The sequence below is a fragment of the Halomonas sp. KM-1 genome (assembly GCF_000246875.1).
Classification (GTDB): domain Bacteria; phylum Pseudomonadota; class Gammaproteobacteria; order Pseudomonadales; family Halomonadaceae; genus Halomonas; species Halomonas aerodenitrificans.
Map to the genome: position 1 here is coordinate 1 of NZ_BAEU01000019.1, position 40,764 is coordinate 40,764.

Annotated in this window: 39 protein-coding genes and 1 other RNA gene; 27 read left to right on the plus strand and 13 right to left on the minus strand. The window is 67.2% G+C overall.

Going from position 1 to position 40,764, the window contains the following annotated elements; all coding sequences use genetic code 11:
* Both B8115_RS01720 and glyQ read right to left on the minus strand, forming a co-directional pair.
* On the minus strand, positions 1 to 266 hold a 266-nt coding region (locus B8115_RS01720), incomplete at its 3' end, for a glycine--tRNA ligase subunit beta (protein ID WP_010626010.1).
* Positions 266 to 1,273: a glycine--tRNA ligase subunit alpha gene (glyQ, locus tag B8115_RS01725; RefSeq protein ID WP_051004582.1), complete on the minus strand. Its 1,008-nt coding sequence runs from the start codon at positions 1,271 to 1,273 to the stop codon at positions 266 to 268. The genes glyQ and B8115_RS01720, both read right to left, overlap by 1 nt.
* Before the next feature lie 98 nt (positions 1,274 to 1,371).
* On the opposite strand from glyQ, the gene rfaD reads away from it, so the two are divergent.
* A complete protein-coding gene (rfaD, locus tag B8115_RS01730; protein WP_010626012.1) occupies positions 1,372 to 2,337 on the plus strand; it encodes an ADP-glyceromanno-heptose 6-epimerase in 966 nt (321 codons plus the stop codon).
* A complete protein-coding gene (gene waaF, locus B8115_RS01735; protein WP_010626013.1) occupies positions 2,334 to 3,383 on the plus strand; it encodes a lipopolysaccharide heptosyltransferase II in 1,050 nt (349 codons plus the stop codon). The genes rfaD and waaF overlap by 4 nt, the downstream gene beginning before the upstream one ends.
* 17 nt (positions 3,384 to 3,400) lie before the next feature.
* Here the strand turns inward: waaF and B8115_RS01740 are convergent, their stop codons facing one another.
* Positions 3,401 to 5,080: a sulfatase-like hydrolase/transferase gene (locus B8115_RS01740; RefSeq protein WP_010626014.1), complete on the minus strand. Its 1,680-nt coding sequence runs from the start codon at positions 5,078 to 5,080 to the stop codon at positions 3,401 to 3,403.
* A 141-nt stretch (positions 5,081 to 5,221) separates the two neighbouring features.
* Here B8115_RS01740 and B8115_RS01745 point away from each other — a divergent pair, with 141 nt between their 5' ends.
* On the plus strand, positions 5,222 to 6,001 hold the full coding sequence (locus tag B8115_RS01745) for a glycosyltransferase family 2 protein (protein WP_010626015.1): 780 nt from the start codon (positions 5,222 to 5,224) through the stop codon (positions 5,999 to 6,001).
* On the opposite strand, the gene B8115_RS01750 is transcribed toward B8115_RS01745, so the two are convergent.
* Entirely contained in the window at positions 5,955 to 7,064 is a 1,110-nt protein-coding gene (locus tag B8115_RS01750; protein ID WP_010626016.1) for a glycosyltransferase family 9 protein, read from the minus strand. The two genes, B8115_RS01745 and B8115_RS01750, sit on opposite strands and share 47 nt — an antisense overlap.
* A 41-nt stretch (positions 7,065 to 7,105) precedes the next feature.
* On the opposite strand from B8115_RS01750, the gene B8115_RS01755 reads away from it, so the two are divergent.
* Both B8115_RS01755 and B8115_RS01760 read left to right on the plus strand, forming a co-directional pair.
* Entirely contained in the window at positions 7,106 to 8,242 is a 1,137-nt protein-coding gene (locus B8115_RS01755; RefSeq protein ID WP_010626017.1) for a glycosyltransferase family 4 protein, read from the plus strand.
* Positions 8,239 to 9,282 (plus strand): glycosyltransferase family 9 protein, encoded by a 1,044-nt coding sequence (locus B8115_RS01760; RefSeq protein ID WP_010626018.1) that lies wholly within the window; start codon positions 8,239 to 8,241, stop codon positions 9,280 to 9,282. Before B8115_RS01755 ends, B8115_RS01760 begins: the two co-directional genes overlap by 4 nt.
* Here the strand turns inward: B8115_RS01760 and B8115_RS01765 are convergent.
* Positions 9,258 to 9,971: a 3-deoxy-D-manno-octulosonic acid kinase gene (locus B8115_RS01765; protein ID WP_026037814.1), complete on the minus strand. Its 714-nt coding sequence runs from the start codon at positions 9,969 to 9,971 to the stop codon at positions 9,258 to 9,260. The two genes, B8115_RS01760 and B8115_RS01765, sit on opposite strands and share 25 nt — an antisense overlap.
* Between B8115_RS01765 and B8115_RS01770 the strand changes: the two genes are divergently transcribed.
* Genes B8115_RS01770 through waaA form a run of 3 tightly spaced genes read left to right on the plus strand, consistent with a single transcriptional unit; the run spans position 9,970 to position 13,788 of the window.
* The gene (locus B8115_RS01770) at positions 9,970 to 11,067 is read left to right on the plus strand and encodes a glycosyltransferase family 9 protein (protein WP_010626020.1); all 1,098 of its coding nucleotides are present in this window, start codon (positions 9,970 to 9,972) and stop codon (positions 11,065 to 11,067) included. The genes B8115_RS01765 and B8115_RS01770 overlap by 2 nt on opposite strands.
* Complete coding sequence (gene hldE / locus B8115_RS01775; RefSeq protein ID WP_010626021.1) at positions 11,057 to 12,487, plus strand: bifunctional D-glycero-beta-D-manno-heptose-7-phosphate kinase/D-glycero-beta-D-manno-heptose 1-phosphate adenylyltransferase HldE; 1,431 nt, start codon at positions 11,057 to 11,059, stop codon at positions 12,485 to 12,487. Before B8115_RS01770 ends, hldE begins: the two co-directional genes overlap by 11 nt.
* Entirely contained in the window at positions 12,487 to 13,788 is a 1,302-nt protein-coding gene (gene waaA, locus B8115_RS01780; RefSeq protein ID WP_010626022.1) for a lipid IV(A) 3-deoxy-D-manno-octulosonic acid transferase, read from the plus strand. The genes hldE and waaA overlap by 1 nt, the downstream gene beginning before the upstream one ends.
* A 14-nt stretch (positions 13,789 to 13,802) precedes the next feature.
* Here waaA and rpiA read toward each other — a convergent pair whose 3' ends face one another.
* Entirely contained in the window at positions 13,803 to 14,477 is a 675-nt protein-coding gene (gene rpiA, locus B8115_RS01785) for a ribose-5-phosphate isomerase RpiA (RefSeq protein ID WP_010626023.1), read from the minus strand.
* 169 nt (positions 14,478 to 14,646) lie between these two features.
* On the opposite strand from rpiA, the gene ilvA reads away from it, so the two are divergent.
* Complete coding sequence (gene ilvA / locus B8115_RS01790) at positions 14,647 to 16,161, plus strand: threonine ammonia-lyase, biosynthetic (RefSeq protein WP_010626024.1); 1,515 nt, start codon at positions 14,647 to 14,649, stop codon at positions 16,159 to 16,161.
* Between the two features lie 386 nt (positions 16,162 to 16,547).
* Here the strand turns inward: ilvA and B8115_RS01795 are convergent, their stop codons facing one another.
* From B8115_RS01795 to B8115_RS01805, 3 genes are all read right to left on the minus strand, one after another.
* Positions 16,548 to 17,177, minus strand: a complete 630-nt coding sequence (locus B8115_RS01795) for a 5-formyltetrahydrofolate cyclo-ligase (protein WP_010626025.1) — start codon at positions 17,175 to 17,177, stop codon at positions 16,548 to 16,550.
* A 9-nt stretch (positions 17,178 to 17,186) separates the two neighbouring features.
* Positions 17,187 to 17,371: non-coding RNA, 6S RNA (gene ssrS, locus B8115_RS01800), on the minus strand.
* Positions 17,372 to 17,407: 36 nt separating this feature from the next.
* Positions 17,408 to 17,728: a cell division protein ZapA gene (locus B8115_RS01805; protein WP_010626026.1), complete on the minus strand. Its 321-nt coding sequence runs from the start codon at positions 17,726 to 17,728 to the stop codon at positions 17,408 to 17,410.
* A 158-nt stretch (positions 17,729 to 17,886) separates the two neighbouring features.
* On the opposite strand from B8115_RS01805, the gene B8115_RS01810 reads away from it, so the two are divergent.
* From B8115_RS01810 to B8115_RS01825, 4 genes are all read left to right on the plus strand, one after another.
* Positions 17,887 to 18,462: a UPF0149 family protein gene (locus B8115_RS01810; protein WP_010626027.1), complete on the plus strand. Its 576-nt coding sequence runs from the start codon at positions 17,887 to 17,889 to the stop codon at positions 18,460 to 18,462.
* Positions 18,463 to 18,505: 43 nt separating this feature from the next.
* Positions 18,506 to 19,843, plus strand: coding sequence for a Xaa-Pro aminopeptidase (gene pepP / locus B8115_RS01815; protein ID WP_010626028.1), 1,338 nt, complete (start codon positions 18,506 to 18,508; stop codon positions 19,841 to 19,843).
* Positions 19,844 to 19,920: 77 nt separating this feature from the next.
* On the plus strand, positions 19,921 to 21,132 hold the full coding sequence (gene ubiH / locus B8115_RS01820; protein ID WP_010626029.1) for a 2-octaprenyl-6-methoxyphenyl hydroxylase: 1,212 nt from the start codon (positions 19,921 to 19,923) through the stop codon (positions 21,130 to 21,132).
* Between the two features lie 14 nt (positions 21,133 to 21,146).
* A complete protein-coding gene (locus B8115_RS01825; RefSeq protein WP_010626030.1) occupies positions 21,147 to 22,394 on the plus strand; it encodes a UbiH/UbiF/VisC/COQ6 family ubiquinone biosynthesis hydroxylase in 1,248 nt (415 codons plus the stop codon).
* Positions 22,395 to 22,492: 98 nt separating this feature from the next.
* Here the strand turns inward: B8115_RS01825 and B8115_RS01830 are convergent, their stop codons facing one another.
* From B8115_RS01830 to gpmI, 3 genes are all read right to left on the minus strand, one after another.
* Entirely contained in the window at positions 22,493 to 23,746 is a 1,254-nt protein-coding gene (locus B8115_RS01830; protein WP_141638485.1) for a S41 family peptidase, read from the minus strand.
* Positions 23,747 to 23,862: 116 nt separating this feature from the next.
* Positions 23,863 to 25,005, minus strand: coding sequence for a murein hydrolase activator EnvC (locus B8115_RS01835; protein WP_010626032.1), 1,143 nt, complete (start codon positions 25,003 to 25,005; stop codon positions 23,863 to 23,865).
* A 58-nt stretch (positions 25,006 to 25,063) separates the two neighbouring features.
* Entirely contained in the window at positions 25,064 to 26,632 is a 1,569-nt protein-coding gene (gene gpmI, locus B8115_RS01840) for a 2,3-bisphosphoglycerate-independent phosphoglycerate mutase (RefSeq protein ID WP_010626033.1), read from the minus strand.
* A 293-nt stretch (positions 26,633 to 26,925) separates the two neighbouring features.
* Here gpmI and B8115_RS01845 point away from each other — a divergent pair, with 293 nt between their 5' ends.
* From B8115_RS01845 to B8115_RS01905, 13 genes are all read left to right on the plus strand, one after another.
* On the plus strand, positions 26,926 to 27,348 hold the full coding sequence (locus B8115_RS01845; protein WP_010626034.1) for a rhodanese-like domain-containing protein: 423 nt from the start codon (positions 26,926 to 26,928) through the stop codon (positions 27,346 to 27,348).
* 41 nt (positions 27,349 to 27,389) lie between these two features.
* Positions 27,390 to 27,914 carry a protein-export chaperone SecB gene (gene secB, locus B8115_RS01850; RefSeq protein WP_010626035.1) on the plus strand — a complete coding sequence of 175 codons (525 nt, stop codon included), beginning with the start codon at positions 27,390 to 27,392 and terminating at the stop codon, positions 27,912 to 27,914.
* Positions 27,915 to 27,927: 13 nt separating this feature from the next.
* Positions 27,928 to 28,659: a 16S rRNA (uracil(1498)-N(3))-methyltransferase gene (locus tag B8115_RS01855; RefSeq protein WP_010626036.1), complete on the plus strand. Its 732-nt coding sequence runs from the start codon at positions 27,928 to 27,930 to the stop codon at positions 28,657 to 28,659.
* A gap of 175 nt (positions 28,660 to 28,834) precedes the next feature.
* Positions 28,835 to 29,752: a 5-dehydro-4-deoxyglucarate dehydratase gene (kdgD, locus tag B8115_RS01860; protein ID WP_026037818.1), complete on the plus strand. Its 918-nt coding sequence runs from the start codon at positions 28,835 to 28,837 to the stop codon at positions 29,750 to 29,752.
* 65 nt (positions 29,753 to 29,817) lie between these two features.
* A complete protein-coding gene (locus B8115_RS01865) occupies positions 29,818 to 30,810 on the plus strand; it encodes a TRAP transporter substrate-binding protein (RefSeq protein ID WP_010626038.1) in 993 nt (330 codons plus the stop codon).
* Positions 30,811 to 30,866: 56 nt separating this feature from the next.
* Positions 30,867 to 31,406 (plus strand): TRAP transporter small permease, encoded by a 540-nt coding sequence (locus tag B8115_RS01870; RefSeq protein ID WP_010626039.1) that lies wholly within the window; start codon positions 30,867 to 30,869, stop codon positions 31,404 to 31,406.
* A 1-nt stretch (position 31,407) separates the two neighbouring features.
* The gene (locus B8115_RS01875) at positions 31,408 to 32,688 is read left to right on the plus strand and encodes a TRAP transporter large permease (RefSeq protein ID WP_010626040.1); all 1,281 of its coding nucleotides are present in this window, start codon (positions 31,408 to 31,410) and stop codon (positions 32,686 to 32,688) included.
* A gap of 34 nt (positions 32,689 to 32,722) precedes the next feature.
* The gene (locus tag B8115_RS01880; RefSeq protein ID WP_010626041.1) at positions 32,723 to 33,859 is read left to right on the plus strand and encodes a mandelate racemase/muconate lactonizing enzyme family protein; all 1,137 of its coding nucleotides are present in this window, start codon (positions 32,723 to 32,725) and stop codon (positions 33,857 to 33,859) included.
* 4 nt (positions 33,860 to 33,863) lie between these two features.
* Positions 33,864 to 34,757, plus strand: coding sequence for an amidohydrolase family protein (locus B8115_RS01885; RefSeq protein WP_010626042.1), 894 nt, complete (start codon positions 33,864 to 33,866; stop codon positions 34,755 to 34,757).
* A complete protein-coding gene (locus B8115_RS01890) occupies positions 34,754 to 35,551 on the plus strand; it encodes an NAD(P)-dependent oxidoreductase (protein WP_010626043.1) in 798 nt (265 codons plus the stop codon). Before B8115_RS01885 ends, B8115_RS01890 begins: the two co-directional genes overlap by 4 nt.
* 61 nt (positions 35,552 to 35,612) lie before the next feature.
* Positions 35,613 to 36,368 (plus strand): FadR/GntR family transcriptional regulator, encoded by a 756-nt coding sequence (locus B8115_RS01895; RefSeq protein ID WP_035589827.1) that lies wholly within the window; start codon positions 35,613 to 35,615, stop codon positions 36,366 to 36,368.
* Positions 36,369 to 36,413: 45 nt separating this feature from the next.
* A complete protein-coding gene (locus B8115_RS01900; RefSeq protein ID WP_010626045.1) occupies positions 36,414 to 37,991 on the plus strand; it encodes an aldehyde dehydrogenase (NADP(+)) in 1,578 nt (525 codons plus the stop codon).
* A 123-nt stretch (positions 37,992 to 38,114) separates the two neighbouring features.
* Positions 38,115 to 38,861, plus strand: a complete 747-nt coding sequence (locus B8115_RS01905; RefSeq protein WP_010626046.1) for a S1 RNA-binding domain-containing protein — start codon at positions 38,115 to 38,117, stop codon at positions 38,859 to 38,861.
* Positions 38,862 to 38,881: 20 nt separating this feature from the next.
* Here B8115_RS01905 and B8115_RS01910 read toward each other — a convergent pair whose 3' ends face one another.
* Positions 38,882 to 39,427 carry a VOC family protein gene (locus tag B8115_RS01910; protein ID WP_010626047.1) on the minus strand — a complete coding sequence of 182 codons (546 nt, stop codon included), beginning with the start codon at positions 39,425 to 39,427 and terminating at the stop codon, positions 38,882 to 38,884.
* 171 nt (positions 39,428 to 39,598) lie between these two features.
* Here B8115_RS01910 and gshB point away from each other — a divergent pair, with 171 nt between their 5' ends.
* The gene (gene gshB / locus B8115_RS01915) at positions 39,599 to 40,573 is read left to right on the plus strand and encodes a glutathione synthase (RefSeq protein ID WP_010626048.1); all 975 of its coding nucleotides are present in this window, start codon (positions 39,599 to 39,601) and stop codon (positions 40,571 to 40,573) included.
* The last annotated feature ends 191 nt before the right edge of the window (positions 40,574 to 40,764 follow it).

A 40,764-nucleotide genomic window follows, 5' to 3' on the forward strand; every position in this document is an offset into this window, starting at 1 on the left:
ATATCGCGAGGCTGGCCGTCCTTGTAGGCCGCGGCCAAGGCCGGGCCGCGGCGCTCGACTTCGCGGTCGGGCTGCTTGTCGGCCAGCTCCATCACCTGCACCGCCAGGCGGCGCGGCGTGGCATAGGCGCGAATGTCGCCGAAGGCGATCTCGGCCTCGCTCAGGCCGCGGCGAATGCCGTCGGCCAGGGCGTCGGAGAGCGTGTCGATGGCGCTCGGCGGCAATTCCTCGACGCCCAGCTCGATCAGAAAGGTATTGGCAGCCATCACGCGTCTCCCTGTTCGGCGTTCATGTCCTGAGCCAGCAGCTCCTGGCGCAGGGCTTCGGGGGCCAGCGGGAAGCCGGCGGCCTTGCGCGAGGCGTAATAGGCATGGGCCACGTCGCGGGCCATGGTGCGCACACGCAGGATGAAGCGCTGCCGTTCGGTCACCGAGATGGCGTGGCGGGCATCCAGCAGGTTGAAGGTATGAGAGGCCTTGAGCACCTGCTCATAGGCCGGCAGCGGCAATCCTGCCTCGAGCAGCTTGGTGCACTCGCGCTCGTGGTGGTCGAAGGCGTTGAACAGGACCGGCACGTCGGCATGTTCGAAGTTGTAGGCCGACTGCTCGCGCTCGTTCTGCAGATAGACGTCGCCGTAGGTGACCTTGGTGCCGTCCGGGGCGATGGTCCACACCAGGTCGTAGACGCTGTCGACGTTCTGCAGGTACATGGCGATGCGCTCGAGACCGTAGGTGAGCTCACCGGTGACGGGGTAGCACTCGAGTCCGCCGGCCTGCTGGAAGTAGGTGAACTGGGTCACCTCCATGCCGTTGAGCCAGACCTCCCAACCCAGGCCCCAGGCGCCCAGGGTCGGCGACTCCCAGTTGTCCTCGACGAAGCGAATGTCATGCACCAGCGGGTCGATGCCGATACGCTCGAGCGAGCCCAGGAAGCGCTCCTGCAGGTCGGCGGGGGAGGGCTTCATCACCACCTGGAACTGGTAGTAGTGCTGCAGGCGGTTGGGGTTCTCGCCGTAGCGACCGTCGGTGGGGCGACGGGAAGGCTGCACGTAGGCGGCATTCCACGTCTCCGGGCCGATGGAGCGCAGGAAGGTGGCGGGGTGGAAGGTGCCGGCCCCGACCTCCATGTCCAGCGGCTGGAGCACTACGCAGCCGTGTTCGGCCCAGTACTGCTGCAAGGCGAGTATTAGGCCCTGAAAAGTGGTCGCGTCTGGCGTCGACCCTGAGGCCGAGGTCGACGAGAGCGTCTGCGACGGGTTTGACGAGAGTGTCATTGCGGAAGCACCGTTGGCCATGAATTCACAGGGCGTCAAGTATACAATCACAGGCACATGGGTTATAGGCGCAGCGCTTGCGCCCCAGCGAGGTTTACATGATCGTAGTGACAGGTGGCGCCGGCTTCGTCGGCTCGAATCTGGTCAAGGCTCTCAACGAGCGTGGGCGCAACGACGTGCTGGTGGTCGACGATCTCTCCGACGGCACCAAGTTCGTCAACCTGGCGGACTGCACCCTGGGCGACTATCTCGACAAGGACGACTTCCGTGCCCGCGTCGAGGCGGCACTGCGCGGTGAGCCCTCGCGCCTGCCGCCGATCGAGGCGATCTTCCACGAGGGGGCCTGCTCGGACACCACCGAGTGGGACGGCCGCTTCATGCTCGACAACAACTTCGAGTACTCCAAGGTGCTGCTGCACTACTGCCAGCAGCAGGGCATCCCCTTTCTCTATGCCTCGTCGGCGGCCACCTACGGCGGCAGCCAGGTGTTCCGCGAGGAGCCAGAACACGAGAAGCCCCTTAACGTCTACGGTTACTCCAAGCTGCTGTTCGATCAGTACGTGCGCCAGCACTGGGATGAGTTCACCAGTCAGGTGGTGGGCTTCCGCTACTTCAACGTCTACGGCCCGCGTGAGCAGCACAAGGGCAAGATGGCGAGCGTGGCCTACCACAACCACACCCAGATTTCGGCGGGCCAGGGCCTCAGGCTGTTCGGTGGCTGGGACGGCTACGAGGCGGGCATGCAGAGTCGCGACTTCGTGTATGTCGGCGACGTGGTGAACGTCAACCTGTGGTTCCTCGACAACCCCGACAAGTCGGGCATCTTCAACCTCGGGTCCGGCCGGGCCGAGCCGTTCAAGGCCATCGCCGAGGCGGTCATCGACTTCCATGGCCGTGGGCGCATCGAGTACATCGACTTTCCCGACGAACTCAAGGGGCGCTATCAGAGCTATACCCGCGCCGACATCTCGCGCCTGCGTGAGGCCGGCTACGAGAGCGAGTTCCGCACCGTGGCCGAGGGCGTGAAGGCGTATCTCGAGTGGCTGGCCGGGGCCAGGGGATGAGCCAGGCGGCTGCCTCCACAGCCCCGCGTATCCTGGTGGTCGGCCCCTCCTGGGTCGGCGACATGGTCATGGCCCAGAGCCTGTTCATGACCCTCAAGCAAAACCAGCCGGGATGCCGCATCGGTGTGGTGGCGCCGGGCTGGTCGCAGCCGATTCTGGAGCGCATGGCCGAGGTCGATGAAGTGGCGAGCCTGGACGTCGGCCACGGTGAGTTCGGCTGGTCCACCCGGCGCGCCCTGGCCGGGCGGCTGCGCGGGCGTTTCGACCGGGCCATCGTGCTGCCGCGCTCCTGGAAATCGGCGCTGGTGCCGTTTCTGGCCCGGATTCCGCGTCGTATCGGCTTCACCGGTGAGCAGCGTTATGGCCTGCTCAACGAGCGCCGCGAACTCGACAAGACCCTGCTGGACCAGACCGTGAAGCGCTTCGTGGCGCTGGGACTGACAGCCGAGGAAGCCCGGCGCGGCGATTTCGCCATTCCCCGGCCGCGCTTGCGGATCGACACGGACAACCTCGATGAGCTGCGCACGCGCCTGGGCCTGAGCTCACGGCCGGCCGTCGGCATGATGCCCGGGGCCGAGTACGGGCCGGCCAAGCAGTGGCCGCTGGGCCATTTCCGCGAGCTTGCCGAGCGCCTGGTGGACGAGGGCTTCGAGATTCGCGTGATGGGTGGCCCCAAGGACGTCGCCGCCGGGGAGGCAATCGCCGCAGGCCTGCCGTACGTTCACAACCTGTGCGGACAGACCCGGCTGGCCGATGCGGTCGATCTGCTCGCCGACTGCCAGCAGGTCGTGACCAACGACTCAGGGCTGATGCACGTGGCCGCGGCGGTGGGTACCCGCGTGCATGCGCTGTATGGCTCGTCGTCGCCTGCCTATACGCCGCCGCTCACCGACAGGGCCGAGATCCACTATCTGGGGCTGGGTTGTTCGCCCTGCTTCGAGCGCACCTGCCCGCTGGGGCACACCAACTGCCTGGTGCAGCTGTCGCCTCAGCGGGTGCTGGCCGCCGTGCTTACAGAGTCCGCCATCCCGGTGACTCGCGACTGAAAGCCAGAGCGACCGTTTCACTGTACCGCGGCAGGCTCTTCGCCGGTGGAATCCACCGGAGTCTCCACCACCTGCTCCTGTTTCTCCTGCTCGGGAGCAGGCTGCGGCTCGGGGGCCAGGCCATTCCACAGGCGCTCCTGAAGCGCCCGCTCTTCACGCATTCGGGCATTGATCTCGGTCTTGCTGTACTCCTCGAGGAGTGTCGGCTCGTCGGAGAGCAGCGAAACCCCCAGGCCGGCGCGGTGCCAGTCGATGGTGAAACCCATGGCTTCGAGAATGGTGGGAAAGACATCCACCATGGAAGCCTCGCGGCTCTCGCGTCCCACGGGAATCCCCGGCCCCAGCAGCATGAAGGTGTTGTCACGCTCGCCCTGGATCAGCTGCTCCCAGGCCGAGACACGCATGGTCAGGTGATCGCTGGCGATGATCACGACAGTATTGTCGAGCAGTCCCTCGGCATCGGCTCGCTCGAGGAAGTCGCGGGCCAGCCAGGCCGAGCACTCTACCGAGTAGAGGATGTCGACGCCGTCGAACTCACCCTGGCGGTCGATGCAGGCTTGGGCGGGATAGCCACGGGGGGCATGGCCGGCAAGGGTCAGGTTGACCACTCCCCAGGGCCCTGGCTCCTGGTCGAGTCGCCGCATCTCCTCGAGCGTGAAATCATAGAGCGAGTCGTCGTAGAGTCCCCAGTTGTTGACGTAATCGGGATCGTCCAGCAGGGGCTGCAGGTCTTCACGCCCGAGCACGGTTTCGAAACCGTGCCCCTTGTAGAAGATCCCCTTGCCGGCAAAAGCCGTGCTGGCCCCACCCAGGTAGCTGAGCCGATAGCCCTGTTCGGCCAGCAGGTCTCCCAGGCAGTCGACGCCGGGTACCACCTTATCCAGCGGCGTGAACTGGCGGTCGTGCAGCAGTCCGGCCGGCATCAGGGGGCTGCCGCACTGGCTGGCGATCATGCCGGCCATGGTCCAGCCGGTGTTGTCGATCTGATAGACCCCCTCATAGGCCAGGCCATGCTCGCCGATGGCATCCAGGTCGGCATAGGCATCACCGAAACGCTCCCGGTCGGCGTAGGTGCGCTCGATGCTTTCCAGATACATGAGCAGGAGGTTGGGTCGCTCTTCGGGCGCCTCCAGAATGACCGGCTGTACGTATTGGCGGTCGAGCCAGGCGCCGTCGTCGGTGACGATGGCCGCGCCGCGCTGGGTGACGCCATAGAGCAGCGGATTGGTGGCGAGTAACGCCATGGCCAGAAAGGGTTCGGTCAGGCTCCAGCGGCGGTCATGGCGAATCAACCAGGTGATCGCCGCCAGCAGCGCCACCATGGTCAGGGTATAGCCGATGGCCGCGCCGATACGGCTGACGCCGCCGTGGTCGGTCATGCCGGCCTGCAGGTGGAAGAACACTGCGCCGAGATCGACGATGCCGAAGCTCTCGGAGAGGTAGATGTAAAGCCCCCACAGCGCGATCGGCACCAGGCTCCATGGCCAACGCCGCGATGACGAAGCGCTCGGAGCGCTTTGCGGCGCGCCCCAGTTCAGCCATGTGCCCATGGCCATCCACAGCGCGGCCACCAGCGGCAGGCTCCAGTGGGGCAGACGGGTCAACGCGGTCAGTGCGTAACCCAGACAGAGTCCGATCACGAGCAGCGATAGCCAACGTGGGTGGGCCAGCTTGAGAAGTTTGGAAGAAATCGACATGGGGTGAGGGCTTCCATTGAGTTCGTCTGTCAGCTTAACAAGGCTACGCCGCCCTGCACCATGCAAGGTGTTTTCGGATTTGGCGCCATCCGCTCGGCGGCAGTAAACTGGCCAGCCCGCCGGACCGACGAGGAGAGGTCGATGAGCCTGGCTGCGGTACTGATCGTGAAGAACGAGGCCGCCCATCTGCGCGCTTGCCTGGAGACGCTGCGCTGGGTGGATGAGATAGTGGTCCTCGATTCCGGCAGCGACGACGACACTTGCGCCATCGCCCGGGAATTCACCGACAAGGTGGCGGTGAACGCCGACTGGCAGGGCTTCGGCGTTCAGCGTCAGCGTGCCGAAGCCATGGTCGAGAGCGACTGGATCCTGATGGTCGATGCCGACGAGCGGGTGACGCCGGAGCTGCGCCGGAGCATCCAGACCGCCGTCGCCAGCGGCGAGCCGGCGATCCACACCCTGCCGCGCCTATCCTGGTGTTTCGGCGACTTCATTCGCCATTCGGGCTGGTATCCCGACCGGGTGGCACGGCTCTATCCTCGCGGCAAGGCCGGCTACGATGCGGCCCTGGTCCACGAAAAGCTGCACAATACAGGTGGCTTGCCGGTCAAGGCGCTCGAGGGCGACCTGCTGCACTACACCTACCGCGACCTGCGTCACTATCTCGAGAAGTCGGCCCACTACGCCCAGGCCTGGGCCGAGCAGCGTGCCGCCCGTGGCAAACAGGGCAGTCTCTCGGCCGGGCTCGTGCATGGTGTGGGCTGCTTCCTGCGCATGTACCTGCTGCGCGCGGGCTTTCTCGATGGTCGCCAGGGCTTGTTGCTGGCATTGCTGTCGGCACACTCCACCTTCGCCAAGTACGCCGACCTGTGGGTCAGGACGCGGACTTCGCCGCCACCCGACGAGACACCAGAGCGCTGATCTTGGTGGCCGCGACCTCGAGGTCGATGGCCGACATCTCGCTTTCGCCGGCGCCCTCGGGGGGGCTGAAGGCGAGGCGGCGGCTCGCGTCGTTGCAGGTTTGCCAGCGTAGCGCAGTGGCCGAACGGCGCGCGGGGTAGAAGCCGGCCGTGGGCCGGTTCAGGCAAGCGGCGATGTGCAGCGGCCCTGTGGAGCCGGCGACGAACAGGTCGGCGGCGCTCAGCGCCAGGGCAAAGTCGGCGAGACCCGTACGTGGCGGCAGAACCTTGGCCTGCAACCGCCTGTCGTGCAGCATCTCACACAATTCGTGTGCCGCCGGCTCTTCGCCGGGGCCGGCGGTCAGTACCCAATGGGCGTGAATGTCGTCTGCGGCAAGCCTGGAATCGATGGCGGCGGCCAGTTCGGCGTACTGAGACGAAGAGAGATTGACCGCCGAGCCGCCGCTGCCGGCATGCAGGAACAGCCACGGTCGTGACGGCTCCAGCGCCAGGGCCCCGGCTATTGACTCGCGCTGGGCTGCCGCAGTGCCGGGCGACAGCGGCCAGTACGGCGGCGCTGGGCGCGCCTGGGGCTGCCAGCCCTGGGCTGCCAGCAATGCCTCGGCCAGCTCGACGTTGTACAGGTATTCCGGTTTGTCGGAGCGCGACCTGCGCTGAACGACGCGATGATTGTAGAATAGCTGCGCCCACTTGGTGGCCGGTGCCACGCGGCAGGGGATGCCGGCTCGCCAGCCGAGCCAGCCGATGCGCGGCGTGGAGTAGAGCGTGAGCATGGCGCAGAAGCGTTCGCTGCGCAGCTGGGCCAGCAGTTCGCGCTGCGCCTGCTTTCCGGCGGCGTCGCCGGGATCGACGATGACCGCGTCGATCCACGGGCACAGCCGAGCCAGCGGTGCCGTATAGGCCGGCACCAGCACGCTGATCCGCGCTTGCGGAGCGGCGGCCTTGAGACAGGCCAGTGCCGGCCAGGCGAGCATGAAATCGCCGAGCTTGTCGTTGCGCACCACCAGGATGTGCGGCGGCTGATTCGCTGCGTGGCGAGCGGCCACGCGGGAAGAAGACGTCATCTGGGCTCCCGAGCCCCGGTTGACCGACGAAGGAGACAGCCTTGTCGTACAAGGTCATGCATATCTGCCTATCGGATGGCTGGGGCGGACTCGAAATGTATCCTGCGCGGATTATACCCGAGCTGCAACGTCAGGGGTGGCAGGCCCATGGCCTGGCCCTGGCCGGTTCGCGGGTCGCCGAGAGCCTGGCGTCGACCGGTATCGCACCGCTGACGGTGCCCTCGCGCGGCCGGGCGCTGCTGCAGGTGGGGCGCATACTGGGCTACCTGAAGCGCCATGGTATCGAGGTGCTGCACTGTCACAAGTCCAGCGACCTGCGCCTGGGCGCGCTGCTGGCGACCCTGCGACCGACGCTCCAGCTGTTCTTCACCGATCACATGGGCGTGACCCGGCCGAAGAAGGATTTTTACCATCGCTGGGCCTACGGGCGCGTCAGCCGGCTTTTTGCCATCAGCGAGGCCACCCGCCAGCGCAACCTCAAGGCCTTTCCGTTGCCGCCGGAGCGCATTCGCCGGCTCTACCTGGGCATCGACCTGACGCCCTATGCTTCGCAGCTGGGCGAGCCGGCACGTGAGGCGTTGCGACGCGAGCTGGGTGTCATGCCGGGCGAGGTGGCGATCGGCCTGCCTGGGCGTCTGACCGACGGCAAGGGCCATGAAGTGTGGCTGGATGGGCTGGCCCGACTGGCCGAGCGCGCTCCCGAGCTGGCCTGGCACGGTGTGCTGATTGGCGGGCTCAGCGCCCGCGAAGGCAGCGACGAACGTTACGTCTCGCACTTGCGCTCGCGGATCGAGGAGCTGAAGCTGGAGCAGCGCGTGACCTTTGCCGGGTTTCGTCCTGACCTGCCGCGCCTGTTCGAGGCACTGGACATCGTCTGCGTGCCATCGCGTAATGAGGCCTTCGGCCTTACCGTGGTCGAGGCCATGGCCGCCGGCAAGGCCATCGTCGGTGCCGACAGCGGGGCGATTCCCGAGCTGCTCGAGGCCGACTGCGGGCGCCTTGCCGCAGCCGAGGAGCCGCGGGCCTGGGCCGAGGCCATGGCGGAGCTCGGCCAGGACGCGGCCCTGCGCGAGCGCCTCGGCCAGGCGGCAAGGGCAAGAGCCGAGCGCCATTTCGGCGTGACGGCGCATGTCGAAGCCCTGATTCGAGAATACGCCGGGAAGGAGCCAACATCATGAAAGCCTGGATCGAAAAGGGCGGCTATCTCAACAATCGCGGTCGCAAATGGCTGTCGCGGCTGCACGTGGAGCAGGTGCGCCGCATTCTGGTGATCCGCCAGTGCGCCTTCGGCGACATGATGGCGACACGGCCGTTCCTGGTCGAACTCCGGCGCCTGTTTCCCCAGGCGCACATCACCCTGAGTACGGTGAGCAAGTACCAGTATGCGGTGCCCGACGACCTGGTCGACGAGGTGCACGTGCTGGACTCCCGCGGTTCGCTGCGTGAGCAGTTGCACTCCCTGCGCCAGTACCGCGAGGTCGACGTGCTCTTCGATCTGGCCGATACGGCCCGCTCGCGCCTGCAGACCCTGCTGACGTCGGCGCGGGTCAAGCTCGGCTTTCCCTACCGCAGCGGGCTCAACAAGCTGCTGTTCGATGTCGGCATCCTGCGCTCGGACTTTCACTACGAAGCCGAGGTACTGCTCGACTTTCTCAAGATCATGGGGCACAAGCCGCAGTACCCGCTGGAATTCGCCATGCCGCGCCATCAGCGCGCTCTGGCGAAGCCGCGCATCGTCTACTTCCCCTATGCCGCCGTGGCGGAAAAGTCGCTGTCCCAGGAGTCATGGCGCCAACTGATCGAGCAGGCAGCCGTCGAATTTCCCGGCTATCGCCATGTGCTGCTCGAAGGCCACAAATCCGAGGAGTCCGGCGACTTCCTCGCCGAGGTGGCGGCCCGCCACGACAACGTGGAGATCGAGGGACGCATGGACCTGGAGCGGCTGGCGCCGTGGATGGCGGCGTCCAGCGTGCTGGTGTCGGGGGATACCGGCGTGCGCAACCTGGCGCTGGCGACCCATACCCCGACGCTGGGGATCTTCTTCATGACCGTGCCGTTTCGCTACTGGCCGCGCTATGAGGACTGCCACGAGGCGGTGTTCCACCGTGACGGCCAGGTGCCGGGCAGGATGGACATCCTGCAGGGCCTCGAGGAGCTGCTCCAGCGACTCTATCCCGAGCGCGGCAAGGCGCGTCAGCCGGCGTCATCGGAGGCGTAGCCGCGGCGTATCGTCTCCATGGCCGCGGTGGGTGCGCCGAACTTGACCAGCGAGCGGGCGAGTCGCGCCAGGTTCGCCTCTTGCCAGGCGCCGGGGGCGCGCAGCCGGCAGCGGTCGAGGTCGATCAGCCAGACGCAACCGTCGGCATCGATCAGCAGGTTGCGGGCGTTGAGGTCGACATGGTCGAGGCCCGCCTGGTGAAAGCGGCGGATGGTGGCGCCGACCCGTTCGAGCAGCGCCGGCTCGGCCTCGGCAAGGCGTTCGGCCAGGGCCCCGGCTTCGGGGATGCGCACGGTGATCAGGGCGGCCGTGTAGGTCGGCCCGCAGCGGGTAACCGAGGCGGCCACCGGTCGCGGCACCGGCAGCCCCTCGCGGTGCAGGTGGGCGGTGAGGCGCAGCTCGCGAAAGGCGCGGGTGCGTTCGAGCCCCGTCCATAGATAGCGGCTCTCGCTCAACCTGGCGATCAGGCCGCCGCGACGGTAGGGACGCAGCACCCACTGCTCGCGTCCGGCGTCGAGAAACAGGCTGCTGCCGCGCCCGGGGGCTTCGCCGAGCACCTTTCCACAGCGGTGCCAATGCGCGGGGTCGAACAGCGGCGGGCCGATTTGTGGCGCCGGCTCGGCGTCACATACACTGTCCGCATCATATAGAATGAAGGTCTTTCCCGTTCGACACGTTGCCAACTGCATGAAGCATCCTCTGCCCGCCCAACCGCGTCACATCGCCGTGCTGCGACTCTCCGCCCTCGGCGACGTCTGCAACCTGGTGCCCACCATACGCGCCCTGCAGCGCCAGTGGCCCAGCGTGCGCATCACCTGGATCATCGGCAAGGCGGAACACAGTTTACTGGCTGGCCTGTCGGGGGTCGAATTCGTGGTCTACGACAAGGCCTCGGGGTTGGCCGGCATGCGCCGACTGTGGCGTGAGCTGGGCGATACCCGCTTCGACGTGCTGCTGCACATGCAGCAGGCGCTGCGGGCCAGCGTGCTTTCGCTGGGGCTCAAGGCCAAGGTGCGGGTGGGCTACGACAAGGCGCGCGCCAAGGACGCCCAGCACTGGTTCACCCATCGTCAGTTGGCGCCCCATCCCCACGCCCACGTGCTGGAGTCGTTCCTCGACTTCGCCCGCCTGCTGGGGGTGGAGGACACGTCGCTGACGTGGGACATGCCGGTGCCGGAGACGGCCTTCGAAGAGGCCACGGCGCTGACCGACGAAGCCGCCTACCTGCTGATGAGCCCCTGTGCCAACCCGCGGTTGCGCAATTTTCGCAACTGGTCGGCAGAGGGCTATGCCGCCGTCATCGAACACGCCTGGGCCCAGTACGGTCTGAAGACGGTGCTCACTGGCGGCGGCAGCACCCAGGAGCGCGAAATGGGCGAGCGTATCGCCGCCCTCAGCCGGCCGGAAGCGGTGATCGATGCCATCGGCGCTACCTCGCTCAAGGGGCTGTTGGCGCTGATCGCCGGCGCCCGGGCGGTGATCGCTCCCGACTCCGGCCCCGTGCACATGGCCAATGCCATGGGCACGCCGGTAGTGGGGCTGTTCGCTACCACCAATCCGGACCGCGCCGCGCCCTACCTGTGGCGCGACTACGTGGTCAACCGCTACCCGGATGCGGTGCGTGCCTACATGCACCGCGAACCCGACGACATCACCTGGGGCCAGCGTGTACGCCATCCCGATGCCATGACGCTGATTCGCGTCGACGATGTCGTCGAACGGCTCGATGCGCTGCTGGTGCGCCCCAACGACCGCAAGGAAGAGGAACGTCCCGATGAAGCTTGACCTGACCGCGCTGGAACAGGCGCACGTGCTGGTGGTGGGTGACGTGATGCTCGACCGCTACTGGCATGGTGGCACCTCACGCATCTCGCCGGAGGCCCCGGTGCCGGTGGTCCGGGTGGAAGAGTGCGAGGACCGGCCCGGCGGGGCGGCCAACGTGGCGCTCAACATCGCCTCGCTGGGGGCGCATGCCGCCCTCAGCGGCATGGTTGGCGACGACGACAACGCCCGCCGACTGGTCGAGCGGCTGGACGCCGCCGGGGTCGACACCTACTTCCAGAGCAGCCCCGGTATTCCCACCATCACCAAGCTGCGCGTGATGAGCCGCAACCAGCAGCTGATCCGGCTCGACTTCGAGGATGGCCTGGACGAGCTCGACACCCGTGGACTGCTGGCGCGGGTCGAACAGGGGCTTCCCGACTGCGACCTGGTGATCCTCTCCGACTACGGCAAGGGTACGCTCAGCCGGGTCGAGGAGCTGATCGCGCTGGTGCGCAGCGCGGGCAAGCGCGTATTGATCGACCCCAAGGGCAGCGACTTCACCAAATACCGCGGCGCCAGCGTGATCACCCCCAACCTGGCCGAGTTCGAGGCGGTGGTCGGCCACTGCCGCGACGACGAGGAGCTGGCCGCCAAGGGCGCGGCGCTGTGCGCCCGGCTCGAGCTCGAGGCGCTGCTGATCACCCGCAGCGAGAAGGGCATGACCCTGATTCGCGGCGATCACGAACCGCTGCACCTGCCCACCCGAGCGCGGGAAGTGTTCGATGTCACCGGCGCCGGGGACACCGTGATCGGCGTGCTGGGGCTGGCGCTGGCGGCCGGCCACGGCTTCCCCGAGGCGATGACCCTGGCCAACCTGGCCGCCGGCCTGGTGGTGGCCAAACCCGGCACCGCCACGCTCTCCATCGCCGAGCTCTATACCGCCGTGCACGGCGACAAGCTGGCCGAGTTCGGCGTCATCGAGGAGACGGCGCTGGTCGAGGCGGTGCGTGCCGCCCAGATGCGCGGCGAGCGGGTGGTGATGACCAATGGCTGCTTCGACATCCTCCACGCCGGCCACGTGGCCTACCTGGAGCACGCCCGGCAGCTCGGCGACCGGCTGGTGGTGGCGGTCAACGACGACGCCTCCATCGGTCGGCTCAAGGGACCCAAGCGGCCGATCAATCCCCTCGCCCGGCGCATGCAGGTGCTGGCTGGTCTCGGTGCGGTGGACTGGGTGGTGCCGTTCAGCGAGGACACCCCGCAGCGCCTGATCGAGGCGGTGCTGCCCGACGTGCTGGTCAAGGGCGGCGACTATCGCGTCGACGAGATCGCCGGCGGCAATGCCGTACGTGCCGCCGGCGGTGAGGTGAAGGTACTGGGCTTCGAGGACGGGGTTTCCACCACCGCCATGATCGCCACCATTCTCGACCGCGAGAGCTGATGTCGGCGCCGCGCCGCTGGCCGCGCTGGCTCTACTCGGCGGCACTCTATCTGCTCTCGCCTCTCGTCTGGCGCAGGGTATGGCGTGAGCATGCGCTCACTAACTCCCGCTGGGAGCGGCTCGGGCTGCTGTCTCGCTCAGCCGCCGGCGGCCCCTGGCTATGGCTGCACTGCGCCTCGGTGGGCGAGGTGCAGGCGGCCCGCCCGCTGATCGAGGCGCTGCTGGCACACTACCCCCGCCATCGGCTGCTGGTGACCACCATGACCGCCACCGGCGCCGAGCGGGTGCATGCCCTGATCGAGGCGCGACGCCGGACAGGCGAGCCCGAGCGTCTTGCCCATCGCTTCCTGCCGCTGGACTACCCCGGGGCCGCGAAGCGCTTCGTCGCACGCCTGTGCCCGGAGCTCGCCATCTTCTTCGAGACCGAGCTTTGGCCCAACCTGCTGACGGCGTGTCGCCGTCGCGGCGTGCCCACGGCGGTGGTCAACGGACGTCTCTCGCCGCGCGCCTTTCGCGGCTATCGCCGCCTGCGGCCCCTGATGGCCTCGGCGCTGGCCCAGCTCGACTGGCTGGCTGCCAAGTCCCGCGGCGATGCCGAGCGCTTCCGTGCCCTGGGCATGCCGGCCACCCGCACCGACGTGGTGGGCTCGCTCAAGTACGACCTGACCCCGGACGATGCCGCGAGCGAGCAGAGCAAGCGGCTGTGCACGCGGCTGGGCTCGCGTCCCGTGTGGGTGGCCGGCTCCACCCACCCCGGCGAGGACGAGCGGCTGCTCGAGGCGCATGCCCGCCTGCGTCAGTCCTACCCCAACGCGCTGCTGATCCTGGTGCCGCGCCATCCGCAGCGCTTCGAGGCGGTGGCCGAGCTCTGCCGCGAGCGCGGCATGGCGCTGGCGCGGCGCTCCCGCGATGAGTGGCCGGATGGACGAACTGGCGTCTATCTGGGCGACACCATGGGCGAGCTGCTGATGCTCTACGGCGCCGCCGACCTGGCCTTCGTCGGCGGCAGTCTGGTGCCGGTGGGCGGACACAACCTGCTCGAGCCTGCCGCCATGGGCGTACCGGTGCTGACCGGCCCGGAGCTGGCCAACTTCGCCGACGTGGCCGAGACGCTGCGTCAGGGTGGCGCGCTGGTGGAAGTGAGGGACAGCGCCATGCTGGCCGATACGCTGGTCACCCTGTTCCTCGATGAGGCCGAGCGCCACCGCCTGGCCGAGGCCGGCCTGGCGGTGGTGGCAGCCAACCGCGGCGCCCTGGCACGCACCATGGCCGGCCTTGAGCAGCTACTGCCAGGTGAGTGAGCACCTGCTAACTGTCAGGCCGGGGTCATCCGCTCCACCCCCTGCTCAGTGCCCAGCAATAGCACGTCGGCGCCGCGGGCGGCGAACAGACCGTTGGTCACCACGCCGACGATGGCGTTGATGCGGGCCTCCATGGCCACCGGGTCGTCGATCATGAACTCGAAGCAATCGAGGATCTGATTGCCGTTGTCGGTGACCACCCCCTCGCGGTAGACCGGGTCGGCGCCCAGCTTGACCAGTTCGCGTGCGACATAGGAGCGGGCCATGGGAATCACCTCCACCGGCAGCGGGAAGGCGCCCAAGCGCTCGACCCGCTTCGAGCCGTCGGCGATGCAGATAAAGCGTTCGGCGCAGGCCGCCACGATCTTCTCGCGGGTGAGCGCCGCACCGCCGCCTTTGATCATATGAAGGTGAGCGTTCACTTCGTCTGCACCGTCGATGTAGAAAGGCACCGTGCCGACGCTGTTGAGCTCGAACACCTCGATGCCGTGGTCGCGCAGACGCTTGGCGCTGGCCTCCGAGCTGGCTACGGCGCCCTTGAAGTCGTCGCGCAGCCGCGCCAGGCGGTCGATGAACAGGTTGGCGGTGGAGCCAGTGCCGATGCCGAGAATGGTGTCGCGCTCGAGCCACGGTTCGATTTCGGCGATGGCGGCGGCGGCCACGGCGTCCTTCAGTTCGTCCTGGGTCATGTCTTGCTCGTATCAGAGTGGATGGCGGGTGCCGCGCCATTATAGGCCACGTTATGCTTCCTGCCGACGCGTTCGCTGGACGGCGAGGCGCCGAGAATGCTACCTATAGGGGTTCTCTGCAGTGCAGCACAGGCTGCCGCCCCTCTGCGCCACCCTTGGAAACGTCAGGATGCTCGAAGCTACCGTCAAGAAGATCCTCCAGGCCCACGTCTACGAAGCGGCCCGCGAAACGCCCATTTCCCCGGCCCCCTTCCTGTCACGGCGCTTCAACAACCAGATCCTGATCAAGCGCGAGGACCTGCAGCCGGTCTACTCGTTCAAGATTCGCGGCGCCTACAACAAGATGGCGCAGCTCTCCGAGGAGCAGAAGGCCAAGGGCGTGATCGCCGCCTCGGCCGGCAACCATGCCCAGGGGCTGGCCATGGCGGCCAAGCTGATGGGCGTCAAGGCGGTGATCGTCATGCCGCGCATCACCCCGGAGATCAAGGTCCAGGCGGTGCGCGCCCGCGGCGCCAAGGTGGTGCTCAAGGGCGACGCCTTCGCCGCCGCCGCCGAACATGCCCAGGAGCTGATGGCCGAGCACGGCTACACCTACATCCCGCCCTTCGACGACATCGACGTCATCGCCGGCCAGGGCACCGTGGCGGTGGAGATCCTACGTCAGCACGTCGGGCCGCTGGATGCCATCTTCGTGCCGGTGGGTGGCGGCGGGCTGATCGCCGGGGTGGCGGCCTACGTCAAGTATCTGCGCCCAGACATCAAGGTGATCGGCGTGGAGGCCGAGGACAGCGCCTGTCTCAAGGCGGCGATGGCCGCCGGCAAGCGCGTGACGCTGGAGCAGGTCGGGGTGTTCGCCGAGGGCGTGGCGGTGGCGCAGATCGGCAAGATACCGTTCAAGATCGTGCGCGACCTGATCGACGACGTCATCACCGTCAACGCCGACGAGATGTGCGCGGCGGTGAAGGACATCTTCGACGACACCCGGGCGGTATCCGAGACCTCCGGGGCGCTGTCGCTAGCCGGGCTGAAGAAGTACATCCAACAGACCGGCGTCGAGGGCCAGACCCTGTTGTGCATCAATTCGGGCGCCAACACCAACTTCGACCGCCTGCAGCACATCGCCGAGCGTACCGAGCTCGGCGAGCAGCGCGAGGCGATCCTGGCCGTGACCATTCCCGAGCGCCCCGGCAGCTTCAAGAAGTTCTGCCGCACCATCGGCAAGCGCATGGTGACCGAGTTCAACTATCGCTACGCCGACCCCGAGGAGGCGCACATCTTCGTCGGCGTGCAGGTCAAGCCGGACGGCGAGGATCGTCAGGCGGTGATCGAAAAGCTGCGTGAAGCCGGCTACCCGGTGGTCGATCTCACCGACAACGAGCTGGCCAAGCTGCACATTCGCCACCTTGGCGGCGGCCGGCCCAAGGAGCACTTCGACGAGGAGGTCTACCGCTTCGAGTTCCCCGAGCGCCCCGGGGCGCTGATGAATTTCCTCACCCACCTGCCTCAGGACTGGAACATCTCGCTGTTCCACTACCGCAACCACGGTGCCGCCTTCGGTCGCGTGCTGGTCGGTATGCAGATTCCCAACGGCGATCGCTCCCACGTCGAGGAGTACTTCGACGAGATCGGCTATCGCTACTGGAAGGAGTCGGACAACGACGCCTATCGGCTGTTCATGGCCTGAGCCCGAAAAACCGTGGGGTGAGCGCTGACTTACGGCAAAGGCGAGAAGTGGCATGGGTTTCTTTTTGTAATCGTCGCTTCAAGCGGTTGTCATCAACGCCTGTCAAGCCCTATAGTCGGCGCTGTCGCGGCTACCGCCGTCACGGTTCAATCACGGGAACGTCAGGAGTTGGTAATAATGAAGCGTAAGCCCGATCTGGTCATGGCACTGGTGCTGGCCTTTGGCATTGGCGTCGTCGTCACCGGGTACGCCCAGGCACTCACAGGCGGCTGAGTCGGCAGGCAGTGCCATGATCAGATAAGCGCAGGATCCGAAAGCAATGAAACCGGTCGAAGCCAGGCTTCGGCCGGTTTTTTTACGCCCGCATTTTATAGCCTTCGCGAGGCTCAGGGGCGCACGACACGGGTATCGCTGACGATGGCGTCTAGCGGAACGTCCCAGGGCGCTGCCGGCAGGCGGTCCACCCGCTGGCAGTCGTGGGCCAGGCCGATCAGGGTCGGCCGGGGGCCAGGCCGCTGGGTGAAGGCCAGGCTGCGGTCATAGAAGCCGCCGCCCATGCCCATGCGCTGGCCCAGGTCGTCGAAACCCACCAGCGGTAGCAGAATCAGATCCAGCGCCCAGGCCTGCATGCGGCGAGCGCGATGCGCGCCATGGCGGGTATGGGGCTCGGGAATGCCGAAGCGATTGCGCCGCATGGGCGTGCCCGGATGGTAGTGGACGAACCACAGGCTGTTGTCCGAGAGCGGCTTCAACACCGGCAGGTAAATGCGAACTCCGCGCCGGTCGAGCCAGGCAATGAGCGGTCGCGGATCTATCTCGCCGTCGTTGGGCAGGTAGAGTGCGACACGCCTGGCCCGGTGCACCTCGGGCAGCTGCTTCAAGCGCTGGCACAGGGCGCGATCGGCCTGCTGGCGCTGGAGTGGGCTCAGAGCCCGGCGTCGGCGTCTCAGCTCCTGGCGTAGCTCGCGACGGGAAGAGAAAGCATCGGCGCTGAGAGCGTCAATAAGAAGATTCATGGCAAGGTGAGGTTCCCCAGAATGCCGCTGTCGTTCTGGCCCTTGAACCCTTGGTTCAAGGTGGGTGGCCGCAGCCGAACCGTCAGGCTTTCCGACGCACGGACATGCACACGGGTCCGGCTAGCTAATGGCCGCCCTGGGTATTGCTCATAGGCTCGAGGGACTTCAACGACTGGCCAACACCCCAGGGAACACCTTCATCCTAACAGAGCTGCCGGGTGCGTCCAACGTCATTCGGCAGGAGTTCTGTTACCCGGGGCCGCGCCTGCCATGGCCCGCTCCAGGCGCTCGCTGAGCTGCCCCAGCTGCTGCTCCTCGTCACGCCGGGCGTCCTGGATCTCGAGCAGCTCATGGGCGATGTTCAGCGCGGCCATCAGCGCCACGTTCTCACTGGCGAGCAGATTGTTCTGCGAGTGTATGCCCTGCATGGCGCGATCCAGATAGCGTGCGGCCCGCTCCAGCTTGCGCTCTTCGCCGGGGTTGCAGGCGAACACATAGTGCCTACCCAGCAGGGTCACCTGGGCGGTGGGGCGAGTGGCGTCATCGCTCATGGAGGGCTCCGGTGTCGGCTTGTCGGCCCGATGCGTTAACATCGGCGAATCAAGACACATCAATTCGATCATCCACTATAAGAGAGCCCTTCGCAGGCGGTCAACGCAGCGCCGCCGGCATCAGGCCTCTCACCGCGATTCTCAAGAGGTATCGTTGCATGTCTTCGCCCGATGAACGCCTGGATTTTTCCACCCTGGCCGATCTCTTCCTGCTTCACGGCAGCATGCAGTCGCCGGCCTTTCTCGATGGCAGGCTGTGTGCCGAGCTGGCGCTGCACGACGTCTCCGCCGAAGCCTGGCTCGAAGAGGTATGCCTGGGGCTCGGCGTCGAGCAGCCCCGCGACCGCGAGAGCGGCGAGACGCTGCTGGCCTGGCGTCGCCAGAGCCTCGACGCGCTGGCCGACAGTGGTCTCAACTACGAACCGCTACTGCCCGACGAGCTCTTCTCCCTGGCCGAACGGGCTCGGGGCCTGCAGGAGTGGACGCTCGGCTTCCTCGAGGTCATCGACGACGCCGGCGAGGCCAAGCGCGAAGGTTGGTCCCAGGCGCTGCGCGAAGCCATCGAGGACCTGACCGGGCTCGCGGTCATCGAGACCGACATCGACGACAGCGCCGAGAACGAGAACGACCTGTTCGCCTTGACCGAGCATGCGCGCATGGCCGCCATGCTGCTCTATACCGAACAGCATCCCGGTCAGCCGCAGGTGGAGCGCGGCGAGTCCACCCGGCACTGAACCCGAACCACCCCCATTCATCCGGAGCACGCAAGGAGCCACGATGCTGCCCGCCCCCCTGCCCCGCCCTGAGCCGATCGGCAACGACGAATATCGCGCCCGCCGCCAGGCGCTGATGGCGCAGCTGCCTACCGACGGCGCCGTGCTGCTGCCCGGCGCCAGCCTGGTCACCCGTTCGCGGGACAGCGATTACCCCTTCCGCCAGAACAGCGACCTTCACTACCTCTCCGGCTTTGCCGAGCCCGACGCCCTGCTGCTGCTCCTGCCGGGCCGCAGCGAAGGCGAAAGCGTGCTGTTCTGCCAGGACCGCGACCCGAGCCTCGAAGCCTGGAACGGCATTCGCCTGGGCGCCGAGGGCGCGGTGCGCGAGCTCGGGGTCGATCAAGCCTTCGAGAACGCCGAGCGCGATGAACGGCTGGAGACCCTGCTCGATGGGCGTACCAGTCTCTACCTGATGCTCGGCGACGCCGAGAGCATGGCGCTGGCCGATGAGATACGCGAGCGCCTGACCGCACGGGTGCGGCGCGGCGCCTGCCCGCCGCAGCGCTATGTCGATCTTGCTCCGCTGCTGCATGAGATGCGCCTGATCAAGAGCGAGGGCGAGCTCGCCCTGATGCGTCACGCGGCCAGGATCTCGGCGTGCGCCCATCGACGAGCGATGCTGGCCGCTCGCCCCGGCCTGGCTGAATACCATCTGCAGGCCGAGCTGGAGCACGAATTCCGCTGGCATGGCGGCAGCGGCCCGGCCTACGCCAGCATCGTGGGTGGCGGCGCCAACGCCTGTGTGCTGCACTACATCGAGAATAGCGAGCCGCTGCGTGACGGCGAACTGGTGCTGATCGACGCTGGCGTCGAGTTCGATCTCTATGCCGGCGACATCACCCGCACCTTTCCCGTCGGTGGCCGTTTCAGCGAGGCCCAGCGCGAGCTCTACGAGTTGGTGCTGGCCGCCCAGGAGCGCGCCGTGGCCGCCGTTCGCCCTGGTGCGACCCTGGTCGAGATTCATGACGGCGTGGTGCGCGACCTCACGGCCGGGCTGATCCGGCTGGGCCTGCTCCAGGGCGAAGTGGAAGCACGCATCGAGGACGAAAGCTACAAGCGCTTCTATCTGCACTCGACCTCGCACTGGCTGGGACTCGACGTGCACGACGTGGGCAGCTATCGCCTCGACGGCAAGCCGCGGCCGCTGGAAGCGGGCATGGTGCTGACGGTGGAGCCCGGGCTGTACGTGCCGGCCGATGACGACATCCCGCTGCCCTATCGTGGCATTGGCATTCGTATCGAAGACGATGTGGCGGTGACGGCCGAGGGATGCGAGGTGTTGACTGGCGATGTGCCAAAGCGGGTGGCCGATATCGAGACGTTGATGGCTAGCGAGTAACCAGTAAAGGACGTTTTCTTCATGTTATTACGTAATTTACGTTACGAAACGGCAGGCTGTAGTACGGGTCTGGCCTCATGACGGCGGTCGCTACGCGTCAGGTGGATGTCGCCATCGTCGGAGGCGGCCTGGTGGGGGCCAGTCTGGCCTGTGCCCTGGCGCCGCTGATCGAGCGCCACGGGCTGTCGGTGGCCGTGATCGAGGCCGCTCCCATGCCCGAGCTGGCGGCCACAGCGTGGCAGCCCAGCTTCGATGCGCGCTCCAGTGCCATCGCCCAGGGCTCGGCGGAGCGCTTTCGCGCCATGGGCCTGTGGCAAGAGATGGCCGAACAGGCCGCCGCCATCCGGCGCATTCATGTCAGCGAAAGGGGGCGTCTGGGGGTGACCCGGCTCACCGCCGCCGAGCTCGATCAGCCGGCGCTGGGCTACGTACTGCCCAACGCCTGGATGGGGCAGGTGCTGCATCGACGCTTGGCCGAGCTGCCCATCGAGTGGCACTGCCCGGCCGGCGTCGAGGCGGTCGTGCCCGAGGGAGAGGGGCATCGGCTCACCCTTTCCGATGGCTGTACGCTGCAGGCGGCATTGACGGTGCTGGCCGATGGCGGCCGCTCGGGGCTCAAGGAGCAGTTGGGCATCGCCAGCGACTCGGCGTCCTACGACCAGGTGGCGCTGATCGCCAACGTCGAAGTCAGTCGCCCTCACGACGGTATCGCCTACGAGCGCTTCACCCGAGAGGGGCCCATCGCCCTGCTGCCGCTGCCGGGCCAGCAGATGGCGCTGATCTGGACCCTGCCTGCCGGGCGTGAAGCGGCCCACCTCGCGCTTGGTGACGGCGACTTCCTTGCCGAGCTGCAGCAAGCGTTCGGCGACCGCGTCGGGCGCTTCCGCCGCGTCGGCAGCCGTCACGCTTATCCGCTGAGCCTGGTCACCGCCAAGGAGACGATACGGCCCGGCCTGGCGGTGCTGGGCAACGCCGCCCACTCGCTGCACCCGGTAGCGGGGCAAGGGTTCAACCTGGCGCTGCGCGGCGTGACCGACCTGACGGCTGCGCTCGAACAGGCCTTGGCCAGCGGCGAGTCGCTGGGCGGCATGCTGACGCTGCGCGACTTCGAGGCCAGGCGCATCGTCGACCGTCATCAGGTGATTCGCTTCAGCGATGGCCTGGTACGCCTGTTCGGCATCGACAGCGGCCTGCTGGCCCACGCCCGGGCGGCCGGGCTGGTGGGGCTCAACCTGTTCGGCCCGCTGCGCCGGGGACTGGCGCGCCGCGCCATGGGGTTGGAGAGATGAGGTTGGAGCGAGCAATGACGGAAACGGCACGGCAGCCAGCGACCCGATTCGAGGTGATCGTGGTCGGTGGCGGCATGGTAGGAGCTGCCCTGGCGGCGCTGCTGGGACAGGCGGGCATCAGCGTGGCGCTGCTCGATGCGCGCCCCGAGCCGCTGGCCGCCGAGGCGGTGGGTACGGGCAGGCCGGCGCTGCGTGTCAGCGCCCTGACGCCGATCTCCCAGCGTCTGCTGGAGGGGCTCGGCGCCTGGACGTGGATGGCGGCGCGCCGGGTGACTCCCTATCGCTTCATGCAGGTGTGGGACAGCGAGGGCAGCGGCGAGGTCAACTTCTCGGCGGAGCAGGCCGGCGTGCCGGTGCTGGGTCATATCGTCGAGAACGACGTAGTGCTGGCCGCACTGGAGCGGCGCCTGGCCGAGCTGCCCACGGTCTGCGTCGAGCTGGGCAGGCGCGTGACCGGGCTCGAAGAGGCGGGCGGTGAGCGCAGCGTACTGCTCGAGGATGGCCGCCGTCTCACGGCACCGCTGGTGGTGGCCGCCGATGGCGCCCAGTCGCCGCTGCGCGAGATGGCGGGCATCGCCGTGGATGCCCGCGATACCGGCCACGTGGCCGTGGTCACGACGGTGCGTACCCAGCGGGGGCATGGCGGCGTGGCGCGCCAGGTGTTCCGCGACAGCGGCCCGCTGGCGTTCCTGCCGCTGACCATCGACGGCGACGCGCACTACTGCTCGATCGTCTGGTCGACCATTCCTGAGGACGCCGAGCGGCTCACGGCGCTCGATGCCGAGGCACTGGGGCAGGCGCTCGAGGTCGCCTTCGAGGCGCGCCTGGGAGCGGTAGAGGTCGTCGACCGGGCAGTGTCGGTGCCGCTTACCCAGCGGCACGCGCAGGATTACGTGCAGTCCGGCTTCGCCCTGGTGGGTGATGCGGCGCACAGCATTCACCCGCTGGCGGGCCAGGGCGTCAATCTGGGACTGATGGATGTGGCGGTGCTGGCCGAAGAGCTCGTCACGGCGCGGCGGCGCGGCATCGACCTGGGCGAGCCGCGCATGCTGGCGCGCTATGCGCGGCGTCGACGCGGCGACAATAGCGCCATGCTGGCGCTGATGGACGGCTTCCGGCTGCTGTTCGGCACCCGTCACCCGCTGGTGACGCTGTCGCGCAACCTGGGACTTTCCGGGGTCGACCGGCTGGTGCCGATCAAGCGCCTGCTGATGCGTCAGGCCATCGGCGAGCGGGGGCGGCTGCCGGCCTCCTGCCGTTGACTCTGGACGCAGGGAGCCAGCGCTGCCGGCTCCCTGCGGTCCGTTCAAGCATCAGTCCATTCAACCACCAGCCCGTTCAGCTATCAACCAGCAAGGGGCTAGCGGCGCTCGAGTACGTTGAGCGCCTTCAGCAGATTGAGCGCTTCGCCGAGTTGGTAGTCCTCGCGCAGCCGCTCGCTCATTTCCTGGGTCATGGCCCGAGGCTCGCTGCGCGAGCGCAGATGGCCTTCCAGGTCCGCTTCACGCAGCTGGCGGCTGCTCTCGGTTACTTCCAGGCGGCCGCGTACTACCCTGACGTCGGGCTCGATGCCCATGGCCTGGATCGAGCGGCCGTTGGGCGTGTAGTAGAGCGCCGTGGTCAGCTTCAGCCCTTCACCGTTGCCCAGCGGCATCACCTGCTGCACCGAGCCCTTGCCGAAGCTCTCGGTGCCCATGATCACGCCGCGGCGCTGGTCCTGCAGCGCGCCGGCGACGATTTCCGCGGCGGAGGCGCTGCCGCCGTTGATCAGAACCACGAGGGGTACGTCGGGGGCGGCCGTCTCGCGGCTGGCGGAGAAGCGCATCTGGGTGTCCGGCAGGCGCCCTTCGGTGTAGACCACCAAGCCGCTCTGCAGGAAGGCGTCGGCCACGGCGACGGCGGCCTGCAGTACGCCGCCCGGGTTGTTACGCAGATCGAGCACCAGGCCCTGCAGCGGGCCGTCGCGCTCCATTCGGCGAATGGCGTTGTTGACCTGCTCGCCGCTGCGGCTCTGGAATTGGCTGACCCGCAGGTAGCCGTAGCCTGGCTCCAGCATCTCGCTGCGCACGCTTTCGGTGCGAATGATCTCGCGGGTCAGGGTGACGTCGAGAGGCGCCTCCTGGCCGCTGCGCAGGATGTTCAGGCGAATCTGGCTGCCGGGCTCGCCGCGCATCAGCGTCACCGACTCCTGCAGCGACAGTCGTTCGGTGGGGTTGCCGTCGATCTCCAGAATCACGTCGCGGGCCTGCAGGCCCGCGCGGGAAGCGGGCGTGTCGTCGATCGGCGTGATGATCGTCAGACGCCCCTCTTCCAGGCCGACCTCGATGCCGATACCGCCGAACTCGCCTTCGGTGGATTCGCGCAGGCTCTGGAATTCGCTCCGGTCGAGGTAGGCGGAGTGAGGATCGAGTTCGCTGAGCATGCCGCGCATGGCGTTGCGCAGAAGGGTGCTGTCGTCCACCTCTTCCACGTAGGCGCGCTTGATGCGTTCGAACACCTCGGCGAAGGTCTGGATGTCCTCCAGCGGCAGCTCGTCCACGGGAGAGGACTGGGCAAGGGCCGGCGGGGCGGCCAGGGCCAGCATCAACAGCGTTGCCGACGCTAGCGCGCTCATCGTTCGGCTGGCGGCGGAAGGTCGGCGGGCGGTACGTGAAGACATGCTAACTCCGCTGTTACGAGGCGAGGCTGTCCAGCATAGCCCGTGGCCAGGAGCTTGTGAAACACCACGGGTCATCTTCGTGCCATCCAGGCCTGGGGGTCGATGGGGTCGCCGTTGCGGCGGACTTCGAAGTAGAGGGCCGGCGAGGTGTGGCCGCCACTGTTGCCCACCGCGCCGAGCGTGTCGCCGCGTGAGACGGCTCGGCCGACTTGGGCGTCGAAGCGCTGCAGATGGGCATACAGCGTCATCACGTTGTCGCCGTGGTCGATGATCAGCAGGTTGCCGAAGCCGCGCATCCAATCGGCGAAGACCACTCGACCGGCATGCACGGCTGCCACCGGCGTGCCCTCGCGGGCTTCGATCAGGATGCCGTTGTAGTGCACGCCGTCGCCGCGCCGGTAGTTCGAGGTCACGTTGCCCTGCACCGGCCAGGGCAGGTCGCCGCGGGTGCGCTCGATGGCGGTGGAGGGCGGTGGGCGCTGCATGCGGGCGAGTTCCTCGCGCACCCGTTCGAGCACCCGCTCCGCCTCGCCGCGGTCACGGTCGAGGCGTGCCATGCGCGACTGCTCGTCGCTGTAGCGCTCGCCCAACTCCGCCACCAGACGCTCACGATCTGCCATGCGCTCGGCCAGCTCGCTGCTGCGGGTTTCCAGCTCGTCGGCCAGGGCGTCGAGCTGCCGACCGCGGGCCTCCCGCTCGCGTCGGTTCTCGGCCAGTTCGGCATCGAGGCGGGCGATCTCGTCGAGGCGCTCGTTGCGCGCCCGGGCCAGATGGTTGAGGTAGGTCTGCAGGCGGTCGAGGCGGGCCGGATCATCCTGGTTGAGCAGCAGTTTCAGCTGCGGTGTGAGCCCCAGGCGATAGAGGGCATCGAGCTGGGCATTGAGCATCTCGACCTGTTCGGCCCGCTCGACTTGCAGCTCGTCGCGGGCGGACTCCAGCGCGGCAAGCTCGTCGGCGAGGCTGCGACGGTCGGCCTGGATGCCGTCCAGCCGGCGGTGGGTCTCGCCGAGCGCCGTCTCCACCTGGCGCAATTCGCGGCTGGCCTCGTCCTGGGCCTCACGGGTCTGGCCCAGGCGCCGACTTAGCGCCTGGATCTCGCTGCCGATGGCGTCGAGACGCTCCTGGGCCTCACGTTCGCTGGGCTGGGCCTGTGCGCCGGCCAGCCCCGGCCCGAGCCAGGCCAGGCCCGACAGCAGGAGCAGGATGGCGGTCAAGGCCCGTCGCGGTTGCCGTCGGGCTCGCCTCATGGCCGGTGGTGCTCGCAGACGATGATCATGCCGGCTCGATCAGCACCCGACCGCTCATCTCCTCGGGAATCGGCTGGCGCATCATGGTCAGCAGCGTCGGCGCGATGTCGCACAGGCGGCCGTCGTCGAGCAGCGTCACGGCGTCGGGACCGACGTAGATCAGCGGCACCTCGAAGGTCGTGTGGGCGGTCTGGGCCACGCCGGTGGCGGGGTTGACCATCTGCTCGGCGTTGCCGTGGTCGGCGGTGATCAGGCCGGCGCCACCGGCGCGCTCGATGGCTTCCACTACCCGGCCGACGCAGGCGTCGACCGCCTCGATGGCCTTCACCGCGGCGTCGAAGTCGCCGGTATGGCCGACCATGTCGCCGTTGGCGTAGTTGCACACGATCAGGTCGTAGCGGCCCGAGTCGATCGCCTCCACCAGGCGGTCGGTCACTTCCACGGCGCTCATCTCGGGCTTCTCGTCGTAGGTCTTGACGTCCTGGGGCGAGGGCACCAGCACGCGGGTCTCGCCTTCGAACTCGGCCTCGCGGCCGCCGGAGAAGAAGAAGGTGACGTGGGCGTACTTCTCGGTCTCGGCGATGCGCAGCTGGGTCAGGCCGCGCTGCTCCATCACTTCGCCCAGGGTGTTGTGCAGGTCCGCGGGCGGGAAGGCGGCCGGGGCGGGAATGTCGGCGGCGTACTGGGTCAGGGTGACCAGGCTGCCGCCGGCAAGCCGCGGGCACACGCGGCGCTCGAAGCCGCTGAAGCCGTCCTCGACGAAGGCACGGGTCAGCTCGCGGGCGCGGTCGGCGCGGAAGTTCATGAAGATGGCGGCATCGCCGTCGGCGATGCTGGCCGGACCCTGCTCGGTGTGGATCACGGTAGCCGAGACGAACTCGTCGTTCTCGCCGCGCTCGTAGGCGTCGCGCAGCCCCTGCTCGGCGCTGGAGGTCTCGAATTCACCGACGCCCTCGGTGAGCAGCCGGTAGGCCTTCTCGACGCGATCCCAGCGGTTGTCGCGGTCCATGGCGAAGTAGCGGCCGACGATGGAGGCGACGAAGCCGTTGTCGGCGCCGACCAGCTCGGAGAGGCGCGCGTTGGTGCGCTCGATGGAGGCCAGGGCGCTGCGCGGCGCGGTATCGCGGCCGTCGAGGAAGCCGTGCACGTAGATGCGCTGGGCACCGCGGCGGGCGGCCAGCTCGGCCATGGCCAGGATGTGATCCTCGTGGCTGTGCACGCCGCCCGGCGAGAGCAGGCCCAGCAGGTGCACGGCGCGACCGGCGCTCACCGCGGCATCGATGGCGTCGGTCAGGGCGGGAATGAGGTCGAGATCGCCATCCTCGATCGCCTTGGAGATACGGGTGAGCTCCTGATAAACGACCCGGCCGGCGCCCAGGTTCATGTGCCCCACCTCGGAGTTGCCCATCTGCCCCTCGGGCAGGCCCACGTACTTGCCGTCGGTATGCAGCAGCGCGTGGGGCTGCTGCTGCCACAGACGGTCCATGTTGGGCGTGTGCGCGGCGGCCACGGCGTTGTCGGTGGGGTCGGGGTTGTGGCCGTAGCCATCGAGAATGATCAGCGCAACGGGGCGTGGGGCGGTCTGAGTCGTCATCGGGGTAATGAGCCTCTTGAGCGTGGTGGGCGCGACAGCGGGCCGTCCGGGAGGCTGTCCGCGCCGGTCGGGCTAGGTAGTGAAGAGCGCGGCGAGACAGGCTCCTGGACGACGGGGGTCGCGACTTGAGTCGGCTTGCGGCATCATAACGCACGGTCAGGCGAGCGTCATGACCCCGACACGTTGGCGGCGGCGTTGCCGCGGGGCATTGCCGCATGGTGTATACTCTCGCCTTCCGGGTGCCCTACCCTACCGATATTCTCGCTATTTCCGACAAAGAGTGTGCCGGACCCATGATCGATCAGCTGTTCGAATTCGTGCAGAATCACCCGCTTCTGGTGGGCGCCTTCCTCATGGTGCTGACCGCCTGGATCATCTACGAGGTCCGCAACAGTGCCGCCAGCGGCGTGACGTCCACCCAGGCGACCCAACTGATCAACCGTGAGGATGCCGTCGTGGTCGATACCCGCGAGGCGGGCGACTTCAAGGCCGGCCATATCGCCGGGGCGCGCAACATTCCCCAGAGCAAGGTCGACGAGCGCATGAAGGAGCTGGAAAAGCTCAAGGACAAGCCGATCATCGTGGTGTGCAAGAGCGGTCAGTCTTCCGGCATCACCGTGGCCAAGCTGGCCAAGGCCGGCTTCACCCGGGTCTTCAAGCTCAGGGGGGGCATGATGCAGTGGCAGGCCGACGGCCTGCCGATGGTCAAGAAATAGCCAACACACAAGACGCAAGAGAACGCAAAAGGAATCTTCCCATGGCCGAAGAGAACAGCCAGAACGCCGCCGGCGGCAACCAGGCCGCCGCCGACCAGCAGAAGCAGCAGCTTCAGTTCGCCGTGCAGCGCATCTACGTCAAGGACATCTCCTTCGAGGCGCCCAACTCGCCGGCGGTCTTTCAGCAGCCGTTCAAGCCCAAGGTCGGTCTGGATCTGAACACCAGCAGCCGCAAGGTCGGCGAGGATCTCTACGAGGTCTCGATCAAGGTGACCGCTCAGGTGCGTCACAGCGAGGAAGGCACCACCTCCTTCCTGGCCGAGATCGAGCAGGCCGGCCTGTTCCGCATCAGTGGCATCGAGGGTGCCCAGCTCGAGCACACCCTGGGTGCCTTCTGCCCCAACGTGCTGTTCCCCTACGCCCGCGAGTGCATCGACAATCTGGTCAACCGCGGCGGTTTCCCGCCCCTGATGCTGGCGCCGGTCAACTTCGAGGCGATCTTCGCTCAGAAGAAGAAGCGCGAGGCCGAGCAGGCCCAGCAGCAGGGCGAGCAGACCACCCAGTAAGGGCAGGCTCGCCGTGTCCTCAGCGCCACGCATTCACGTCGCCGCCGACTTTACCGTCGGCGGCGACGTCGTTCTGCCCGAAGGACCGGCACACCACCTGGCTCGGGTGCTGCGCCTGAGTGAGGGCGCGCCGGTGCGCCTGTTCGACGGTGCCGGCCTGGAGGCCCGGGCGGTGCTCGTCGAGGCCGGGCGCAAGCGCGTGGTGGCCCGCGTGGAGGCCGTCGAGGCGGGGCGCGGAGAGTCGCCGCTGGCGGTGCACCTGGGCCAGGCGATCTCCAAGGGCGACCGCATGGACTACGCCGTACAGAAGGCCGTCGAGCTGGGCGTGGCCGCCATCACCCCGCTCTATACCGAGCACGGTGACGTGCGCCTCAAGGGCGAGCGCGAAGCGAAGAAGCTGGCCCACTGGCAGGCGGTGGCCGTGAGCGCCTGCGAGCAGTGCGGTCGTGCCGTGGTGCCCGCCGTGCATCCGCCGAGGCCGCTGGCCGAATGGCTCGACCAGCGCCACGAGGCGCTGCGGCTGGTGCTGCATCCGGGCACGGAAAGGGCGCTCGAACAGGTCGACACGCCCGTCGATGCCGCGCTGCTGATCGGCCCCGAAGGCGGGCTCGCCGAGGCCGAAGTCGAAAGCGCCAAGGCCGCCGGCTTCGCCCCGCTCACTCTCGGTCCGCGCATTCTGCGCACCGAAACCGCGCCGGTGGTGGCGCTGTCGCTGTTGCAGTATCGCTTCGGCGATCTGCGCTGATCCTCCACTCCACAACACGCATTGAACTTTAGTCGCTAGTGGCCGAGAGGCGGCTTGTGCGTTTCTGCGTTCCCATTTAAGTTGTATGATGTATGACAACTGGTGAGATAGGTTGTCTCCTGAACAACAGGGGTTGCCTTCCAACGGGCCGACGCATGAACAAGAGGATGTCTTCGTGAAGTTTTCCAGAGCAGCCGTAAAGGAAGCATTGGGCGATGGATTGCTGTCTTTCCCCATTACCGACTTCGATAAGGAGGGGCGGTTCGATGCAGACAGTTACCGTCGTCGTCTGGAGTGGTTCATCAGCCACGATATCTCGGCCGTGTTCGTCGCGGGCGGCACGGGGGAGTTCTTCAATCTCTCGCTCGACGAGTACCGCGATGTGGTTCGTGTGGCCGTGGAAACCGTCGCTGGCAGGCTGCCGGTAATAGCCAGCTCGGGCCTGAGCGTCGCCAGTGGCAGAGCCTTTGCCAAGGCGGCCGAAGAGGCGGGCGCCGACGGCATCCTGCTGATGCCGCCCTACCTGACCGAGTGCCCCCAGGAGGGGCTGGTCGAGTACGCCCGCGAGATCTGCGACTCGACCGAGCTCAACGTCATCTACTACAACCGCGGCAACGGCGTGCTCGATGCCGGCTCGGTACAGGCGTTGGCCGCCAGCTGTCCCAACCTGATCGGCCTCAAGGACGGCAAGGGCGACATCCAGGCGCTGAACAAGATCATCAAGACCATCGGCGATCGCCTGGTCTACGTGGGCGGCGTGCCCACCGCCGAGATCTTCGCCGAGGCCTACCTCGCCATCGGCGTGAATACCTACTCATCCGCCGTGTTCAACTTCGTGCCTGACATGGCGGTGAAGTTCTACCGGGAACTCCGCGCGGGCAATGCCGAGGTCGTGAAGCGCATCACCAGCGACTTCTTCATTCCTTTCGTGGATCTCAGGGACCGCAAACCGGGCTACGCCGTCAGCCTGATCAAGGCCGGGGCCGAGATCATCGGACGGCCGGCCGGAAGCGTCAGGGCACCTTTGGTCATGCCCACACCGGAGGAGCGGAGCCGACTGGAAAAGCTCGTCGGCATCGCTCAGCAGTTGTAGTACCAAGCCTAGCTAAACCAACCCAAGTGAAGCCACACAATTAGAAAACCAGCGAGGAGTACGTCATGACAACAACCTCAACAAACAAGACGTTCTGTGCCATTGCCGTTTCCGCCGGCATGCTGGCCATGGCACTGCCGGTACAGGCCGATACCTGGCGCGGCTGGAACATCCATCCGCCGGGCTATCCCAATACCGTGGCGCTGGAAGCCTTTGCCGAGAACGTCACCGCACGCACCGAAGGGCGCATCAAGGCGCAGGTCTACAACAACGGCGTGCTCGGCGATCAGCCGGATGCCATCGAGCAGACCCGCAACGGGGTGCTCAACTTCGCCAACTTCAACATGGGGCCGATGGGGCCGATCGTGAAGGAGACCAACGTACTCTCCTTGCCCTTCATCTTCAGCGGCGTCGAGCACATGCACGAGGTGATGGACGGCGAGATCGGTGCGCGCTTCGCCGACGCCCTGGCCGAGCGCAACCTGGTCGCACTCTCTTGGTTCGACTCCGGCGAGCGCAGCCTCTACAACACCAAGCGCCCCATCCACACGCCCGAGGACGTGCAGGGACTCAAGATCCGGGTCATGAACAACGACCTCTACGTCGACATGATCGAGGCGCTGGGCGGCAACGCGACGCCGATGGCCTATGGTGAGGTATATCAGTCGCTGAAGACCGGCGTGCTCGACGGCGCGGAGAACAACTACCCCTCCTTCCACTCCAGCAACCACTACGAGGCCGCCGAGTTCTACTCGCTCACGGAACACCTGATCATTCCCGAGTGCCTGTGCATCGCCCGGTCGAGCTGGGAGGCGCTCTCTGCCGAGGATCAGGAGATCGTGCGTGAGGAGGCGATCAAGGCCTCGGCCATGCAGCGCGAACTCTGGGTCGAGGGCTCCCAGGCGAGCCGTCAGGTGGTGCTCGATGCCGGTATCCAGGTCAACGAGGTGGAGGACAAGGCTGCCTTCCAGCAGCGTATGGAGCCGATCTATGCGGCGTTCATCGAGGAGAATCCCGACCTCGAGAGCCTGATCGACGCCATCCGGAACTCGAACTGAGCTCCGCTGCGATGCCCCCTCGGCGCCATGCGCCGAGGGGGAAGGAGGCTTACGCCATGAGAACCTATGTCGATGTCGAGGCTGCCGTGACGCTTCCCCGTCTGAAGAGAATCACCGGCAAGATACTGGATGGCCTGGCCAACCTTTGCCTGGTGGTGGCAGGCGTCATGCTCGTCTTCCTGATCGCCATCTTCGGCTGGCTGGTGTTCGGTCGCTACGTGTTGAACGACACACCGACCTGGGTCGAACAGGCCGCGCTGCTGCTGGTGGTCTACATCACCTGCCTGGGGGCTGCCGCCGGTGTCAGGGGCAACTCGCACCTGAGCATCGATTTCGTGCGTGAAGGCATGCCCGAACCCTTGCGCACGATCTTGCGCTACGTCGCCGACCTGTTCGTGGTCGCCTTCGGCGGCGTCATGGCCTACCAGGGCTGGGGCCTGGTGATGACCAACCTGGAGCGGGCGATCCCGATGATCCGTCTCGCCGAGAGCTGGCGGGCCGCCCCACTGGTGATCTGCGGCGTGCTGCTCGTACTGTTCTCCATGGCCAACATCGTGTCGCGCATTACCGATAACGCATCCAACGAGGGTAACTGACATGGGCCTGGCCATTCTGTTCGGTGTCTTCTTTCTCGGCCTGGTGGCAGGCGCGCCCGTGGCCTTTGCCGTGGGGCTGGCCGCGGTGGCCACCTTCCTCTACGAAGGGCTGCCGCTGTTCGTGGCGTTCCAGCGCATCCTCTCGGGGATCTCGGTGTTCTCGCTGCTGGCCATTCCATTCTTCATCTTCGCCGGCGAGCTGATGCTGCACGGCGGCATCTCCGCCCGGCTGGTGCGCCTGGCCTCCGCCGCGGTGGGCAGGATGCGCGGCGGCCTGGGCATCGTCAACGTCAGCTCCTCGATGCTGTTCGGCGGCATCTCGGGCTCGGCGGTGGCTGACACCTCGGCGCTCGGCTCGATCCTGGTGCCGGTGATGAAGGAGAAGGGCTACGACGCCGACTACGCGGTCAACGTCACGGTGACCTCCTCGGTTGCCGGGGTGGTGATCCCGCCCAGCCACAACATGATTCTCTATGCCGTGGCGGCCGGTGGCGGCATCTCGGTCACCCAGCTGTTCATCGCCGGCATCGTGCCGGGCATCCTGATGTGCCTGACGCTGGCCGTGGCGGCCTACCTGGTGGCGGTGAAGCGCGGCTACCAGGGCGAGACCTTTCCCGGCTGGGACGTGCTGATCATCAGCCTGGCCGCGGCCCTGCCGGGGCTGCTCACGGCGGTGATCATCGTCGGCGGGGTGCTGTCGGGCATTCTCACCGTGACCGAATCCGGGGCCTTCGGTGCCATCTATGCCGTCGTCGTCACCGCACTGGTCTACCGCGAGCTGCGCTGGGCCTCGTTCAAGGCCGCGGTGCTGCAGTCGGTGAAGACCACCGCGCTGGTGATGATCCTGGTCGGCTGCGCCTCGGCGTTCTCCTATCTACTGGCGCTCTACAACGTGCCGCTGCTGCTGACCGACGTGCTGATGGGGCTCACCGACAAGCCCATCCTCATTTTCCTGCTGCTCAACCTGCTGCTGCTGGTGCTCGGCATGATCATGGACATGGCGGCGCTGATCCTGATCTGTACGCCGATCTTCCTGCCGGTGGCGATGCAGTTCGGCATGGATCCGATCCAGTTCGGCATCATCATGATGATGAATCTGGGGCTGGGGCTGTGCACGCCGCCGGTGGGAGCCTGTCTGTTCGTCGGCTGCGTGATCGGCAAGATCAAGATCGAAGAGGCCGTGCGCACCATCTGGCCCTTCTACCTGGCGCTGTTCGTCGCTCTGATGCTGGTGACCTACGTGCCGGCCGTCTCGCTGTCGCTGCCGGCGCTGTTCCGCTGAGCCCCCTTTCGACCGAACCGTAACGGACTCGATGATGAAAATTGCAGCCGTACACACTCATATCCTCGACCACGTGCTCGACACCACCTTCGAGAGCGCTTCGATGCACTTCGCCCGGCGCCAGCACTGCCTGGTCGAGATCGTCTGCGACGACGGCACCATTGGCTGGGGCGAGTGCCTGGGGCCGGCCCAGCCCAATGCGGCGGTGGTCAAGGCCTACGGTGCCGCGCTGATCGGCCAGGACCCGCTGCAGACCGAGCGGCTCTGGCTCACGCTCTACAACCGACTGCGCGACCAGGGCCAGCGCGGCCTGACCGTGACCGCCCTGAGCGGCATCGACATCGCCCTGTGGGACATCAAGGGCAAGCGCTTCGGCGTGTCGGTCTCGACCCTGCTCGGTGGCCGCTTCCGCGACAGCGTGCGGGCCTACGCCACCGGCTCGTTCCGCCGTGCGGGGGTGGACCGGGTCGAGGACAACGCCCGCGAGGTGGCAGGCTACCGTCGCGAGGGCTTCCATGCGGTGAAGATCAAGATCGGCTTCGGCGTCGAGGAGGATCTGCGCGTCATCGAGGCGGTACGCGAGTCGATCGGCCCCGACATGCGCCTGATGATCGACGCCAATCACGGCTACGACTACCTGGAAGCCGTCGAGGTGGGCCGGCGGGCGGCGAAATTCGGCATCGACTGGTTCGAGGAGCCGGTGCTGCCCGAGCACGTCTCGGCCTATCGCGCGGTGCGTGCCGACCAGCCGATCCCGGTGGCCGGCGGCGAGACCTGGCACGGCCGCTATGCCATGCACGAACCGCTGGCGACCCGCGCCGTGGACATCATCCAGCCCGACATCTGCGGCGTCGGCGGCTTCACCGAGATCCGCCGGGTGGCGGACATGGCGGCGCTGCACGGCGTGCGCCTGGTGCCGCACGTGTGGGGTACCGCGGTGTGCCTGGCCGCCAGCCTGCAGTTCATGGCCGCGCTGCTGCCCAACCCACCGCGGCGCGACCCGATCGAGCCGATCCTCGAGTTCGACCGCACCGAGAACCCCTTCCGCCAGGCGGTAGTGACCGTCCCTATCGAGCACGACCGCGGCGTGGTGGCGATACCGGACGGGCCCGGGCTCGGCATCGAGATCGACCGCGAGGCGCTCGCCCGCTTCGCCCTGGTAGAGGCATGACCCCGTGAGCGCGATACCCACCAATACCCGGCCGCTGGATGGCCCGCCGCCGCGGCTGGTGGCGCCGCCGGGCGCCACCGACTGCCACATGCACCTCTACCTGCCGGGCTTCGCGGCCCAGCCCGGCGGACCCGGCATCGCCGAGCTGGCGACGGTCGAGGATTACCGCCGGGTGCAGGCGCGCCTGGGACTGGAGCGGGTGGTGGTCACCCAATCCAACGCCTACCAGCTCGACAACGGTGCGCTGCTCGAAGCCCTCGACCAACTGGGCAGCGAAGCGGCCCGCGGGGTGGCGGCGGTGGCCCCCGGCACCGCAGAGGCGACGCTGCGCGACTGGCATGCCAAAGGCGTGCGCGGCGCGCGCATCATGAACCTGCCCTGTGGCGCCGTGACCCACGCCGACATGCCCGCGGTCGAACGCCTGGTGCGCCCGCTGGGCTGGCACCTGATGGTGCAGTTCAACGGCCAGCACCTGGACGATTATCTCGACGGCCTGCAGCGCCTCGAAGGCGACTACATCATCGATCACATCGGCAAGTTCATGCCCCCGGTGCCGGCGGACGATCGCCGGGTCGACGCCATCCTGCGGCTGCTCGATCGCGGCAACGCCTGGTTCAAGCTGTGTGGCGGCTACGAGACCAGCGCAGTCGGGGGGCCGCGCTACGAGGACGTGGGCGCCATCGCCTGGCGTGTCGTCGCCCATGCCCCCGAGCGGGTGATCTGGGGCTCGAACTGGCCCCATGTCGGCGTGCCGCGCGAGCGCTATCCCGATGATGCCGAGCAGCTCGACGTGCTGCTCGGCTGGGCCGGGCCCGAGGCCCGCCGCCGCATTCTCGTCGACAACCCGGCCGCCCTCTACGGCTTCCCACCTCTTCCCGTTGAAGGAGACAACCCATGATCGAGCGTCTATTGGTAACGGGGGCCGGCGGCGGCATGGGCCGCCTCATCCGGCCCCACCTGGCGCAGCTGGCGCGCACGGTGCGGCTGTCGGACATTGCCGACCTGGGCGAGGCGGCCAGCCACGAAGAGCTCGTGCCGTGCGATCTCGCCGATGCCGAGGCTGTGGGTGAGCTGGTTCAGGGCTGCGACGCCATCATCCACCTGGGCGGCGTCTCGGTGGAGAAACCCTGGGCGAGCCTACTGCAGGCCAATATCGTCGGTACTTACAACCTCTACGAGGCGGTGCGCCGGCACGGCAAGCCGCGGGTGATCTTCGCCAGCTCCAACCACACCACCGGCTACTACGAGCGCGCGCAGCGCATCGACACCACGGTGCCGCATCGGCCCGACTCGCTCTACGGCGTGACCAAGTGTTTCGGCGAAGACCTGGCCAGCCTGTATCATGACAAGTTCGGCGTCGAGACGCTCAGCGTGCGCATCGGCTGGTGCCACCCCAAGCCCACCGACACGCGCAAACTGGCGATCTGGCTCAGCGCTGGGGATTTCATCGGCCTGGTGCAGCGCGCCATCGTCACCCCACGCCTGGGCTGCACGGTGGTCTACGGCTTCTCGAACAACGCCGAACGCTGGTGGGACAACAGCCAGGCCGCCTTTCTCGGCTGGGTGCCGAAGGACAGCTCGGCGCCCTGGCGCGAGGAGCTGGAAGCGCTCGACGCGAACCTCGATCCCACGGATCCGGCCGTCATCTACCAGGGTGGATCCTTTGCCAGCTCCGGGCACCCCGACGATTGAGGGACAGCGCTCCGGTGCCGAGCCCCACCCTTACCACGAACAATGACCGATGGATGGCGATATGGCAGGTAAAACCGATAGCACGGCCGACTTCAAGCAACTGAAAGTTCAGAAGCTTTCACGCGAAGGCAGCCTCTCCCTGCATGTCGCCGACCAGCTCGAGGCGTTGATCGTCAATGGCGGCATCGGCGTGGGCGAGAAGCTGCCCACCGAAAATGGGCTATGCGACGCCTTCGGCGTCAGCCGTACGGTGATCCGCGAGGCCATCACCCACCTCAAGTCGCTGGGACTGGTGGAGACGCGCCGCGGCGTCGGCACCACCGTGCTGCGCTCGACCACCGTCGAGGCGATGCCGGCGAAACGCATCAGCCCGACCACCGTGGAAGACATCCTCCATGTGCTCGAGCTGCGGCTCAATCTGGAGCCGGCGGCGGCTGCCCTGGCGGCCGAGCGGCATGACGAGGAGGATCGGCGCACTCTCGAGGAGAAGCATGCGGCCTTCCTCGAGGCGCGTGCGGCCAAGTCCCAGGCCCGGGTCGAAGACTACGAGTTCCACTATGCAATTGCTGCCGCCACCAAGAATCCCTTCTTCAAGGTCTTCTACGAGCAGCTCAGCCAGGGCGCCATTCCCCGCGCCAAGCTGATGAGCATCGAGATCAACACCGCGGCCACCGACAAGTACCTGGCCCGGGTGGAGGAAGAGCACACCTATATCCTCGAGGCCATTCTGGCCCGTGACTCCGAAGCTGCGCGCGAGATGATGTACCAGCATCTCAACCGCGCGCGGACCATGTACGCCAAATACCAGGAAGCCTGAAATGTGGCTCTCCTGGCCACGCCATACCGGAAGACAGGAGCCAACATGACCCTGCTAGGCAAGATGCTGATCGGCCGTGAAGCCATCAGCGGCAGTTCCACGCCCATTCATGCCGTCGACCCCGCCACCGGCGAGCGGCTGGCGCCTGCCTACGCCGGTGGCAGCCAGGCCGAGGTGGCGCGCGCCTGTGCCTTGGCCGAAGAGGCCTTCGGCGTCTATCGCGAGACCACCCTCGACGCGCGTACGGCGTTCCTCGAAAGCGTGGCCGGCGAGATCGAGGCCATCGGCGACGAACTGATCGAGCGCGCCATGGACGAGACCGGCCTGCCCCGCGCCCGCCTCGAGGGCGAGCGCGGCCGTACCTGCGGCCAGCTGCGCCTGTTCGCGTCGGTGGTACGCGCCGGCGAGTGGCTCGACCTGCGCCTCGATCCGGCACTGCCGGAGCGTGAGCCGCTGCCCCGCGCCGACTTGCGCCAGCGCCATATTCCACTCGGCCCCGTCGCCGTGTTCGGCGCCTCGAACTTCCCGCTGGCCTTTTCCGTGGCCGGCGGCGATACCGCCTCGGCGCTGGCCGCCGGCTGCCCGGTGATCGTCAAGGCGCACTCCGCCCACCCCGGCACTTCCGAGCTGGTGGGCCGCGCCGTGCAGCGGGCGGTGGAGAAGAGCGGGCTACCGGAAGGGGTGTTCTCGCTGCTGTTCGGCTCGGGCCGCGAGGTGGGCCAGGCCCTGGTGGCCGACCCACGCATTCAAGCCGTCGGCTTCACCGGCTCCCGCGCCGGCGGTACCGCCTTGATGACGACCGCCCAGTCTCGCCCCCAGCCGATCCCGGTCTACGCCGAGATGAGTTCGATCAACCCGGTGTTCCTGCTGCCCGAGGCGCTCAAGGCACGCGGTGCCCAGCTCGCCGAAGGCTTCGTCGCCTCGCTCAACATGGGCGCCGGCCAGTTCTGCACCAACCCCGGGCTGGTGATCGGCGTGAAGGGGCCCGAGCTGGCCGCCTTCGTCGAGGCCGCAAGCGCCGCCGTCAAACAGAGCGCCGGTCAGACCATGCTCACCCCGGGCATCCACTCGGCGTATGAGCAGGGGGTGGGCCGGCTCGCCTCCAACGGCAAGGTACGCGAAGCGGCGCGCGGCCAGGTGGGCGAAACCGCCCATGCCTGTCAGGCGGGGCTTTACGTCACCACGGCGGCTGACTTCCTCAATGAACCCGAGCTGCAGGAAGAAGTGTTCGGCGCCACCTCGCTGGTAATCGAGTGTACCGACGTCAGCGAGATGCAACGCGTCGCGGCCCACCTGGAAGGCCAGCTCACCGCCACCCTGCAGATGGACGACGGCGACCTGGACGCGGCCAAACAGCTGCTGCCGATCCTCGAACGCAAGGCGGGGCGCATCCTCGCCAACGGCTGGCCCACCGGGGTCGAGGTGTGTCACTCCATGGTTCACGGCGGGCCCTTCCCGGCCACCTCGGACGCACGCACCACCTCGGTGGGCAGCGCAGCGATTCACCGCTTCCTGCGCCCGGTGTGCTACCAGGCGCTGCCGCAGGGACTCTTGCCCGAGCCGCTGCGCGACGGCAACCCCTGGAGAGTAAGCCGCCTGGTCGAAGGCAAGCGCGAAATGTAACAAATACCTACGCGAGCGAATCGCTGCGTTGCACCTATTTCTCTGAAACCTGTGGCGGCCTGCGGGCCGCCTTTTTTCCTCGTATTTGCCATAATGGCTCCCTACCCACCTGTGGAGCTGTGCATGGCCTCTTCCTCCAACGATCGCCGCCAGGGTCGCCCGACCTCTTCTCGGCCCCCCGCGTCCGGCTCGCGGGAACGCGCCTCACGCGTGCCCAAGGCTCAGCTCGGCGAGGTGGCCTATCTGGAGGTGGTCACGGTCAACGAGACCGGCGCCTTTCTCGACTGGGGGCACCCGCGCGACGTGCTGCTGCCCTTCGGCGAGCAGCGCTTCCGACCCACGCCGGGCAAGCGGGTGCTGGTGCGGCTGTACGAGGATCAGCAGGGGCGGCCGGTGGCTTCGCAGAAGCTCGACCGCTTCGTGCAGGACGAGGCGACGGGGTTGGCGCCGGGCGAGGAGGTCGAGCTGATCGTCGCCGACGCCACTGATCTCGGCTACAAGGTGGTGGTCAACCACCGTTACTGGGGGCTGCTCTATCGCGACGACGTCACCCGGCCGCTGCGGCGTGGGCAGCGCACCCAGGGCTACGTCAAACGGGTGCGCGACGATGGGCGCCTGGACCTCTCGCTGCTGCCGCCGGGGCCAGCGCGCCTCGACGTGGTGGGCGAACAGATACTCAAGGCGCTGCGCGAGAGCGGCGGCTATCTGCCGCTCTCCGACAGCAGCGATGCCGCCGTGATCAAGGCTCGCCTGGGGGTGAGCAAGAACGCCTTCAAGCAGGCCATCGGGCGGCTCTACAAGCAGCGCCTGATCGTCATCGAGGCCCACGGCATCCGCCTGGTGCCGGGGGCCACGGCAGATCCGACCTGAGTTCGGCTTGAATGAGGCGCTCAGTCGAGCGCCTTGAACTCCTCCTCGTGCAGCCAGGCGGCGTGCTTGGGTGCGCGCTTGGTCTTCGACCACTCCTCGATCATTGCCGGTGCCACCTCCTTGAGCTGACGCATCTGCTCCGGCGTGCCCTTCACGTAGGTCAGCTCCAGGCGATGGCCGTTGGGGTCGAAGAAGTAGATCGAGCGGATGATGCCGTGTTCGGTAGGGCCGACCACCTCCACTCCCTTGCTCTCCAGTTGCTCCTTGGCTGACAGCAGAGCCGCTTCGTCGGCCACGCGGAAGGCGATGTGCTGCACCCACTCTGGGGTGTTGGGGTCGCGGCCCATCTCGGGGGAGTTGGGCAGCTCGAAGAAGGCCAGGATGTTGCCGTTGCCGGCATCCAGGAACAGGTGCATGTAGGGGTCGGGCGCCTTGGTGGAGGGCACGCGGTCCTCGGCGATGGCGACCAGGAACTCCATGTCGAGCTTGTCCTGGTACCACTCGACGGTTTCCTTGGCGTCGCGGCAGCGATAGGCGACGTGGTGAATCTGCTGGATCTGGATCATGACGGGGCTCGCGGTGGTGGGCTGGGGAGCGTCAGGGCCTGTTCTGCTATTTTTAGTTTCATTTGAAACTAAAAATAGAGGCGCCGCCGTGCCGTGTCAAGCCGCCTTGGTGTTGCCGGGAAGCCTGCGTCATACTGCGCTCATTTCCCCGGTCATGATGGAACGCTGCCGATGAGCCGACAGACGAGCGCACGATCCCTGCGGGTGGGGGTGGTGATGGACTCCATCGCCCATCTCACCTACAAGAAAGACACCACCCTGGCCATGCTGTGGGCGGCCCAGCAGCGTGGCTGGTCGCTGCACTACATGGAGCAGGAGGACCTCTACCTGCGCGATGGCCGCGCCCACGCGCGTATGCGCGACCTCGCTGCCTTCCGCAATCCGGACGACTGGTATGCTCTGGGGGCTCCGGAGGAGCGCCCGCTGGCCGAACTCGACGTAATCCTGATGCGCAAGGACCCGCCGGTCGACGCACACTTTCTCAATGCCGTGCACCTGCTGGGCTTTGCGGAACGCGAGGGCGTGCTGGTGGTCAACCCCACACGGGCGCTGCTGGAGTGCAACGAGAAGCTGTTCGCCCAGCAGTTCCCGCAGTGCTGCACGCCCACCGTGGTGTCGTGCAGCGAAGCGGTACTGCGCGCCTTCCACGCCGAGCACCGTGACGTGATCTTCAAGCCGTTGGACGGCATGGGCGGCAGCGGGATCTTCCACGTGCAGCCCGAGGGGCGCAATCTGGGCGCCATCATCGAGACGCTCACAGAACGTGGCCAGCGCCAGATCATGGCCCAGCGCTATATCCCCGAGATCAAGGATGGCGACACGCGCATTCTGCTGGTGGACGGCGAGCCGGTGCCCTACGGCCTGGCCCGGGTGCCCATGGCCGGCGAGACCCGCGGCAACCTGGCGGCCGGCGGTACCGGAGTCAGCCGCGAGCTGACCGCCCGCGATCACTGGCTGATCGAGCAGGTGCAGCCGATGATTCGCGAGAAGGGGCTGATGTTCGTCGGCCTCGACGTGATCGGCGATTACATCACCGAGATCAACGTGACGAGCCCCACCTGCGTGCGCGAGATCGACGACCAGCGCGGGACCGATATCGCCGGCCTGCTGATGGACGCCATCGAGCGACGCCTGGCCCAGCGCTGAACGAAGCGACGAGCGAAATACCGGAGGACCCAGCCCACCCATGGTGGCCCCGATCAGCGACCCGATTCACTATGCCCCGGTCACGCGGCCCTATCGCCGCTGGCTGGCGCTGTCGGTCGCGCTGCTGCTGCATCTGCTGCTGATCGGGCTGGTGGCGAGCTGGCAGTTCGCCCCGGCACCGGCGGAGCGCT

Excerpts from the sequence above, each read along its gene's own strand:
- glyQ (WP_051004582.1), bottom strand. The coding sequence starts at position 1,273 with ATGACACTCTCGTCAAACCCGTCGCAGACGCTCTCGTCGACCTCGGCC.
- rfaD (WP_010626012.1), top strand. The coding sequence starts at position 1,372 with ATGATCGTAGTGACAGGTGGCGCCGGCTTCGTCGGCTCGAATCTGGTC.
- waaF (WP_010626013.1), top strand. The coding sequence starts at position 2,334 with ATGAGCCAGGCGGCTGCCTCCACAGCCCCGCGTATCCTGGTGGTCGGC.
- B8115_RS01740 (WP_010626014.1), bottom strand. The coding sequence starts at position 5,080 with ATGTCGATTTCTTCCAAACTTCTCAAGCTGGCCCACCCACGTTGGCTA.
- B8115_RS01745 (WP_010626015.1), top strand. The coding sequence starts at position 5,222 with ATGAGCCTGGCTGCGGTACTGATCGTGAAGAACGAGGCCGCCCATCTG.
- B8115_RS01750 (WP_010626016.1), bottom strand. The coding sequence starts at position 7,064 with ATGACGTCTTCTTCCCGCGTGGCCGCTCGCCACGCAGCGAATCAGCCG.
- B8115_RS01760 (WP_010626018.1), top strand. The coding sequence starts at position 8,239 with ATGAAAGCCTGGATCGAAAAGGGCGGCTATCTCAACAATCGCGGTCGC.
- B8115_RS01770 (WP_010626020.1), top strand. The coding sequence starts at position 9,970 with ATGAAGCATCCTCTGCCCGCCCAACCGCGTCACATCGCCGTGCTGCGA.
- B8115_RS01765 (WP_026037814.1), bottom strand. The coding sequence starts at position 9,971 with ATGCAGTTGGCAACGTGTCGAACGGGAAAGACCTTCATTCTATATGAT.
- hldE (WP_010626021.1), top strand. The coding sequence starts at position 11,057 with ATGAAGCTTGACCTGACCGCGCTGGAACAGGCGCACGTGCTGGTGGTG.
- waaA (WP_010626022.1), top strand. The coding sequence starts at position 12,487 with ATGTCGGCGCCGCGCCGCTGGCCGCGCTGGCTCTACTCGGCGGCACTC.
- rpiA (WP_010626023.1), bottom strand. The coding sequence starts at position 14,477 with ATGACCCAGGACGAACTGAAGGACGCCGTGGCCGCCGCCGCCATCGCC.
- ilvA (WP_010626024.1), top strand. The coding sequence starts at position 14,647 with ATGCTCGAAGCTACCGTCAAGAAGATCCTCCAGGCCCACGTCTACGAA.
- B8115_RS01795 (WP_010626025.1), bottom strand. The coding sequence starts at position 17,177 with ATGAATCTTCTTATTGACGCTCTCAGCGCCGATGCTTTCTCTTCCCGT.
- B8115_RS01805 (WP_010626026.1), bottom strand. The coding sequence starts at position 17,728 with ATGAGCGATGACGCCACTCGCCCCACCGCCCAGGTGACCCTGCTGGGT.
- B8115_RS01810 (WP_010626027.1), top strand. The coding sequence starts at position 17,887 with ATGTCTTCGCCCGATGAACGCCTGGATTTTTCCACCCTGGCCGATCTC.
- pepP (WP_010626028.1), top strand. The coding sequence starts at position 18,506 with ATGCTGCCCGCCCCCCTGCCCCGCCCTGAGCCGATCGGCAACGACGAA.
- ubiH (WP_010626029.1), top strand. The coding sequence starts at position 19,921 with ATGACGGCGGTCGCTACGCGTCAGGTGGATGTCGCCATCGTCGGAGGC.
- B8115_RS01825 (WP_010626030.1), top strand. The coding sequence starts at position 21,147 with ATGACGGAAACGGCACGGCAGCCAGCGACCCGATTCGAGGTGATCGTG.
- B8115_RS01830 (WP_141638485.1), bottom strand. The coding sequence starts at position 23,746 with ATGAGCGCGCTAGCGTCGGCAACGCTGTTGATGCTGGCCCTGGCCGCC.
- gpmI (WP_010626033.1), bottom strand. The coding sequence starts at position 26,632 with ATGACGACTCAGACCGCCCCACGCCCCGTTGCGCTGATCATTCTCGAT.
- B8115_RS01845 (WP_010626034.1), top strand. The coding sequence starts at position 26,926 with ATGATCGATCAGCTGTTCGAATTCGTGCAGAATCACCCGCTTCTGGTG.
- secB (WP_010626035.1), top strand. The coding sequence starts at position 27,390 with ATGGCCGAAGAGAACAGCCAGAACGCCGCCGGCGGCAACCAGGCCGCC.
- B8115_RS01865 (WP_010626038.1), top strand. The coding sequence starts at position 29,818 with ATGACAACAACCTCAACAAACAAGACGTTCTGTGCCATTGCCGTTTCC.
- B8115_RS01870 (WP_010626039.1), top strand. The coding sequence starts at position 30,867 with ATGAGAACCTATGTCGATGTCGAGGCTGCCGTGACGCTTCCCCGTCTG.
- B8115_RS01875 (WP_010626040.1), top strand. The coding sequence starts at position 31,408 with ATGGGCCTGGCCATTCTGTTCGGTGTCTTCTTTCTCGGCCTGGTGGCA.
- B8115_RS01880 (WP_010626041.1), top strand. The coding sequence starts at position 32,723 with ATGAAAATTGCAGCCGTACACACTCATATCCTCGACCACGTGCTCGAC.
- B8115_RS01890 (WP_010626043.1), top strand. The coding sequence starts at position 34,754 with ATGATCGAGCGTCTATTGGTAACGGGGGCCGGCGGCGGCATGGGCCGC.
- B8115_RS01895 (WP_035589827.1), top strand. The coding sequence starts at position 35,613 with ATGGCAGGTAAAACCGATAGCACGGCCGACTTCAAGCAACTGAAAGTT.
- B8115_RS01900 (WP_010626045.1), top strand. The coding sequence starts at position 36,414 with ATGACCCTGCTAGGCAAGATGCTGATCGGCCGTGAAGCCATCAGCGGC.
- B8115_RS01905 (WP_010626046.1), top strand. The coding sequence starts at position 38,115 with ATGGCCTCTTCCTCCAACGATCGCCGCCAGGGTCGCCCGACCTCTTCT.
- B8115_RS01910 (WP_010626047.1), bottom strand. The coding sequence starts at position 39,427 with ATGATCCAGATCCAGCAGATTCACCACGTCGCCTATCGCTGCCGCGAC.
- gshB (WP_010626048.1), top strand. The coding sequence starts at position 39,599 with ATGAGCCGACAGACGAGCGCACGATCCCTGCGGGTGGGGGTGGTGATG.